The sequence below is a fragment of the Longispora fulva genome, assembly GCF_015751905.1.
Taxonomy (GTDB): domain Bacteria; phylum Actinomycetota; class Actinomycetes; order Mycobacteriales; family Micromonosporaceae; genus Longispora; species Longispora fulva.
On the sequence record NZ_JADOUF010000001.1, the window covers coordinates 8,341,352 to 8,399,022 of the forward strand.

Consider the following 57,671-nt stretch of genomic DNA (forward strand, 5'->3'; position numbering starts at 1 on the left):
GCAGCGCGGCACCCCGCAGGACGAGGGGATCCAGGCCTGGATGCACATGGTCGTCGCCGGTGGCCGGGCGATCGTGGTGAATCTCGATCCGGGGATCGCCGCGGGCGCGGTCACCGAGCTTCCGGAGCAGCGCGTCGAGCACGTGTGGGTCAACGACGGGCCGACCGGCGACTGGTGCCCGCGGGGATCGCTGCGGCTCGGCGACCTCGACCCGGTCACCGCCTCGGAGCTGTTGCGGGACCTGACCGAGGTGACGGCGTGAAAACGGCGCGGCCACCAACGCGTTCGACGGCAACCCGAGATGAATCATCGGGCTGTTTATGGGGTACGGCCGTCGGCCGGCCGCGGCGGCTCCTCGGTATGCTCGGGGCTGGTTCCGAGCAGGTGAGGGGCGACGGTGCTGAAGGTTACCGGAACAGGCCACGCAGGTATGAAAATCACAACTGGGGCGGGCAGCATTCTCTGCGATCCCTGGGTGAATCCGGCATATTTCGCCTCGTGGTTCCCCTTCCCCGACAACTCCCAGCTCGACTGGGAGAAGCTCGGCGACACCGACTACCTCTACGTGAGCCACCTGCACCGCGACCACTTCGACGCGGCCCACCTGACCCGGTTCGTGAGCAAGAAGGCCACGGTTCTGCTGCCGGAGTACCCGACGAGCGAGCTCGAGGACGAGCTGCGCGCGCTGGGGTTCTCCTCGTTTCTCAAGACCGTCACCAATGAGGTGGTCGAGCTCGACGGCGGCCTGAAGATCATGATCCAGGCCCTGACCTCCCCGACCGACGGTCCGATCGGCGACTCGTCCCTGTGGGTGGAGTACGACGGCGTCCGGCTGCTCAACCAGAACGACGCGCGGCCGACGGACCTGCAACGCTTCACCGACCTGGGCCACGTGCACGCGCACATGATCCAGTTCTCCGGCGCGATCTGGTATCCGATGGTCTACGAACTGCCGCAGAGCGCGAAGACCGCGTTCGGCAAACAGAAGCGGGAGCGGCAGTTCGACCGCACCTTCCGGTACATCGACGATCTCAAGGCCAGCCAGGTCTTCCCGATCGCAGGCCCGCCGTGTTTCCTGGACGACAGCCTCTGGCACCTCAACGACATCTTCGGTGACGAGGGGAACATCTTCCCCGACCAGCACGAGTTCCTCATCGAGTACGCGAAGGTCGGCGGCGTCAACGCGCACGTCCTGCTGCCCGGCTCGGTGTCGAAGGTGACCGCGGCGGACTGCGAGACCAGTCACCTCGTCGACGATCTGGACGACTTCTTCGCGAACAAGGAGAGCCACCTCAAGGAGTACCGGGAACGGCAGCGGCCCGTCATCGAGGCGGCCAAGCTGACCTGGGAGCACCCGGAGATCGACGTCCTGGCCGGGATGAAGGAGCGCATCGAGCCGCTGCTCGAGGAGTCCCTGTACCTGGCCGAGGGCGTCGGGGGCCCGGTCCGGTTCGACCTGACCGACCCGGACGACGTGGTGATCGAGTCGATCCTCGTCGACTTCCCCGGCAAGCGCGTGGTCCCGGCCGCCGACGAGAAGGTGCGCTACCGGTTCCGCACGGAACGCCGGCTGGTGGAGCACCTGTTGTTCACCGGCGAGGTCGACTGGGCGAACTCGCTGTTCCTGTCGTGCCGGTTCTCGGCCGCGCGGATCGGCCAGTACAACGAGTTCGTGTACGCGTTCTTCAAGTGCCTGTCGGAGGAGCGCCTCCAGTACGCCGAGGGCTGGTACGACGAGCACGAGAACTCCACGGACGCCGAGGACATCACCCTCGACGGCTGGCAGGTGCAGCGCCGCTGCCCGCACCTCAAGGCGGACCTGACCCGGTTCGGGGACGTCGAGGGCGACACCCTGACGTGTCTGTTGCACGGCTGGAAGTTCGACCTGCCCAGCGGACGCTGCCTTACGAGCGCCGGCCACCACCTCCGGGCCAGCCGCGCGGAGTAGCGACACCGGCGACCGCCATGGTTCGCGTGTACGGTGCTGGGTGTGACAGAGAACGGGATGAAGTCCTCTATTCCACCGTGCGGAACCATGGTGGAACGAGCCGCTCTCGCGTTCTCGCTGGTCGAGTCCTGGCTCTTCAGCGAGCCGATGACCGAACTCTTCGCCGAGTTCGGGGGGAAGTTGCCGGAAAAGTGGTATCCGGTGCCCGGTGACGATGGCGTCGAGGCAGTGAAGGGACTGTCACCCGCACAGGCGGACGTCATGCGCAGAGCCGTAGTCGTGGAGAACATGGCCGCCGCAGACTTCGATTTCCGCTCTGTCGACGGCAAGCAGTACGGAGAGCGGTCCCAGGCCGGCGTCGCGGACTTCGACGCCGAACGCCGAGAGCGGGTGGCACGCCTCGCTGACCAACTCGGGCTGGTGACGCCGCGGCCCGCGCGGTTCAGCCGCTACGACAAGACGCTCGTCCTGGGCGCTGGCTACAGATCTCCCCAACTGCGGTCCCGGTACGCGGCGCAGGTGCAGGCGGCGGGCGTGGACCTGGGCGAACTCAGCTTTCTCGGCAGTCCGCGGTTCCTGATCGACGACCCGGCGGAGCTGCCGGTTGTCGAGGGGTTCGCGCCTGGCGCCCACGACGAATTCGACCTGATGATGGGCGCTGCCCGTACCGAGTTCGGGTTGACCACTGGCGAGGTCACATTCCTCTGCGGCTGCGTGGCGGCGGATCTCACGTGTCCGGCCTGGCGACACCGGGGCGCTGACGGTGTCGAAAAGACCCCGCCCGCCTATACGCACGAACGACAGGTCGAACTGTTCGACCGGGCTGGTCACATGGTCGGCTCGGTGCTGTCGGCGAGCACCAGCCGTCCGCCGCGCCGTCCCGACACCTCCGACACGTTCGCGCTGTGGGCCCGGTGCGCCGACCCTCGACCGGGCCAACGGGTGTTGGTGGTGACGACGCAGATGTTCGTCCCCTTCCAGAACTTCGACGGGATCCGGCGGCTGAACCTGCCGCACGGTGTGGAGGTCGACACCGTCGGTCTCGGGGCGGAGTGGGGCGACAGGCTGGAGACGGCGGAGAACCTGCTCCAGGAGACGCTGTCGGCGGTCCGCTCCGGCCGCCGTCTTCTGGATGCCGCCGCGGAGACTCTGATGTGTCCTCCCCGGGCGGAGTGAATCCGCCAGGCATAATGGGATGCAGTAGGCTCCCCGCTGTTTCTGAGTCTGGTTCACAATTCCACATCCCTCCGAACTCTTTCGACGATTTTCAACGGGTAAAAACTGTGCCAGGATGACCATGGCGCATTTATCCGCGTCGAACTCCATCCCCATGCGAACATCCGCGGGAGGAAGCCGTGTCGGTTCTTGTCGGCGTTCACGGGATCGCCAAACAGCAGTTGGGCCGCCATCAACTGATCGATCCGTGGCAGCGCGCCCTCGCCGACGGCATCGAGCGCGCTACTGGGCGGCGACACGGACTGCCGCCTCTGGACATGGCCTTCTATGGTGACGTGTTTCTGACACCTTCGGGATCCGGCAAATCCGGGGTCGATCCCGATGAACGTCTACTGGACGATCTGTCCGACGACGAGGTTTCCGAGCTGATGGCCGCCGCGGCTGAGGTGGTGCCAGTCGAACAGGACGTCGACGACGCCAAGGCGTACACGAAAGCTCCTCTCGCGCTTCAGCCCGCGCTACGGGCGTTGGACCAGCGGTTCGGCCCGCTCACGGGGAGACTGTATTTCGGTGAGCTGCGTCAGGTTCGCCGATATCTGTACGACAAGGACATCAAGGCCAGGGTGGATGCGGCGATGGCGGCCGCTGTCGGGCCGACATGCAGGATCATCGTCGCCCACTCGCTGGGTTCTGTGGTCGCCTGGGAATACGTTCGGCAGAATCCGGACCATCCGCTGGATCTCCTTCTCACCTGTGGTTCCCCCCTGGGGCTGCGCATGGTGCGGAGCCGGTTGCCGGAATTCGACGGAGAAGCCGGAGAGCGGCCCTCCCATGTGTCCAGGTGGGTGAATCTGCGCGATCCCCACGATCCGGTCGCTTGCGCCGGGGATCTGCGTCACTGGTGGTCAGGGGTCGGCGAGGTGTCGGTGAACAACCAGGGTGACGCCCACTCGGCACTGCGCTACCTCAGTAAGAGGGAAGCGGGAGAGGTGGTGGTCGCGGCGGCGCCCCAGTTGGCCGCTCTGTGAGCGATTCGATCGATGAGGAGATCCTCCACCGGCACTTCGTCGCCATAGCCACTTCCGAGTACGACGATGCGTCGATGTGGTCGCGGCTGCCGGGAGTCGGCGATGAGGTCGCGTCCATGAGCGGGTGGTTGTGCGACGAGGAGCTCGGCGCCCGTCGGTTCAGCCCGTCGGAGACCCAACTGGCCGAGAGCCCCACGCTTACCGAAATTCAAACATTTCTATATAGTTCAGGTACTGCCTGGACCACGTCCGATGCCGTTGTGGTCTTCGTCACCGGGCACGGATATAGGGACGACGCAGCGCACTGGACGGTGCTGAAAGCGACGGAGATAGCCCGGATCAACAGCACCGCGATCAAGACCGCAGACATCATGGCGGTGCTGGCCGAAAAGGGCGCGGAGCATGTCATGGTTATCTTTGACATGTGCTTCTCGGGCGGAGCCGCCGCCGAGATCGCGCGATTCAACAACGATCCGGCCAAGTCAATGCTGGTCCTGGCGAGTGCGACCAAGAATGAGGAGGCGCTGGTCGGGGGACTGACCTCGGCTGTCGCCGAATTTCTGGCCGAGGCGGCCACCATCGACAAGTTCAGCCACGGCCCGTACTTTCGCGTGGACGAGTTCCTGGACGCCGTCGCGATGCTGCTACCAGCGGGCCAGCAACTCGTCCCTCTGCACGCGCCGTTGTCCGCGCGGAGGACGTTCAGTCCGTGCCTGCCCAATCCCCGCTACCGGCCCAGATTCACGGCGCGGTACGCGCGTCAGGACCTCGTGATGAGCGTCGAGGAATTCGCGGCGAGTCAGAGCAGGCCGATCCTCATGAGCCGCCTGATCGAGTTCACCGCCGCGGCCCCCAGCACGATGGTGCTCACCGGTAGCGCCGGTTGTGGGAAGTCCTCCGCCCTGTCCTGGCTCGTCTCGCTGTCTGATCCGGACTTTCTCGCTGAAGCCGTCGAGGAGGTGGCCGACGTCCCCGACGGGCTCCGTCCTGAGAGGGGTGCCGTCGATGTAGCGGTGCGCGCGACGCGCATGTACCCGTATCAGGTTTTGGAGAAGATCTGTCGCGGACTGTCGGTGCCGCTGGGAGACCACGATGGCGAAGGCGCCGTGCCGCACCTGCTCGCGGCATGGTCGGAATGGCTGCGTTCCCACGGCAGACCCGTGACCGTGGTTGTGGACGCACTCGACGAGGCCAAGGATCCCGAGGAACTGATCACGGACGTCCTCTCGGAGCTCGAACGCCGCACCCCCCTGCCGCGGCAGGTACGGCTATTGGTCGGTGTGCGTTCGTATGAGAGTGACGAACGGGCGCCCGCCGCGCCGCTGGCGAGGACTGTCGCAGATTTCGCGGAGACGAAGCTGGGAGCAGCCCGGCTCCGCGCCGATCGGCCCCCGCTGTGGGAGCCGACGGACCTCGCCACCTACATCTCGCGTGTGCTGGTCGAGACCGGGGGCTCACCGCTGGAGCGGGCAGACCCAGGCGCGGTGCGCGGGTTTGTCGAGGTGATCGCCGAGAAGGCGGGTACCTCCTTTCTGTTCGCCAACCGGGCCGCCACCTCGCTCGCGGCCCGCGAACAACCCGTGGACGTCGACGACCCGGCCTGGCGGGCGTCTCTCGACGACGACATCATCGGTGTGTTCCGTGATGATCTGGAGAGATCATTCCCGGACCAGGTGAGCCGTGAGCGGATTGTGCACCTGTTGCGGGCGGTCGCGTTCGCGAAGGGCCGTGGGCTGCCCTGGAACAGAATCTGGCCGTTGGTCACCCACGCGGTCGCGAATCATCCTGACCACACCTACGGCGATGAGGACGTCCGCCGACTGCTGGAGTCGCGGGTGGCCGGATATCTGGTGACTGACACCGACGACGACACCACCGTCTACCGGTTGCGGCATGACACGCTGCGGACAACTCTGCGCGACCGTTGGCAAGACCTTCTGCCGCAGGAGGTTCGGCCTGCAGGGGCGGACCAGTCCATCGAGGCAGTGGAGGGTGGGATTGCGCTGGAGCTCTCCCGCCTCGCGACCCAGCCACGGGCGGGTCGTGACGACCTGGCACCTCAGCCGTACCTGCGGCGGCACCTCGCTGAACACGCCCATGCCGGCGGCGTTCTGACGGACCAGGTCATTCCCGATCAGTTGCTGCCCTATGTCGACGTCGTCGCACTGCGACGGATCGCGGAGGAGAGCCCGGTGGGGCGGGCCGGCAGAGGACTGTCGCTGTTGTCCGTCATCCGCAAGGTCAGCCACCAGTGGGACTGGGAGAGTCCTGGGCACAATGCCGCCGCGTTGGAGATGTGGGCAGCCGTGGACGGCATCGTCCTGCCGGATGCCCTGGCGAAGGGCAGCTGGCGGGTTCGGTGGGCCAGCCCGTCACGCGACAGCGGTGAGATCATTGCCAGGGGCGCGGCGCCCGTGTCGGTGGTGGCCGCTGCCACTCTTCCGGACGGGCGATCCCTGATCGTGGCTGCGGGTGTAGACCCGACAATGCGGCTATGGGACATCGCGACCGGTCCCGCTTCGGCCAGGCCACTGGTCGGGCACTCCAAGCCGGTCTTCGCCGCCGCCACCGACATTCTTCCCGATGGCCGGGCTGTGCTGGTGTCCGCCGGCGGGGACGGGACCGTCCGAGTATGGGATCTTGAGGCGGCGACACCAATGGGTGAACCGTTCGTGCTGGAACTCAGGTCGCTCGCGACCATGATCCTTCCGGACGGTCGGCTCGGGCTGGTGGCCGGACACGATGACGGTTCGGTTCGCGTGTGGGACATCGATGGCGCTGTGGCGGTGCCCGTCGGAGCACCGCTCGGCGGCCACGACGGTCCGGTGCTGGCTGTGGCGTTGTTGGCGCTGCCCGGCCGGATGGCGGCGGTCACGGGCGGTGACGACGGCACGGTGCGAAGGTGGGATCTGACCAGCGGGACGTCCGTCGGTCCACCGCTCCATGGACACGAGCGCCCAGTGACGGCGGTCGCGACCGCCATGCTGCCGGACGGCCGAGCTGTGGCGGTCACCGGAGGCGACGACGGCGTGGCGCGGCTGTGGAACCTGGCCGACGGCGGCTCGGTCGGCGAACCGCTCAGTGGGCACGACGGCCCGGTGACAGCGGTGGCGATGGCCGTGCTGAACGGTGACCAGGCGGTCGCCGTCACCGGTGGCGACGACACGACAGTGAGGCTCTGGCACCTGAGCGACGATGCCGCGACGTGCCGCGTCCTTGCCGGCCACAACCGTCCTGTGACGTCCGTGACTGTCGTGACTCTGCCCGGGCAGCGGGTCGTGGCCGTGACCGGGAGTTGGGACGCGACGACAAGAAGGTGGGACCTGGCCGACCTTTCCGCGAGCGACGATCGCCCAGTCCACGAGGGCTTGGCCACAGCGCTGGCCACCGCGGTTCTGCCCGAGGGGCTCGTGGCGTTGACCAGCCGCGACGACCAGGTGTGGGTCGGCGGCCTCGCGGACGACCCGTCGCGCAGATCGCTGGTCGGCCACGACCGGCCAGTATTGGCGGTGGCGACGACAACGGTGCCGGGGATCGGGGCTGTCGCGGTCACGGGTAGCTGGGACACGACGGTGCGCGTGTGGAGGCTGGACACCGCGGAGCCGTTGGGTCAGCCGTACGGAAAGGGGCACGGACCTGTCATGGCGGTTGCCGTGGCGGACCTGCCGGGCCTGGGGCGGGTTGTGGTTGCCGCGAGCTGGCACGACGCGCGGGTGTGGAACCTCCTCGATGGCACGCCGGCGTGTGCGCCGTTGGTCGGGCACAGTGGCCCGGTGCGGTGTGTGGCGACGGCGGTTCTGGGTGATGGGCGGGTGGTCGCGGTCAGTGGTGGCGATGACGGCACGGTCCGGTGTTGGGATCTCGTTGATGGTGCGCCGGTCGGTGAGCCGTTGGTTGGGCATGTGCTGCCGGTGCGGTGTGTGGCGACGGCGGTTCTGGGTGATGGGCGGGTGGTCGCGGTCAGTGGTGGTGGCGACGGCACGGTCCGGTGTTGGGATCTCGCTGATGGTGCGCCGGTCGGTGAGCCGTTGGTCGGGCATGTGCTGCCGGTGCGGTGTGTGGCGACGGCGGTTCTGGGTGATGGGCGGGTGGTCGCGGTCAGTGGTGGTGGCGACGGCACGGTCCGGTGTTGGGATCTCGCCGATGGCGCCCCGATCGGGGTGCCGCTGCCATGCCCGGTTGCCGTCACCGCTGTGTCTGTCGTCACGGCGGACAGCGGTGGCCCGAGTGTCGCGCTGGCAGGCAACGACTTCCTGGCGCACGTAGACCTTCCCACCGGCCCGTATTGGTGGCCATCGTCCCAACCCCAGGCGTGACCAGCGCCGACGACACCGCGACCAGAGAAGGCGGCCACCCCGATGAATGATCATGACGTGCGCGCGAGGTCGAGGGCCAAGGCTGCGGAGCTTCGGGGGCGAATTCAGGAAATGACGGATAGGGAAGGCTTAGGGGAAAGGGGTAACAATTCGACCCGGGCACTGGCTTACGCGCTGGTCGCTGTTGTTCAGGAGTACCTGGCCCGGCACTCTGGCCGAGAGGATGTGGAACTGTTCTTCGAGGTGCACGGTCGGGAGCCGGTCGACCTCACGTCATGGCCGGCGAACATCCTCGCCGATCTCACTCGGCATCAGATCCCCGCCGACGACCAGCGGGCCATCCACGAGAGCGCGGTGGAGACCGCGGCGAGATATGTCCGGTCGGCATCGCCGCTGGCCCGCGACTGACCTTCCGGTGGCCGGGGCTCTACCAGCCACCGGGTCCGCACTTTTCGGCGAGTGAGTAAGCTGATCAGTCGTGACCACGACATTTGCTGAACTCACCACGATGCGAGTCGGTGGGCCGGTCGGACGACTCGAGATCGCGAAGACCACCCCCGAGCTGGTCGACCTCATCCGCAAGGTCGACGATTCCGAAGACCCCTTGCTGGTGATCGGCGGCGGATCAAATATCGTGGTGGGCGATATCGGGTGGGATGGGACGGTTATCAAGGTCGCGTCGTCGGAGCTTCACATCGACGGTGAACTGGTCACGGCCGCAGCCGGCGTCGACTGGGACAGTCTCGTGCTCACCAGCCTCGGAGCCGGGCTCGCCGGCTTCGAACCGCTCTCCGGCGTCCCGGGTTCGGTAGGCGGCACCCCTGTGCAGAATGTGGGCGCGTTCGGCACCCTGACGTCCGACCTGATCGATTCCCTGTCCGTATTCGATCGCCATACCGGGCAGTTGGAGCGGTGGACCCCCGATCGCTGTGGGTTCGGCAGCCACCGGCAGTCCGTGTTCAAGCACAGCGACCGGTGGGTCGTCGTGGATGTGACGTTCCGTCTGCGACGGAGTGATCAGTCAAACCCGATTGAATACGCCGAACTCGCCCGCACCTTGGGTATCGAGGTGGGCGGAACCGCGGGCGTCGCGGACGTGCGCGACGCGGTCCTGACTCTCCGGCGCAACAAGCGGATGGTGCTTGACCCCGACGATCACGACACGTGGAGTGTCGGGTCGTTCTTCATCAACCCGGTTCTGGAGAAGGTGCCGGATCGGGCGAGCGAGTGCCCCCAGTACTTCGATATCAAGGGCACCAAACTCTCCGCGGGCTGGCTCATCGACCATGCGGGCTTCCCGCCCGGTTACGGTCACCAGTGGGGCAACGGGAAGGTGGCTCTCTCCAGCCGCCACGCGCTCGCGGTCACCAATCGGGGTAGCGCGACCACGGCGGACATCATGAAGTTCGCCGCGCATATCCGCGAGGGGGTCGAGGCGGTGTTCGACATCAGGCTCGGCCCCGAGTGCGACCTGGTGAACTGTTCCTTCTGAGGATCCACGTCAGAGGTTCAGCGTCGTGTCCCAGGCCTGGGCGAAGGCCATATGCGTAGGTCCCCGCGTGAACCGTTCCGGCTTTCTCTTGAGGGGGTTCGCGTCGTTGTCGCGCCAGGATTTGTATCGTCCTTCGCTGGTTTCGTTGAGTAGCCGGAAGATCCGATCCACATGCAGGACGTCGAGAATCCCTGTGTCGAAGCCCTTCTCGATCAGGTACTGATCGCAGGCATCGAGGTCGAGCAGTGCGCCCGCGGTGGGCCTCAGGTGCGGTGGCGTTTCCGGGTGCCAGGTTCGGGCGCCACGCGCGGGGTGGCTGAAGTCACCACTGAGGAATGCGTAGTACATTGCTATTCGGGTCATTTCGGCGAAATTTAGGCTGCTGAGGTGTTCCAACTTGAGCATGTCACAGAACTGGGCGGGGACGCTCTGAACCAACAAGCTCACCTCGCGTGGCTGGCGGTCCGGATATGCCAGGTGCATGGTCGCCCACAGCAGAAGTGTCCGCATACCCATGGACGCGGTCGACGCCGCCGCCGTGGTGGGGTAGTTGAGTTCACGGAACGTCACGAGGCCCGCCTTGTGTGCGGTGCGGATTTCGTGCAGCCGGGCGACAGCCAGATTGGTGAAGGTGTAGGCGCTGGTAGCGAGATCTCGAATGTACTCAGGGTGCCACTGCCTCGCTCGGCTGTTGACCCGTTGGCCCATCTCGACGATGAGTTCGGTTTCCGCACTGCGGACGTAGACGCCTCCCGCCTGGAGCAGGGACAGTTGCAGTCCTGTCAGCGCGGCCATGACGCGGCTCACGGTCAGCGCGTGCTCGGTCCGCACCACATTGCGCAGGACCCAGGCGCCATATTTCACCGACTCGTCGGCGACTCGTTGCGCGATGTGGAAATTGGCTTTCTTGCTGTCGGCCAATGGCCGCGCACGAAGGATCCGTGTGATCGTGCCGGCGAGATCGAACGCCAGTTGGCCGTTGCTCAAGGAACGCAGCTCCTGCTGCACGGAATCGAATATCTCCCGCATGCGGTGTGGCGGTTGTTCGTTGGCGACAAACCAGCCGAGTTCGGCGAATGAACCCGCCACAACAATGCTGCCCACCGCGTCAGGGCGGCTGATCAAGGCTCTGCCGCTGGCCTCTAGAAGTTGCCATCGGGCGTCCACCGGCGGGAGGGCGAGTTCCGCCACCCCGTCCTTGCCCGATGTCAGCGCGGTCACGGCGGCGGGAAGCTCGGCCGCGAACGACTTGAGGAGCCCCTCAGGCCCCAGCCGTCCGCTTCCGGCGAGATAGTTGGTCGCGTTGAACACCAGCATGTCGATGGACTTCCAGTCAGCTGGCGTGTCCGACCTGCTCAGGGCGGTCGTCCCTTTCCTGCCGCTCGCGGTCAGCCTGGCTAGGAGGTCGTGCAGGAAGGTGCCGGACTCCTGGGGGGAGTTCCTCCCCGGAGGGCTGACGCTTCGCGAGCGCAGTTCCCTCTGGAGTTCGAGCATTTCACTGGTGTCCTTCTGACGAACCATCGTGTCCACCAGCCTGTCGACCAGGGAGGCGAGTTGGTCAGCGACCGGCGAACGCAGCTCAGAGGAGCCGACACGGACGTCCGAGATCGCCAACTCGAGAATGATGGCCAAGCGGCGCGAGGTCCAGAGCGCGGCGTCCTCTCCGAAGGCCGACGTGGGCCGAGGCGCGAGCCCGAAGTCGCGCCCTGTCCTGGCGAAGGTCCGGAACACGGCGCGGAAGTCCGCGAACTCAACGCCGAGGTCTTCCTGTGGTCCCTGATCCCCATGGGCCCCCAGGAGGTCGGTATCCACGCTCAGCTGGATCAACTCTTCCAGCTCCGGGGGGTTGGACCAGTCGGACTCGAGGTCGGTGGCGAGGGCGAGAAAGACCGCGTCCTCCGGCCGGGCCCGGTCGGGGCGGAACTCCACGTATCTTCTCAGTGCCGCGCCAACGGCGAGGAGGAACGCGAGCCGGGTGACCTCCGTGGTGGGGGTTCCAGGGCTCCCCTGGGTGCTCTGATCGAAGAGTTTGAGCTGACTGGCGACCCGAGGTGTCAGCCACTGCCGCATCTCCATCTCGAGGCGGCCGGGTTTGGGCTCGCCCCACGCCAGCCCGACGTTGAGCAGCTGGGCCACGCCGTCGTCCACCAGACGTCCGGCCGCCCTGTCCGGGTACAGCTCGGCGGCCTCGAGGTGCTCGTAGCGAAAGTGGCCATCGGAAGTGGGTTTGTTGTCGCCCCATCCGGTCGCACGCTTCAGATAGGGAGTTGGGTCGATCCGCACCGGTGAGCCGAGTGCGCGCCACCGTTCGAGCGCGGTGGCGCGGTTTGACAGTCCCCAGGAGGCGAAGAACGTTTCAAGATCATGTGTTAGGCGGCTCGACGCGGTTGATCGACCGTCGAGCGGCTGTAGCCAGGCTCTCAGGAAGGTGCGCAGCTCAGCGGCGGGTCGTATGCGGGAATCAGCGCCGATCAGATATCCACCGACGGTTCTCAACGTGATCTCGCGGTTCTCCGGGGGAAACAAACTGCCGTCTCCGCCATTCAGGAGATCATCCCAAAGCCACAAAGAAACCCGAAGAACCTTCATTCGATCGGTGTCACCCATGGGGCCTGCTTCCGGCTGGACATCACGGAAATGTTGGCTATGTGCTCCTATGTGGAGCGCCCAACGGTACTCCGCTCACACCCTGTGCGCGATGAGCCACGCGGACCACATCTCGTGACGAATGGCCGACACATCCGACTGCTCAGTGCCAGGCCTGGTGTGTACGTCGGCGTTGAGAACCCGTACTGACGAAAAGCCTCGCGGGGCGGGCTTCGGATCAGACGCGGTGATGCGTTCCGAGCGGTCGGGCGCGCGATACCCGGCAGTAAGCGCGTCTCGGCGGTGAGGCGGGTAGGGCCGGCTGGGGTGTGGACTGGGGCCCGTCGAGCGCGGAGGGCGAAATGTCTGATACGCCGAGGTGGGGTATATGTATAGCCCACCACCAAAGCCAGTCGAAATCAAGTTTCGACCGCCATCGATGATGGGCTTTCACTAGAACTGGTGTCCGAGGGGGGACCTCGACACTGAATTTGTGAGACCTACGCATCGCGTAGGTGTTCATGCGTTGACGGTAGCACCGCTCGGCGCGTGTTCCCGAACTGGGGCGGTGAAGTTTTTGGCCTTCAGGCCGTTTCCGCGGTTGGTCTTGGAACGAACCGTCGGCCCAGGTGTCGTGCTGGGTTCGCCCGCTCAGACGCTAAGGCATTGGTCGGCGGTGGAGGTTGACGCTGCCTAGCTGGCTCGCTCAGCTAGTGGACGCGCCATTTAGGTGATGTCGCCCTGCCTCGAGCGCTTCGTATTCGGCAGTGCTTGGCGCTTTGGCGAGATAGCCCTCGTGGGCAATAGTTTGGCGGAGACTATGTGCACGGTTGACATTGCTTAGGTCATTTTCGACGACGCGCAGGAAGACGTATTCGCTGGGTTCATCGGCGGAGAGTTCCCGTTGCGCCTGCGCAAATTCAGCCGGTGTCGTGACGAGGCTCACGCCGTACACGTTTACTCCGTTTGGAGACCAGCCCAGCAGCAGCCGCTGGCGATCGAGTCGTAATGCTTCAGCCTGTTCTTGAGCCAGTTCCTTCTGCGCACGCTGCTTGGCCCGCCAATCGCCGAGACCGGCAGTGCCGCCGATGATCGCGACACCCGCGAGGAGCACTGTGGATGCCGATCCGACGATCGTGGCGATGCTGGCCCAATCAGTAAGATTCACGACTTTGATCGTATGGCAGGGTGCAACTCGCTCACCGCTGCATCTACAAACGATGTGGTCGAGGGGTTAGCGGTCGCGGTGAGCTTGCTGCTCTTGGTCGACTTCGGGTGCCCGGCGCGGATGGAACCGGCGCGACCTGGACGCACGCACCGTCGCCATGCATCCCGAGGGGAGGCCCACGGGCGGTCCGACTCGACAACTGATGGTCGGCTTCTCAACCGAAACGGTGAGCGCCACAGCTTCGCAGGGCGCGCCGAGCTGGGAAGATGGGCTCAGTTCGGCGAAGGGCAGGCGGGCATGCGGTTCAGCACCCACACCGGCGTCATCCCCGGCAACGGCGATGACTGGTTCGACCCTGTCCTGACTGAGGACACCCCGTTGTACGTCGACCCGTTTCTGGTGTTCGAGGAGACGCAGGGCCTGTTCGCCGAGGCACATAAGCAGGTGGTCGCGTTCTTCGCGATGTGCCGGGACCTGATCCGGGCGGATGCTGGCCGGCACGGGCGTGCCTGGGATAAGGCGGTTCGGCTGTTGACGTTCCCGGAGCCCAAGGAGTTCGCGCTCGGACTGGCGATGGGTTCGCCTAATGGCGCGGGTACCGCCGAGCACTACGCGGTGCAGATGGCCGCGGCGCTGGAGGCGATCAGCAGCGCGGTTGAGCGGCGCGTGGACTACGTGGAGATGTTCGCGCTGTTTGTGCCGGGGCTGGGCGTAGACCGGATCAGCGACATCCTCTGCAACATCCTGAAGTCCACGTTCGTCACCTACACCCAGCAGGTCTGCCAGCAGCTCAGTGTCCCGGTCGAGCAGGTCGCGGTGCGCAATGCTTCCTGGAACGTCGCGATGGGCCGGTGGTCGGACGCCCGGTTGATGCTCCCGCGTAGTCCTGTAACCGAAAGCGGTGTGCTGCTGACGCCGGATCGGTTCCTGCAGGACATCCCGCAGCGGGTCACCGCCGACGGCTTCTACACCTGGGCGGAATCGGCTCACAACCGCGAGCTGCGCGAGGACCTCAACTATGACCTGGCCCAGGAGCTCAACCGCAAGGAGCGGGCCGAACGGGGCCGGGACCTGGCCGTTCACCGCCCCGAGATGGCGTTCGAGTACCTAGACGAGGTCGCCGAGCGCACTGACGCTGTTGCTTATGACGTCCAAGCCGACCGGGACTTGCTCGTTGGGTGGTACGAGGCTGGCCGCGCGGCAGGCCGGGCCGAGGCTCAGGCCGCTGGTCCGGCCGATCAGCCTGGCCCGGAGGACTTTCATGCCTGGCTCGGGTCGCTGGTGGAGCGCTTCGCCCACGCCGTCGAGCACAGCGACCTGTGGCGGGTGTTTTGGAACGATGAGCTCACCCGGCACCGGAAGGAGCCGATCGTCCAGGCGGTTGCCGGACAGCTGTGGATGGTTCTGTGTGAACGCTCGGACGTCGACGTCAGCCGGGAGGCCAACGTCGGGCGGGGCCCAGTCGACTTCAAATTCTCCGCCGGCTGGAAGCGTCGGGCACTGCTGGAGGTAAAGCTCATGTCCAGCCGCAAGCTTCGCCAGGGCGCCGAGGCGCAACTCCCAGAGTACCTGGCCGGTGAACGGGTCACTAGCGCCTACTATGTGTGCGTCGGCTTCACCGACGATGAACTGTCGGAGAAACGCAAGATGCTCGTCTGCGAGACCTGTGCGACCTATGAAGCCCTGTCCGGGCACACCGTCACACCACATTTTGTCGACGCTCGCCCTAAAGCCTCCGCTTCTGTACTCTGACGGCCCCATCGACTTGCCCTCGTCAGCATTCTTCCCGAACGGTCTGTCCAGCATTGATCGCGCCGACCAGGACTTGTTCGGTTTTCTCGACGTCCTGGACGTGGCCAACCACGCCTCGGTGTCGAGCACGAACAACGGTCGAGCGCTCACCTGCTGTCGGCGGCGTCGAGACCGGTGCGCAGCTCCTCGACGGGCAAACCGAACCGAGCGGTCAGCGCCGCGATTTCCGGCGTCGCGTTCCTCGGGGCAACCCGCGCGGACGCCAATCAGGACGCGGCACCGACCCGGGTCGTAGGGGGACTCGCGATGCCCGGCCATCGAGAGGGCTTAGGTGCAGATCTTCAGAGCTACAGCGGGCCCGGAGCGTGGTGGTCACGGAGGCCGGGACCTGGCGCTCGGAGACAGCGTGGAACTGCTCGCCGACGTCATCGGGGACAGGGATCGTGATCCGTCGAGTCACACGATCAGGCTGGCAAAGTATGAATCTGGCTGAGCGGTCAGTGCCGAGGTATCAGGATCTTGCCTCGAAGACAGGGAACACGATGCGCGAGGAGCGATTGCCGTTGTCGATGGACCGTGTTACAGTTGCGCTACTGCGAAGCGGAGTCTTTGGTAGCACCAGGACAACCAGCGCAAAGCTTTCAAGATCCCCATCCTTGCCGCCAGCTGCCTTTGTGCAGATCTTGGAGGAACTCCGTCATGCCCAGAATCGTTCTGGCGTTCGTGCCGCAACACACCACCACCAAGTCCCGGGTGATGGCCATCGTGGACAAGGGCAATGGGAACGAGGTCGACGCGGTCGCGACCGTCGACTGGCCTCATGATGCTGTCGCTATCTGCAACATTCTTAACTCTCCTGAAGCTGGGCAAGAGGCATTTTCAGGTCTCTGGGCTGCGTTGCCATCCAGCGTCAGATCAAGCCTGGAACGGGCGCGTGGCGAACGCGTGGACAGGACCGACGCGCGCCATGCACTGGCGTCCCTGTTCATCACAACGCTCGATGTCCCCGAGCTTCCCGATCCGGACGCCGACATTGACTGGGCCGGATTGTACCCGTCTGCAGGCTGCCCAGACGGTGGATGCGACGCATGTGAGGGATGCGCCAGTCATACGGCGGGGCAGGCCGGCGCTCGGGGTCGAAGCGATTGCGGGCCCGGCGGGTCGTGTACTTGTCAGACCAAGGATCTGGCAGACGATGAGGAGCCATGCGTGTGCTGCGTGGACGTCATCGGACCGCGCTGGGCCTCGGCCATCTACAAGTCACTGGCTGAAGAAGCCGGGTCGATCGTCGATCATGCCCAGGATCTGATGTGGGGGATCGAGGGTCCCGCGGTTGGGTTTCCAGGTTCCTTGATCGCCCAGCCTCCGCAGTTTTTTATTCGGCTCGCGCAGGCATGTGCGGACCTGTGCGACGAACTAGCTCAGGGCCGGGTTCCAGTGCCGCATACGATCGCAGAGCTGATCATGCTCGACGAGGCTGCCCGTTTCTACCTCCAAGCGTGCAGTGGCAGAGATGGATTCGACGTCGAGGAAGCGACGGCGGAGATGAAGGATCTCCCGGAGGCGTTCGGAGACTTCGACATGGACGCTTTGTGGATGTTCCAGGTCACCGTTTCTGACTGGACCGAGATCGCTGACGCGGAAACCGTGTACGAGCCTGGCTCGATGGACCGGGTGTTTGACCTGCTCCCAGAGGCGGCGCAGTGGCCACGTTCATCGCAGTTCAGGCCGGATTCGGTTCCTTCATAGCCTGGCCTCCGCAGCTACCGCCGCAACGTGCGAGGAGCAGTTCGATGCAGTCGATCACTCATGAAGATCAGTTCAGATTCGCCTATCGACACGTGCTGGGAGAGGTGGCTGAGAACCCTAGGATCAGCGGTGTCGAGATTGCTGAACGGCTGGCGGCGGTCCTCGCCCACCTCGAGGCTGAGGAGGAACACCGAACGTGCCGGTGCGGCAGGGCGATCGTGATGCCGGTTGGTGCTACACAGTGGGTTCATGACACCCGAGACCGGGAGCGGGGCTGTCGAGCGGCGACCTTCACATCCAGCGGTGGCTGGGACGACTCCAATCCACGCTCGTGGACAGCCAAGCCCGCCAAACCGTGACATGACGGCGCCACTGCAGCGATCCGCCTCGGCCTTCGTTGGGGGCCAGGTCTCTCATCCGACGCTCGACATCAAAAACGAAACCCGAACAGCCCTCCGCCTTCGAATTCGTCGGTGAGTCGCTGTTCGAGCAGACAGCCGGCTGGATCGAAGCCGCGATGCGCGACTTTGGCAAGCTCGTCAGAGTTGAGCGTGACGATGTACTGCAGGTGTTCTTGGGTACAGACCTCGTTGGCGAGACTCAATGCTCGGGCGACTTGGCGTTCGTCGACACCGTCGAACAGGTGGCTGTCGTGGACGAGGAAGTCGGGCGCGCGTTCGGCTCGGTTCGCTAGCACCGCGAGGGTCAGGTCAAAGCAGAAGATGACCATGCTGCCGATGCCGCCGCTGTTGTCGCTGGCGATGTGGGGTTCGATCTTGAGACTGCGCTCGGAGGTCCCCAGTCGCAGGTACGCCTCGCGATCGTGGCCATAGAGTGCGCGGGCGAATCTGTTGAACAGCACCACTGCCTCGTCGATGATCACTCCACGTTCGCCGAGGTCTGCTTCCATTTGCTGTTGCAGCACGACGCGTTCCTGCTTGATCTGTAGTTTGTTCGACTCCAAGGCCTGAGCGGCTTCGAAGCGGTGGCGTAGCCCTCCGAGGTTTGCTCGTTCCTGTGCGAGCACCTGCTGGAGAGTGGTGAGTGCGTCGAGCGCGCCGCCTTCGTTGAGGGTGCGCAGGGTCTGCGCGAGGTGTTCGCCCACACGCGAGCGCTCTGTCTCGCGCTGTGTGAGCCGGTCCTGGATGCTGGCCATTTCGGCTGCGAGGTACTGACGACGGTTGCGCACCACAGAGCCGTGGAATGCCTTGACGTCGGCGAAGCTGCGGCGGACTTGATTGCTGAGGACGATGCCGAGTTCGTTGTACGTCGCCTCGAGGTAGGTCAGGTCGGGGTCGGTGGTCTCGTTGACGGCTCGTTCGATGTCGGCAAGGTTGGCCCGGTCGATGACGTCGTCGTTGCGTGACTGACGGATCATCCGGTCGAGTTCATCGGCCCGATCTCGGAGGTTGTCGTACTCGGGCACGACTCGGAAGGTGTCGATCTGCCGCTGTACCTCGGCAACTCGGTGTTCTGCGAGCGCGATCTGTCCTCGCAGTTCGGCCGCCTGTCCGATCACCTTTCCCAGGACGGGGTCAGATGCTGCCTTGTTGAGCTGCTTGCTGACGTTTTCCCGGGCCTGCAGTTGACGGTATCGGTCCGCCAGCTTCCAGTCGATGCCCAGCAAGTAGGCGAGGTTAGTCATCGCCTCGGAGGCCGACTGCTTGGGGAAGGTACTTGTCGGTTCGTTGAAGGCATGCGCTCGGGCTCTGCGCATGAGGAAGCTGAGGAGAGCGCGTCCGGAGACACCAGGGTGTTCAGAGGGCAAGCCGAAGAGGTTGTGCTCGATGAGGTGCTGCCATTCATCGAGGGGGACTTCTACCGCGGTACCGAGATCCAGTTGGCCTGGTGCCGCACCGTCAGGTCGGGGTGTCAACCGTACCGTGTTGGGGTTGGCGGCACTCCGCTCGACGGTGACGCCATCGGCCATGCCGGGCCAGTCCAGATGAAGGCGGAACGTTGTGGCGCGCAGCTCCGGGTGCCCGGCGAGTGAGTTCTTGTCACCACTTCCGCCGAGCAGGAAGTGAATCAGCTCGACCATGCTCGACTTGCCGGCGCTGTTGCGGCTGTCGGTTTCGGTGGAGGACCTGGTGGTATCCGCGACGAGGATGTTCAACCCATCATGGAAGAAGAGGGCTTTGAAGCGTGCGTCATTGGAGCTGAGGCGCCGTAGCATCTGCCCTCCTTTTCACCAGGACTTCGTTGCGCATGTCCACCACGCCCAACGCGTACAGGGAGTCCAGTGCGAGGACGAACCACCAGAACGGTACCGGAGCTGCATGGCCGTGGTCCTCACGCCACTGCCGTAGCCGGCTCCATGTCTGACTCACCGTCAACGGGGCGTCCAGAATCTGGAGGATCTGCGCCCCGACCGCCAGGAGGGAGCGCTGCGGTGCGATGCCTTTGGTGGGCACGATCATGACATCGAGGCTTCCCGAAGCGCGGGCGCCCAGCCGGGCGGTGGCGCGTCGAATATGTCGCAAGTTTCGAAGAAGTACGCGAGTACCACGTCGAGTGCCCTTTCGCGGGCCCGGTCGGCTCGCAGGTTCCCCAGGACGTAGTGACCCAGCTCGTAGACGATCTGGTCGGGGGTGGTGCAGACCTCGGCGAGCTCCTGGTAGTAGGCGCGGAAGCCATCTGCAGCGTCGTCTCTGGCGGTGACGTCGGCGACGTTGTCATAGTAGTCGTCGAGCAGATAGGTGTGCATCATGGCCAGGCGCAGCGTTTCGCGCTCATCCTCGCTGAGGCGGTTGTACTCCATCTTCTGATCGGAGACCTGCAGCAGGTTCGGCGGGCGGTGTTGCCTATTGGCGGGAGTTCGCTTCTCCACCAGATGGTCGAGAAGTGGTTTCACGTCTGCTAGGCCGATGCCGTATGCGACGTCGTGCACGGGGATCTCGGCGCCGAACAGATCTTCGACCTCGCCCCGCGGCAGACGAAGGACTTTCTGTCGAAGCTGAGAGGGGCTCAGCGGCTCAAACAGGAGCGGGACGTGGTCTCGACGGGCTTGGGCCAAGAGGCTAGCGACCTTCGGGTGCAGACCTCGGGTGTCGTTGTGCACGAAGACGAAGGTTGTGAACTCCCCGCCGCGTTTGGACATGGCGCCTTCGAGATCGCTGGCGAACTTCTCCTCGACTTTCTTGGCGTCAAACACCTCAGGGCCGTAGCACGCGTAGAGCTTGCCGCTGTGCAGGCTCAGCCCGTCGGCCGACAAGTCGCCGATGTTTCCGTGCGTTCGGACGGGGACGAAGTCGTCGTGGCTAAGCGACATCACGTTCTGGAAGAAGGACTCGAAGGCACTGCCGTGAAGGTCGGCCATCCGATCACGGAACAGGGCCTTCACATACATCTTCTCCAGAAAGTTCAGGCCGTTCATGCGCCCCCTCCGCCCGACACCTGAACACTGAAGGTAACCGATGCTCCATCCACTGTGAAGGCCCGAAACCCTCAAAGGAGCACGGCGGGACATATATTCAGGCATCCTTCCTGCAGGCTGATGGCACGTAAAGTGCAGATTACTACGAATCGTGCGGCTCGGTCTTGCCGCAGGCCGCCGCCCTGCTACACGGCCATGAACAGCGATGCCTGCAAGTCTTGCCTGGCGAGCCGGCCGCCATGATCTACCAAGGTGTCATTGAGCCGGCGCGCTCTCATCTGCACATGCCAGAGCTGTCGGTTTGGCGACAGCGGCACGGCGCGGTGGCTGTTGGACGCGGGGCACTCATCGTGGTGGGTGAGTCCGCGCGGGCGTTCTGCGGAGAGCGGCTGCTGCGGATGGGACCGATGTTCGCGCGGCACCCCTCGGACATGGTTGCCGTCAAGATCCCCGATGGCCGAGCTGTTGCTTCTGGCTGCCGACGTGGGTGCGCTTGCTTGCGATCGTCAGCTGAGGGAGTGCACTGAACTGGCGCCTCTGGGTAGCTGTGGAGCCTGAGTCCCGTGCGCTCGCAGCGATCCCGGTTCTCGGCATCGGCACCTCGAGCCGACAGGGAAACGAAAAGCGACAGGCAGTGGGCTGAACGGACGATTCGGTTGCTCCGCGCCGTGAGCTACGTTCGCTCGGTGCCGCAAGAGTCACCGAGCGTGGGATGCTAGACGATAGAACTCGGTGGCTGGTGGCGGTAGACCTACGGAACAGGCCCGCTTTCGTTGCTGTGCCGGTGCGGCCGTTCATGCGCCGGTGCAGTGGCGAGGTGGCCGTCAGCCAGCCTGGAGGATGGTCCAGTCATGGGTTTTTCGTTCAAGGTCGCGCCGGGTATCAGGATTCGCGCATCTAGCCGGGGGATTCGCACGAGCCTGGGGCCGCGTGGGGCTCGCGTGCACATCGGCGGAGGTAGAACAGGCTTCTCCAGTGGTGTGGGCCCGGTGGGCTTCTACACCTCGCTCGGTGGGGGTCGAAGCCGTGGTGGTGCGCGCCGCCCGTCCGTGGCCAGCTATCAGCGTCAGGCCGCGCAGGCCCAGCGGGCCCAGCAGCAGGCGGCGAAGGCCATGCTGGCTCAGCAGTTGGCGGCGTCATTCGCTGGGTTGGTCAACGTGCATCGGTCAGGGTTCGCCTCGGCGCAACGTCCCATCGCACCAGCACCACCTGAGCCGAACCGTGCTGCGATGTACAAGCAGTTCGAACAGCAATTCCTCGCCGGGATCGGTTGGCTCAAGCGCACCGAGCGTAAAGCTGCCAAACAGCGTGCGGCGAGTGCCACGGAGCAGGGGGTCCAGGTCGAGCGCGCCAGGCTCGCGGCTGAGCAGGCGCGCTGGCAACAGCAGCTGGACGAACGGTGGAAGCTGCTGTGTGACAACGACCCCGAGGTCGTGATGGAGACGCTGGCGGAAGCATTCGACGACAATGAGGCACCTGCTGCGGCTGTCGGTGTCCAGGGTGATGAGATCGCACTGGTGATTCTGGTACCCGCGGACGACATCGTGCCCGAACAGATGCCCTCCACCACACAGGCGGGGAACTTGACCTTCAAGAAGGTCAGCAAGACAACCCGCGCCTCGTTCTATCTTGAGTTCGTCTGTGGGAGCCTCATCGTCACCCTCAGAGAGGCGTTCGCCGTCGCTCCGGCCATCCGGCAGGCGCGAGTAGTGGTGCTCCGTAACATGGGGATAGACGCCTACGGGCGTAAGAAGCTTGACTGCGTCATGGCGGGCCGGTATTCCCGTCAGGCTCTCGATGGCGTCCGATGGGACACGGCGTCAGCCATCGGTGTCGCGACGGAGACCTCGACTGATCTCCTCGTCAAGCTGCGCGGCCAGGCCCGCGAGATGCAACCCATCGACCTGACGTCCGAGCCCGAGATCGCGAGCCTCATCCGCGCTGTGGACGTCACCGAACTGACGGCCTAGGGTGGCGCCGCAGTGCCCACCTGCGGACTCGGAGTGCCGGAGAAGTGCTACTGAGGCGCCCAGGCCTGCAGAAGGGCACTCGACGTCGGCTCGCAGCGGCCAAGTGGAGGGGAGCGCGCAACAACGACCGTAGGTTGGGAATCGCGCTTGCTGAGGTAGTCTCCGGGTCAGAGGATGAGGTCTCGCCTGGCCGCGAACCGCGACGGGACCCCACTGTGGCCTCACCGTCAGGTGGGGCCACATCCCTTGGCGGCGCTGATTAGCGCCGTGAGCGCGGCGGCCAGTGTTGCCAACTTCGTCAGAAGTACGGCTACCTGCTCTGCTCTCCCAGGTGACGGTCTTGCGACTTCTCGGCGGGCTCTCCGTCGAGTGCGACCCATGGATACCTCCTTTCCTCACCCACGTGGCGCTGAGGAACGGAGACTTGACGGTCGCGGCGTCATCCGGTGAGAAGAGGTATATCAGCTTGTGAAAACTTTCACAAAGTGTGATCTTGGGTCGAGGAGTTGTTGCCTGCGGGATCCCGCGCCCTCAACTCGACTTCAAGCAGCGTACAGCTCGGTCCGATCACTCACTGCGCGGGGTCGGCTATGACGGACGCCACTATGGAGTGCGCCGAGCGACCGGGGCCGGCCTGACTCTGTGTGGCCGAAACTGCGTGGGTGGTCTGGCCGGTCGATCCAGGCGCACACCCACTGACTCGGGGGAGGGCGGATCCCGCCCGGCCTGACTCGGGCGAGGCTTGGGCCGTCGGGCCGATTGTCGAGCAGGCCGTGTAGGTCCTCAGATAAATTGATTGGCATCGCGGCCGCCACCTCGCCCGGTAACTCACCCCAGCTATTTTGGAGGTCCGGAACTAAGTTCTTTTGCCATCTGGGATACAAGGCTATCCACGAACGCGGGTCCTTTTGCAATCTTGTCGGTTGTGCCGCCGGTCTCCTTTAAGGCTTTCGCAAAGCTATCGCGAAGGAAAGCCAGGCAAGTGTCGAGGCCCGCGTTTGTGATGGGTATGTTGTCCTTGGCCGCCCTTTCCAGTTGCAATAGTGAATGGATCGGCCGGCCGACCAGTTTCGTTGCAGCAACCATCGCAAGGTGGAATTTGAGATTGTTTCGTTCTGCAGCCGGGGACCCCACTTCAGCTGAAGAAAGGAAGGCATCCACGGCCTTCTGGGACTCGGCGAGCCACAAATATACCTCTACCGGAACTTCTTTTGAGAAGATCTTCCTGTAGTCATCATCCCGCTTGAGCAAGCTGGAAGGGCGAGCTCTAGAATTATCTGGTCTACTCAGCCCCATAGCCATGGCCGCTTGGGCGAGTAACGGGATGCTAACGATACGTTCGGCGCTCTTCCCGCTATTGCGATAGAAGTTTTTTCGCCGGTCGTAGAACCAGTCGTGCCCAAGAAAGTATGCCTCGATGTCTCGCTGGATGTCGTCGGTGGCTCGCAACGACGCCGCTGGAACCGTCGTCTGACGGTTCGTGGCTCGGATGACTTTGTCCCTGGTGGCTGGATCGTCACCGGTAACAAGGATTCTCACCAGAACGGTGCGGTCAAACGCGAAGTGGGTTTCCTCAACTGACCGCAGCGCATTGTGAATCGTGTGCGAGGTCTGCAGTCCGTTGACAACTTGAACGTCGTCCATCGAGTACGTCTTGCTGACTACTGTTGCTCTTGAGCACACGATGGTGACGCCATTGTTCAGCCACCAGAATTCTGGAGCTCCGGGATCGAGGAGAGATTCATGGATTTCCCGATTGACCTCGACGTCACCTTGGTAGTCGCGTACGTTCCAGTCGAAGATGTGTCGCCGCAACGAGCCGTCCTGCTCGCTAAGAAAGGATACGTAGTCACGCAGTTTGACGAGGGCGACATGGCTGTTTCCGCTAGTGGCGTTCTCCTGATACGTCAATTCTGTTGTGTAGGACGGGACGGTGCTTGCCCGTCGCCACAACTCTGCGGCGCCGAGAAACTCGACGAATCCGGTTGTTGATCCGAGTACTACCTCACTGAACTGTCGTTCGAGTTCTTCGGCCTTGATTTTGACCTTGGTGTTGATCGCGTTGTCTCCCCCAGTACGTCCGCGAGTCGCGTATACGAAATGGACCTCGACTTTTGGATGTCTGACGGCAAGCACTCTGAGTGCCTTGCGGAAGAACCCAGTGCGTAAGACCACGGCTCCTGAGTAAAGCTGGAGCAGGTCTTGCTCCTCTTCGCTGAGTCTGAGGAGGCGCCGGGAAGCGTCAGCGACCTTCTCGATCGCAGTCTCAGTGAAAGAAGTTGATCTTTTGGCTTGGATCAACCACACCTCAATCTTGACGCCGACAGGCACACTGGCGATCTTGAAGTCGCTCTGAAGCACCTCGCTGTCTTCAGACAACAAGGTGCCGCCGACGAACACAAAAACCCCGTCAAGTGCGGCATCGTTGGTGCCACCGATGGTGCCGTCGGCGATCTCCTCTGATGACAGCTCGCGACCATGTAGCGCCTGCTCAGCAGCGAACAGCTCGAATGCCTCATCATCTCGGATCGCCTTGACCCGCTCTTGCTGCCGACCTGCGAGAATCTGGTCGAGTAGCACTACCTCGTTATCCGTCATGGGCTGGAAGCCTATCGGTCCACGCATCCCTTGAGGAACGTGTCCGCTCGCGGCGTCGCCGATTGTTCCAGATGATCGTCGCGAGTTCACAGACGCGGCGCGAGTGAGGTCGTGTCGCATCCGCCAACCGCACGGAGTCAACCCAGCTCATGGCGCAGCCGACGTAGATCCAGCTGGACGACTGCAGTCGGGATCACCACGCCGACAGGCGGGACGGTCGATGTCGTCACGGTCTGCTGACCCCAGGCGCGACAGCCAGTGGATGAGGTTGTCCGGTCATTGCCGACAGAGCCACGGCGACAGCGTGTAGGTCTGCCTTGATGTAGGTGGTAGTCGCAGCACCAACCGAATCAGTGTGTCCCGCATAGGCACGGGCGACGCCGTACCCGAAGTGCCGCTCGACCCACGTCAAGGTGGTGTGGCGTAGCCAGTGGGTGGAGATGCCCTGCACCGCGACCCACGGCAGCGCGTCCCCGATTCGCTTCCAGAGATGGTCATAGCGCCTGCTGGTGATCGCTCGGCCATTGCGGTACCGCAACAGCTTGTCCCCGGGCAGCACCGCGCCGCGGCCGCGGGCTTGCGTGTTGAGGTGGTCGGCGAGTTCCAGCGTGATGGGCTGCCATCGAACGGTGCCGCCCTTCTCCGCGAGTCGGATGAGGCCGTTGCGGACGTCCAGGTCGATCAGCCGCAAACCGAGCGCGCCGCCGCGACGGCAGGCGGTCTCGGTGTGCAGCCGCAGCAGAAGCGCGTCGAGCACCACGTCGTTGCCGCTGGTGCGTGCGGCGTGGTTGATCTCGTCGATTTCTCGCGTGGTCAACGCCCGCCGGGTGCTGGGCAGTCTGCGGGGTTTGGCGACGCGGTGTGCGGGGCTGGCGGTGGGATCGATCAGCCCGTCGGCGATGGCGCGGTTGAAGACGGCGCGGGCGGCTGCGATGACGTGTTCACCGGCGTGCCGACCGCCACGGGTGGTGCGGCGCGACCGAGCGGAGGCGGCGGTCTTACGCTGCATGGCCTCGATGTCGCTGGCGGCGATCTTGTCCAGAGGCCAGTCTTCCCATGCTTCTACCATGCGGTCCCAGTAGCTGCCGTATGTACGTTGTGCGCCGGGCCCAGCTGCTGCCACGACCCGGGGCAGGTACTCGCCGAATGTCGGTAACGGCGTTTGCGGCGCGTCATCGTCCCGGAGGTCGGAGATCGTGATGCCGAGCTGGTCGAGCAGGCGTCGTGCTGCGGCGAGCCGCTCTGGATCAGCGGTCACTGAGTCGCCGAGTACGGTGCGTCGAGGTCGGCCAGCAGTTGTGCGACGGAACGGGCCGACTGGACGATCAACCGGCTCAGTGCGACGTCGGCAGCCAGAACCAATGGCTCGCCCGGAGTGAAGGCGCACATCCGGCGGGCGGCTACGGGGAGAGGGATCTCGCCGCGAATTCCGATGGCGTGACGGCCCGCTGTAGCGGCGGACACGACGATGGACACGTTGCGCACCTTGATGTCCACGCGGCATCCGGGAGACCAGGTCAGTGCCAGCAGCAGGTCCTGCTCGGTGACTCGGCCCGAGGCGTCGGGGCGCGCGATGCCCAGTAGCCAATCCTGCGGGGCATGTCTTGGCGGTGAGGCGGGTAGGGCTGGCTGAGGTGCGGGCTGGGGTCGGGGCCCGTCGAGCACCGAGGGCACAAGTGCCGGGATGGGCTTCTCGGCCGGCGGGGGACCTGTGGGACGCATCGTTTCATCGTCAACGCCGGCGACCGGAGCGAAAGAAACGGACATTCCGGTGAACGGTCGCAAAGAAATGGCCGACACGCCGAGATGGAGAACTGGACATAGCCCACCTGCAGCAGCTAGCCGAAAATTAGATTTCGACCGCCATTGATGGTGGGCTTTCACCAGAACTGGTGTCCGAGGGGGGACTTGAACCCCCACGTCCGATAAAGGACACTAGCACCTCAAGCTAGCGCGTCTGCCATTCCGCCACTCGGACTTGCACATTAAGTTATCCGGCGATCTCCGAGGTCCCCCCCGGCGTGATCACCGTACGGGCAGTAACTGTACACGGAACCGTCCCAGGCACGTAATCGGCTACCGTCGCTGCATGCGCCGCCCCCTCCTGGCAGCCCTCCTGCCCCTGCTCCTGGCCGGTTGCACGGCCACCCCAGCCACCCCCGACGCCACCCCCACGACCACCGTCCCCATCACGGAAGCCCCCAGGCCCGCCAAGGTCCCGGGACCGGTCGTGGCCCTCGGTGACTCGATCACCCGGGGCGTCAATGCCTGCTCCGACAAGATCGGCGACTGTCCCGAGGCTTCGTGGTCCACCGGGACCACGCTCGACAGCCACGCCCACAAGGTCGGTCAACCGGGAACGAACCTGGCCAACTCGGGAGCAAGGGTGGCGGACCTCCCAGGGCAGGCGGAGAGCGCGGCGGCGGTCCACCCGGCGTACGTCACGATTCTGATCGGCGCCAACGACGCGTGCCGGCAGAGCGCCGACCGGATGACCTCCACCACCGCGTTCAAAGCCGATCTGGCGAAGTCCCTCGCCACCATCCGGAAGGGCGCGCCGGACGCCAAGCTCCTCCTGGCGTCCGTCCCCGATCTCTACCAGCTCTGGAGCATCGGCCACGCCGACCAGCGGGCCACCCAGCGCTGGGGGCTGGGCATCTGCCCCTCGATGCTCGCGAATCCCGGATCGACGGCCGCCGAGGACGAGCGGCGTCGGCAGAGTGTCCGCGACCGGGTGGTGGCCTACAACGACGTTATCGCCGTGGCCTGCAAGGACTACGGGTCCAACTGTCGGACGGACGGCGGGGCGGTGTTCCGGTTCCAGTTCCGGCCCGAGCATGTCAGCTCGATCGACTACTTCCATCCGAGTGCCCTCGGTCAGGCCGAGCTCGCCCGGGTGACGAACGAGGCCGGGTACAGGTGGTAGAAAGTGGTATGACCTCCCACCCCCTCGCCGTCGACGAGGTAGTCGACATCTGCCGCGACCTGATCCGGATCGACACGACGAACACGGGCGACAACGACACGAGTGCGGGGGAGCGGGCGGCGGCCGAGTACGTGGCCGGGCTGCTCTCCGAGGTGGGGCTGGAGCCCCGGATCATCGAGAGCGCGCCGGGCCGGGCGAGCGTCGTGGCCCGGTTCGAGGGCTCCGACCCGACGAGGCCCGCGCTGCTCGTGCACGCGCACTTGGACGTGGTGCCGGCCGACGCGAGCGAGTGGTCGGTGCACCCGTTCAGCGGCGAGGTCAAGGACGGGTACGTCTGGGGCCGCGGGGCCGTGGACATGAAGGACTTCAACGCGATGCTGCTGGCCGTGGTGCGGCAGTGGAAGCGCGAGGGCGTCGTGCCGCCCCGCGACCTGGTGCTGGCGTTCCTCGCCGACGAGGAGGCCGGCTCGATGTACGGGTCGCAGTTCCTCGTCAACGAGCACGCCGACCTGTTCGAGGGCTGCACGGAGGCGGTCGGCGAGGTCGGCGGCTTCTCGGTGGACGCGGGCAACGATCTGCGGCTGTACCTGATCGAGACCGCCGAGAAGGGGCTCGACTGGTTGAAGATCACGGCGAGCGGCCGGCCGGGGCACGGTTCGATGATCCACCACGACAACGCCGTGGTCGCCCTCACCGAGGCCGTGACGAAGATCGGCCGGCACGAGTTCCCGGTCACGCTGACCCCGACGGTGCGCGACTTCCTGGAGCGGTCCAGCGAGGTGCTCGGCTTCGACTTCGACCCGGCCGACCCGGAGGCCGCGATCGCCAAGCTCGGCCCGGTGGCCCGGGTGATCGGCGCGACGCTGCGCAACACGGCGAACCCGACCCGCCTCGACGCCGGCTACAAGGACAACGTGATCCCGGGCCGGGCGTCGGCGACGATCGACTGCCGCAGCCTGCCGGGCCGGTCCGAGGAGCTGGAGGCCCAGCTGCGCGCGATCGTCGGGCCGGACATCGACATCGAGTACATCCACCGGCAGCCCGGGTTGGAGACGTCCTTCGACGGGGATCTCGTGGAGGCGATGGGTGCGGCACTGCGCGCGGTGGACCCGGGTGCCCGGCCGGTACCGTACATGCTGTCGGGTGGCACGGACGCGAAGGCGTTCGCGCGGCTCGGGATCCGGTGCTTCGGCTTCGCCCCGCTGCGGCTGCCGGCCGACCTGGACTTCACGGCGTTGTTCCACGGCATCGACGAGCGGGTCCCGGTCGACGGCCTGAAGTTCGGCGTGGATGTCCTGGACCGGTTCCTGCGGGCGAGTTGAGAAAACACCGCTTTCCGGGTACCGATGAAGTCTTGCCTGCTGACGTGAAGGAACACCCATGACCGACGACCGGCACACCGAACTCGAGGCCGCCCTGGAGTCCGTGATCGCGGCGGCCCGCGTGCACCTGGAGGCCGTGAAGGCCGCCGACGGCCGCCCCGACGACGACGCGGTGTGGTCGGCGTACGTGGCACTGAACAACGCCGCGGTCGCCTACGACGACGAGATGCTGTCCAGCTTCGGCGAGGTCACGCCGTGGGACGTGCAGCCCATCGACCCGGACGCCGCCGACGTGGAGTTCGCGTCGGTGACCGTCGACCGCGACGCGGAGCCGACCCTGATCGCGGTTCGCCAGCGCCGGGACTACCTGGTGCCGAACGCCGCGGCGCTGATGCGGGTCGCCCAGAAGCTGCGCACGGAGGCCGACGACGACACCGAGGTCGCGAACATCGGCGAGGCGGTGCTGGAGCTGCTGCAGGCCGGCGACGGGTCCCTGGCCCCGCTGGACATCCCGGAGCTGGAGCCGCTCGACGGGGTGGTGACGGTCAGCGAGGTGGACAGTTCCCTCGACCCGGACGCGGCGCCCGAGGACGACATCGACGCCGTGTTCGCCGTGGGCGCGGGGGAGAAGCTCGTCGGCCGGTTCGACGAGCACCCCTTCGACGACGAAGGAGTCGAAGAAGACTAGCTCTGCGAAGACGAAGAGGACTAGCTAGCTCGACAGCGCTGGTAGTGCGGCGCCGGTGATCCGGCGTCGCAGCACCACCTGTCGGGTACCGTCGCCGAAGAGCAGGACCCGGGCGAGTTCCCAGCCGCCGTACTCCGCCTGGATGGTCAGCTGGGCCTGTGCCGCTGTCCGGTCCGTGCCCGGTGGGATCCGGAGCGGCACATATTCATAATCGGACATCGTTACATTCTGCCTAACGGTCGGTGACATTTCCAGGGTAGTCACGACTGCCTTTCCGGGTACCCGAAGCGCACGGCCGACACATCGTCGAGCGCCCGGCGGATCTGCGCCGGCAGCGTGACCTTCTCCACGGCCAGGGCCCCGAGCAGCTGGCCGGTGGTCCGGGCCCCGATCAGCGGGGCGGTGACGCCGGGCCGGTCCCGGATCCAGGCGAGCGCGACGACGAGCGGCGAGCAGCCCAGGCCGTCGGCGGCGGTGGCCACGGCCTCCACGATCCCGGCCCCCCGCTTGTCCAGGTACGGCGCCACGAACCGCTCCAGGTGCTCCGACCCGCCGCGCGAGTCCGAGGGCACCCCGTGCCGGTACTTCCCGGTCAGGACGCCCCGGCCGAGCGGGGACCAGGCGAGCAGGCCCAGTCCGAGGGCGGCGCACGCGCCGAGCACCTCGCGTTCGACCCCGCGCTCCAGCAGCGAGTACTCCACCTGGGCGGAGATCAGCGGGGTCGGGCTGACGGCGGCGGCCTGGGCGGTCTGCCAGCCGTTGAAGTTGGACACCCCGGCGTAGCGGACCCGGCCGGAGGAGACAGCGGTGTCCAGGGCCGCGAGGGTCTCGGCGATCGGGGTGGCAGGGTCGTGGCCGTGCACGTGCCAGACGTCCACGTAGTCGGTGCCGAGGCGGCCCAGGGAGGCGTCCAGGGCGCGCAGCAGGTGCAGCCGCGAGTTGTCGTGCCGGCGCGGCGTACCGGGACGCAGGCCGGCCTTGGTGGAGATGACGAGCTCGTCGCGGTCGACCACCCCGTCGAGCAGCGCCCCGATCACGGCCTCGCTGTCACCGTCGCCGAACACGTCGGCGGTGTCGAGCAGGTTGCCGCCGGCGTCCAGGTAGGTTCGGAGCTGGTCGGCGGCCTCGTCGGCGTCGGTGTCCCGGCCCCAGGTCATGGTGCCGAGACCGAGGCGGGAGACGTGGAGCCCGCTTCGGCCGAGGGGTCGTTGCTGCATGTCTCGCGACGGTACCGGCTCGCCACGCCCAGCGGAATCCCAGCCCGGCGCATCTGCCGTCGGCTACCCGCCACACGCTACGATCATTCAACCTACTCATGAGTAATATGCGGAGGCTTCGATGCGGCTCGGACTCAACCTCGGCTACTGGGCGAACGCCGACCAGGCGAAGCGCAACCTGGCCCTCGTCCAGGAGGCCGAACGGCTCGGCTTCTCCGTGGCGTGGGCCGCCGAGGCGTACGGCTCGGACAATCCGACCACCCTGGCGTGGCTGGCCGCGCAGACCAGCACGATCGAGCTGGGCAGCGCCATCATGCAGATCCCGGCCCGCCAGCCGGCGATGACCGCGATGACGGCGGCCACCCTCGACACCCTCTCGGAGGGCCGGTTCCGCCTCGGCCTGGGCGTCTCGGGCCCCCAGGTCTCCGAGGGCTGGTACGGCGTCGCGTTCGACAAGCCGCTGGCCCGCACCCGCGAGTACATCGACGTGGTCCGCAAGGTCCTGTCCCGCAAGACGGTCGAGCACTCCGGCCCCACCTACCAGCTCCCGCTGCCCGGCGGCCCGGGCAAGGCGCTCAAGCTGTCCCTGCACCCCTACCGCACCGACATCCCGATCTACCTGGCCTCCATCGGCCCGAAGAACCTGGAGCTGACCGGTGAGCTCGCCGACGGCTGGCTGGCCATCTTCCTCGAGCCGGAGAGCGCCCACGAGCATCTGGACCTGATCGCCAAGGGCCGGGCGAAGGTCGGCAAGACGATGGAGGGCTTCGACGTCGCGCCCAGCGTGCCCCTCGTCATCGGCCCGGACCCGGAGGTCTGCGCCGAGCTGGTCCGCGGCTACGCGTCCCTCTACATCGGCGGGATGGGCAGCAAGGAGCAGAACTTCTACAACCGGCTGGCGACCCGGATGGGCTACGGAGAGGCCGCCGACGAGATCCAGGACCACTTCCTCAACAAGCGCTACCGCGAGGCGATGGCCGCCGTCCCGTACGAGTTCGTCGACCGCACCTCGCTCCTCGGCCCTGTGGAACGGGTCGCCGAGCGCCTCACAGCGTACGCCGCGGCGGGTGTGACTACTCTGTCCGTCAGCGTGTTCGACTCGGACATCGAGGACGGCGTGGCGACCCTGCGCGGGCTCGCCGACGCGATGGAGCGATCGGGAGTTGGGGAGTAGTACGTGGAGATCTGGCAGGCGATAGTCCTCGGAATCGTCGAGGGGTTCACGGAGTTCCTGCCGGTGTCCTCGACGGGGCACCTCACGATCGCCGAGAAGCTGATGGGCATGAACGTCGCCGACGACGCGGTCACCGGCTACACCGCGGTGATCCAGATCGGCGCGATCGTCGCGGCGATCCTGTACTTCCGCAAGGACATCGCGCGGATCGTCGTCGGGCTGTTCAAGGGGATCGTGAACAAGGAGGAGCGCGGCTTCGACTACCGCTTCGGCTGGTACGTCGTCGCCGGCTCCCTCCCGATCGCCGTCGTCGGCCTGGTCGGCAAGCCGCTGATCAAGGGCCCGCTGCGCAGCCTGTGGGTCGTGGCCGGCGCGCTGATCGTGTGGAGCCTGGTGATGTGGTTCGCCGAGCGGGTCGGCCCGCAGCAGCGCGGCGAGCGGGACGTGACCCTCAAGGACGTCCTGATCATCGGGTTCATGCAGTGCCTCGCCCTGGTGCCCGGGGTGTCGCGGTCGGGGGCCACGATCTCCGGCGGCCTGCTGCGCGACCTCGACCGGGTCACCGCCACCCGGCTGTCGTTCTTCCTGGGCATCCCGGCCCTGACCGCCGCCGGCCTGTACGAGCTCAAGGACGCCCTGCACGGCAGCATCGGCGTGCTGCCGCTGGTGATCGGCACCGTGGTCAGCTTCGTCGTCGGGTACGCCTCGATCGCCTGGCTGCTCAAGTTCGTCGCCAAGCACTCGATCACCACCTTCGTCGGGTACCGGGTGCTGCTCGGCCTGGGCATCATCGGCCTGCTGGTCGCCGGCACGATCTCGGCGACCTGACGTCTGGTTTGTCGCTTGTGAGGAATGGCGGAAAACACTCCCGCCCCCGACTGACCCCGGACCACACTGGTCCGGGGTCAGTGTGTCTGGCGCGCGGTCCCGGTCGCGCCGATCGCTGTGCTGTCGGGCGCGGGTGTGACATGGCGAGGGCGTGACGATCGTCCGCCGCCACGTCCGCCCGCGTTAGAATTCCGATTCGTGCCCACAGTCCTGCTTCTCCGCCACGGGCGGAGCACCGCCAACACCGCTGGCATCCTCGCGGGTGACCTGCCGGTGCCCCTCGACGAGCTCGGGGAGCGCCAGGTGGCCGCGGTCGCCGCCCGGCTGGCGGCCCTGCCCCTCGCCGCGATCGTGACGAGCCCCGTCCGGCGCTGCCGGCAGACGGCCGAGGCGGTGCTCGCCGCGCGCGACGCCGACGGGGACAAGCCGCTGATCGACGCCCGCTTCGCCGAGGCGGGCTACGGCGACTGGACCGGCCGGCCGATCGGCGAGCTGACCGACGACCCGATGTGGCGGGTGGTGCAGCGGCACCCGAGTGCCGCGGTGTTCCCCGGCGGGGAGGCCATGGCCGCGATGGCCGCCCGGTGCGTGGCCGGCGTCCGGGACTGGGACGCGAAGATCGCCGCCGAGCACGGCCCCGACGCGCTGTGGGTCGCCTGCAGCCACGCCGACGTGATCAAGGCCGTCACGGCCGACGCGCTGGGGCTGCACCTCGACCAGTTCCAGCGGATCGTGGTCGAGCCGGCGTCGCTGACCGTCATCCGGTACACGGAGACCCGGCCGTTTCTGCTGAGGGTGAACGACGTGGGGGGCGACCTGTCCGGATTGGTGCCGACTGACCCGGTCGAGGCGACGAACTCCGACGCCGTCGTCGGCGGAGGCGCGGGTAGGGTCACTACATGAGCGAGGTGACGTCGTGACCCACCAGGTGTATGCCTTCGAGCCCCCGGACCGGTTCGTCGCCGGCACGGTCGGGGTCCCCGGCGACCGCACGTTCTTCCTGCAGGCCCGCGGCGGCGGCCGGCTCGTCAGCGTCGCGCTGGAGAAGATGCAGGTCTCCCTCCTCGCCGACAAGCTGGAGGAGCTGCTCGACGAGGTGCGGCTGCGGTTCGGCGTGGAGGCCCCGGCGGGCCAGCCCACCGACAACGGCCCGCTGGACACCCCGGTGGACGAGGAGTTCCGGGTCGGCACGCTCGGCCTGGCCTGGGACACCGACTCGACCACAGTGGTCATCGAGGCCGTCGAGGCCAGCGAGGCCGAACCGGAGGAGCCCGAGGAGGGCGAGCCCGACGCGACCCTGGACCGGCTGCGGGTCCGGATCAGCCCGGCCGCCACCCGGCAGTTCATCGACCGGGCCCGCCGGCTCGTCGCCGCCGGCCGGCCGCCGTGCCCGCTGTGCGGCCAGCCGCTGGACCCGGCGGGGCACCTGTGCCCCCGGCACAACGGCTACCACCGCACGTCGTGAACCTCGACCTGGACGCGGCCCTCGAGCTGCTCACCCACGGGGAGCTCGAGCTGGAGGGCCGGCTCGTCGACGCCTCCAACGCCACCCTGCGCGCGTTCGTCACGCACGCCGGGGTGACCGCGCGGTGCGTGTACAAGCCGGTGAAGGGCGAGCGGCCGCTGTGGGACTTCCCCGACGGCACCCTGGCCGGCCGGGAGGTCGCCGCGTATCTGGTCAGCGAGGCCACCGGGTGGGGGAGCGTGCCGCCCACGGTGCTGCGCGACGGGCCGTACGGGCCGGGGTCGTGCCAGCTGTGGATCGAGGCCGTCGAGCCGCCCCTGGTCGACTTCGCCCCCGAGCTGCCCGCCGGCTGGCACGCGATCGCCTCCGCCGAGGGCGGTCTGCTCGGGCACGCCGACGACCCGGGGCTGGCCCGGATCGCCGCCTACGACGGCATCGTCAACAACGCCGACCGCAAGGGCGGCCACCTGCTCCGCGACGCCGACCAGCATGTCTACGGCATCGACCACGGGGTCTGTTTCCACACCGAGGACAAGTTGCGCACCGTGCTGTGGGGCTGGGCCGGCGAGCCGCTGCCCACCGAGATCACCGGGGTCCTGGGGCACCTGAAGGTCGCCCTCGACCGGGAGCTGGGGTCGGCGCTCGCCGCGCACCTGACCCGGTCGGAGGTCGACGCCGTCGGGTCGCGGATCGACCGGATGCTGGGGGCGGGGAAGTACCCGGAACCCAGCGACCGCTGGCCGCCCCTGCCCTGGCCGGCCCTGTAGCGGCGCCGGCCCCGGCCTCACCCACGCGGCCCTGGCTCGGGCCCCGCGACCGGCCCGCGCCGCCCCGTTGGGCGTTACAGCCCGCGCTGTGATCCACCCGACCTCCCCGGCCCGTCGGCTGACCACCGCGAACTGATCTCCGCTGGATAGGCTTGCGGGATGGAATCCTGGTTGGCACCCTCCCTGCCCACGCTTCCCGGCTCGGGCCGCCCCGTCGCGCTGTACGACTCGTCGACGGGCGCCGTACGTCCCACCTCCCCGACCGGGGTGGCGAAGATGTACGTGTGCGGCATCACCCCGTACGACGCCGCGCACCTCGGCCACGCCGCCACCATGATCAGCTTCGACCTGATCAACCGGCTGTGGCGCGACGCCGGCCACGAGGTCAGCTACGTGTCGAACGTGACCGACATCGACGATCCCCTCCTGGAGCGGGCCACCCGCGACAAGCAGGACTGGATCGTGCTCGGCATGCTCGAGACCGCCCTGTTCCGCGAGGACATGGAGGCGCTGCGGATCCTCCCGCCCGACCACTACGTCGGCGCGGTCGAGTCGATCCCCGAGATCGTCACCCACATCGAGCGCCTGGTCGCCTCCGGGGCCGGGTACCGGCTCGAGGACGGCACCGGTGACGTCTACTTCGACATCAGCAAGGCCCCGGCCTTCGGCTACGAGTCCCGGCTGGACCGCGAGGCCATGCTGGGCTTCTTCGCCGAGCGCGGCGGCGACCCGGACCGGGCCGGCAAGCGCGACCCGCTCGACGCGCTGCTGTGGCGCGGGGCCCGCGACGGCGAGCCGTCCTGGGACGGGCACACCCTCGGCGCCGGCCGCCCCGGCTGGCACATCGAGTGCGCCGTGATCGCCCTCGGCCTGCTCGGCGAGCGGATCGACGTGCAGGGCGGCGGCAACGACCTGCTCTTCCCGCACCACGAGATGTCGTCAGCGCACGCGGAGTGTCTGACCGGCGCGCACCCGTTCGCCGGGCACTACACGCACGCGGGCATGATCGGCCTCGACGGCGAGAAGATGAGCAAGAGCAAGGGCAACCTGGTGTTCGTGTCCAAGCTGCGCGGGACCGGCGTCGACCCGATGGCGATCCGGCTGGCGCTGCTGGCCGACCACTACCGCACCGACCGGCAGTGGACGGACGAGGTCGGCAAGACCGGCCAGCTCCGGCTCGACCGGTGGCGTGAGGCGGCGGCCCGCCCGGTGGCGCTGTCGGGTCAGGCCCTGCTCGCCACGCTCCGCGACCGGCTGACCGATGACCTGGACACCCCGGGCGCCCTCGCCGCCGTCGACGCGTGGGCGGAGGCGACCCTGGCGGGCGAGGGCAGCGACTCTGCTGCTCCGGCGCTGGTCAAGGCCGCCGTGGACACGCTGCTCGGCATCGAACTCTAGGGCCGTCGCGCGCCGGGGGAGGCGCGCGGCGTAACCCGAAAATGGTGTTGATCTGGGTCTTCCGCGGAAATCCAGATCAACACCATTATTTTTTACGCCGCGTCACTGGGCCGGCGCGCGGCGGTCATTCCACGCCCCACAGCCAGCCACGGCCGTTGCAGGCGCGGCAGCGGGCCGGTCGCAGCACCGTGGTCAGCTCGCCGGGGGCCAGTGGGGTGCCGAGGACCGGGCCGACGATCGCCCGGGGGATGTCGACCAGGCCGTCGTCGCAGCCGGCCGTGCAGCGCACCGGCTGGCAGCCGTTCGGCGGTCGGGTGATGTCGTGATCATCCTGCAGGGCGCCCATGGTTCACGAGCCTACCCGTCCCCCACCACCTGTCTGTTTCACGCCCTTCAGGGGAAAAGTCCCGTGGCGGATCGGGCGTCCCCTCGGGCATGCTGGCGGACATGTGGCTGAACGTGAGACGCGCGCTGAGTCCCCGCCGGCTGTTCTTCGCGGCCCTCGCCGGCCTGCTCGGCGTCGGCCTGACGGTCGGCGGAGCGGTCGCCCTGGTGTCGCTCGCCGCCGGCGGACAGGTCTACTCGGCAAACGCCGTGCCGGTCCGGCCCGTGGCGATCGTGCTCGGCGCGCAGGTCAACCCGGACGGCCAGCCGTCGGACTTCCTGCGGGCCAGGCTGCAGCTGGCCCTGGACCTCTACCGCGCCGGCAAGGTCCGGGCGATCCTGGTGTCCGGGGACGACGGTCAGCCCGACTACAACGAGGTCGACCCGATGCGCGGCTGGCTCATCGACCGGGGCGTCCCGCAGACCAAGGTGAACGGCGACTACGCGGGCTTCGACACGTACCAGTCGTGTGTGCGGGCGAAGCGGATCTTCGGCGTGACGTCGGCGACGGTGGTGACCCAGAGCTTCCACGTCACCCGCGCGGTCGCGCTCTGCCGGCAGCAGGGCATCGACGCGGTCGGCGTCGGCGACGACTCGATGCGCAAGTGGCCGAAGCCGTGGTGGACCGGGGCGGTCCGCGACAAGGTGGCCTGCGTGAAGGCCGTGCTGGATATCGTCGGTCGGCCCGACCCGGAGTTTCTGGGCAAGCGGGAGACAGCGGTACAGGACTCCCTCCGGCTAGATTGAGTCGCATGGCCGGCTACCTGAGATTTCCGACGCTGCACGACGACACCCTGGTCTTCGTCTGTGAGGACGACCTGTGGACGGTCCCGGCCTCCGGCGGCCGGGCCGCCCGGCTCACCGCCGGGGTCGCGGAGGCCAGCCAGCCGCTGCTCTCCCCGGATGGCACGCTGATCGCGTTCGCCGGCAGCGACGAGGGTCCCGGCGAGGTGTCCGTGATGCCGGCGACCGGGGGCGAGGTGCGCCGCCTCACCCACCACGGCCTGCTCGTCGGCATCGCCGGCTGGGCCCCTGACGGCCGGATCGTCTACTCGTCCTCCGCCGACCTGCCGCACAACCGCCGCCAGCTGCGCACGGTGGCCGTGACCGGTGGGCTGTCGCGGGTGCTGCCGTTCGGCGGCCTGGCCCGCAGCATCGCGTACGGGCCGGGTGGGGCCGTCGTCCTCGGCCGCAACACCGCCGACCCGGCCATCTGGAAGCGGTACCGGGGCGGCACGGCCGGCGCACTGTGGATCGACCCGGATGGTGGCGGTGAGTTCCGCCGACTGGTCACGGTGGACGGCAACCTGGCGGCCCCGTGCTGGATCGGCGACCGGGTGTTCTTCCTGTCCGACCACGAGGGGATCGGCAACGTCTACTCGTGCGCGGCCTCCGGCGAGGACCTGCGCCGGCACACCGACCACGAGGACTTCTACGCCCGCAACCTGACCGGTGACGGCCGCCGGCTGACGTACCACCTCGGCGGGGACCTCTACGTTCTCGACGGCGGCGGGGAGACCCGACGGGTCGAGATCGAGCTGGGCAGCTCGCGGACCCAGCGGTCGCGCAAGTTCGTCAGCTCCTCCCGGCACCTGCACAGCGCGACCCTGAAGCCGGACGGCTCGGGCCTGGCCCTGACGGTGCGGGGCAAGGCCTTCTCCCTGGGCAACTGGGAGGGGCCGGTCCGCCAGCACGGCGAGCCCGACGGCGTGCGGTACCGGGAGCTGACCTGGCTGGCCGACGGGCACCGGCTCGTCGCGGCGGCTGCCGGGGACAGCGACCGCGAGGACCTGGTGGTGCTGTCGGCCGACGGCGGCTCCTCGAGCGTGATCGGTGAGGATCTGGGGCGGATCGTGTCGCTGGCCCCGGCCCCGAAGGGCGCGACCGTCGCCGTGGCCAACCACCGGTGCGAGCTGTGGCTGGTCGACACCGACAGCGGGTCCGCCCGGCAGGTGGACCGCAGCGGGCACGGCAAGATCGAGGACCTGTCCTGGTCGGCGGGCGGCGCGTGGTTGGCGTACTCGTATCCGGTGAACGCCGAGACCAGCGAGATCCGGGTCTGCCGGCGCGAGACCGGCGAGACGCGGGCCGTGACCCGCCCGGTGCTGCGCGACAGCTCGCCGGTGTTCGACCCGAAGGGCGACTACCTGTACTTCCTCGGCCAGCGCGAGTTCAACCCGGTCTACGACGAGCTCCAGTTCGACCTGGGCTTCCCGTACGGCGGCCGGCCCTACGCCGTGGCGCTGCGCTCCGACCTGGGCTCCCCGTTCATCCTGGCTCCCAAGCCGCTGGTCGAGGGCGACAAGAAGGACGACTCCGCGGCGGAGGAGCCCAAGGGCGAGACGATCGAGTTCGACGGCATCGAGCGCCGGGTGATGGCCTTCCCGGTGTCCGAGGCCCGCTACCGGGCGGTCGCCGCCGTGGCCGGCAAGGCGCTGCTGCTGTCCGAGCCGGTCCGGGGCAGTCGGCAGCACCGCTGGTTCGACGCCGATGCCGAGGCGATCGGGGTCCTGGAGTCCTACGAGTTCGAGACCGGCAAGATCGAGCGGATCGCCGACGGGGTCACCGAGTTCGAGGTCGGGCCGGACGGCAAGGCGCTGCTCTACCGGTCCGGCAGCCGGCTGCGGGTCGTCAAGGCCGGCGACAAGGCCCCCGACGAGGACGGCGAGGACCGGGCCGGCGGCTGGATCGACCTGGACCGGGTGAAGGTGTCCGTCCGCCCGGAGGCCGAGTGGCGGCAGATGTTCCGCGAGGCGTGGCGGTTGCAGCGCGAGCACTTCTGGATCGCCGACATGGCCGGGATCGACTGGCCGGGCACGTACGAGCGGTACGCGCCGCTGGTCGACCGGGTCACCACCCGCGCGGAGCTGTCCGACCTGCTCCAGGAGGTGCAGGGCGAGCTGGGCACGTCGCACGCGTACGAGTTCGGCGGGGAGTACCGCAGCCGCCCCTACTACCGGCAGGGCTATCTGGGCGCGGACTTCTCCGCCGTCGACGGCGGCTACCGGATCGACCGGATCGTCACCGGCGACCCGTGGGACCCCGACGCCACCTCGCCGCTCAACCGGCCCGGCGTGAACGTGGCCCCCGGCGACGTGTTGGTCGCGGTCAACGGTCGCAGGTTCGGCACCGCGACCCCCGGCGAGCTGCTGGTCAGCCTCGCCGAGACCGAGGTCGAGTTGACCGTGCACAAGCCCAACGGCGAGCCGCGCACCGTGTCCGTGCGCACCCTGGCCGACGAGAAGCCGGGCCGCTACCGCGACTGGGTTGAGGCCAACCGGGCCCTGGTCCGCGAGCGCTCGAACGGCCGCCTCGGCTACCTGCACATCCCCGACATGGGCCCCGACGGGTACGCGGAGTTCCAGCGCGGCTATCTGTGCGAGTACGACCGTGACGGCCTGATCGTCGACGTCCGGTTCAACGGCGGCGGGCACGTCTCAGCGCTCGTCGTGCAGCGCCTGGCCCGCCGCCGGATCGCGTACGACTTCCCGCGCTGGGCGGCCCCGCAGCCGTACCCGGTCGAGTCGCCGCGCGGCCCCATGGTGGCGCTCACCAACGAGCACGCCGGCTCCGACGGCGACATCTTCAGCCACGCGTTCAAGATGTACGGCCTCGGCCCGCTGATCGGCCGCCGCACCTGGGGCGGCGTGGTCGGCATCTCACTGAACCACGAGCTGGCCGACGGCACGATCACGACCCAGCCGGAGTTCTCGTTCGGGTTCGACGACGTCGGCTGGCGGGTGGAGAACTACGGCACGGACCCCGACATCGACGTGGACATCGCGCCGCAGGACTTCGCCAGGGGGGTGGATCCGCAGTTGGACACGGCGATCGAGGTGGCTCTGGCGGAGTTGGAGAAGAAGCCGCCGCACCGCCCGAAGCCGGTGGACCTGCCGCGCCTGGGCCGGTCGCCGCTGCCGCCCCGGGCACCGCGCCCCGCGCCCGCGGGGGAGTAGCCCCGGGCCCGGCGGCACCGGACCCCGGCTCAGCCGGGGTCGGCCCGTGTTCCGGCGGGGCCGACCCACATTCAGGCGGCGGGCGCCGGCACCTTTTCCGGCTTCCGCCGCACGTACACCTGCTTGCGGACCCGCGCCACGATCGTGCCGTCTGCGGAGACCACGTCGGTCTCGAACCACGGCAGCACCTTCGCCCCGTCGGCCGCCGCCGCCCGGACCTCCTCGACCGTCTCGTCGGTCAGCTCGAACCGGGCGAACACGTCACCCCGCCCCGGGGACACGAACTCGATCTCCGCGGCCCGGTCCCAGACGACGTGTCCGGGGCCGAGCCGGCGGAGCAGGAGCAGCATCCAGAACGGGTCGGTCATGGCGAACAGGCTGCCGCCGAAGTGGGTGCCGACGTAGTTGCTGTTCCACCTGCGCTGGCGCAGCCGGACCTCGACGTGCCGGTAGTCCTCCGACAGCCGGGTGACCCGGATGCCGGCGAAGAGGAACGGGGGCCACAGGTTCATGCCCCGGCGCAGGGTGTTCGCTCGCATACCTTCCAAGTTACCACTGGGTAACTTCGGGTCGCCAGGAAAGATCGTCACGCCTCCACGAAGCCGGCGAACCGGTACCGGAACCCGTCGCCGGTCTCCGACGTGACCGTCACGTCGTATCGTCCCTGGTCACAGGGCCATTCGACCTCGGCGGGGGAGTAGGTGCTGACGTACACGGTCCGGGACCGGCCGGGTGATGTGATCGTGAACACCGCGTTGGTCAGGCCGGCGTTGGACAGCTCCAGCACCACGGTCCGCTTCCTCGGCTCCGGGGCCGGCCCGAGGCGCAGGGCCACGGCCGGGATCGCGATGTCGCCCTGCTCCGGGTGCACCACGGTCCCCGTGAAGGACCGGAGGAACCCGTTCGGACCATAGGCGGACAGGTCGTAGACGCCGTCGGTCGCCGCCGCGTCCCAGACGTGCTCGGCGCTGTCGGTGACCGTGTACTGCGCCGGCGTGAACGGCAGGATCGAGTCCGCGTACACCCCGAAGTGCGCGGCCTGCGCCCCGCTGTTGGTGAGCCGCAGGGTGACCCGGCCGGTGCCCCGGTCCACGGTGACGTTCCCGTTGGCCTGGTACGGCAGGGGCCGCGCCGGCCGGGTGCCCGGCTCGACCTCGGGCGCGACCTGGGCCCCCACGGCCGGGATCGCGGCCGGCGGGAGCTTCGCGGAGGCGTCGGCGACCTCGACCAGCTTCTTCGTGTCCGGCAGCAGCGGGATCACGGTGTCCGGGGCCGCGAAGTCGAAGCAGCTGGTCAGGTCGCCGCACACCTGGCGCCGCCACGCGGAGATGTTCGGTTCCCTGACCCCCGTCAGTACCTCGAGGAACCGGAGCGTGGACGTGTGGTCGAACACCTCGGAGTTGACCCAGCCGCCCCGCGACCAGGGCGAGATCACGGTCATCGGCACCCGGGGGCCGAGCCCGATCGGCCGGCCGCCGACGAACTCGTCCGGGGTGCCGGGTGGCGGGGTGGGCGGCACGACGTGGTCGAAGTACCCGTCGTTCTCGTCGTAGTTGAGGAGGAACGCGGTCTTCTCCCACACGGCCGGGTTCGCGAACAGCGCCTGGAGCGCGGTGTTCACGTAGTGCGCGCCGTAGTTGGGGGTGGCGGCCGGGTGTTCGCAGTACAGGTACGGTGCGACCAGCCAGGACACCGTGGGCAGCGTGTCGGCGAGGACGTCGGCGGCGAAGTCGTCCAGGGTGCGCTTGACCATCGCGTTGTCGTGCAACGGATTCCCGGGCTTGGCGTCGGCATATTGCTGGAACCACGCCAGGGAGTTGTCGTCGTAGTTGCCGGTGCGCTCGTCGTCGGTCGGGTTGCTGTACACCTTCCAGGACACGCCGGCCGCCTGGAGTCGTTCCGGGTAGGTGGTCCAGTGGCAGTTCGGGTTGCTGCGCGAGGGGCTGTTGTCGATGATCGGCCCGCCCCCGGTGGCCCGGGTGTCGAGCATGCCCGACCAGTGGTAGAGCCGGTTCGGGTTCGTCGGCCCCTGCACGGAGCTGAAGTACGCGTCGCAGATCGTGAACGCGTCGGCGAGCGCGTACTGGTACGGGATGTCCTGGCGGCCGAAGTACCCCATGGTCAGTTCGCTCTTGGCCGGGATCCAGCGGTTGTACATCCCGTTGTTCCACGCCTGGTGCGTGCCGCTCCACGAGTGGTCGAGGTCGCCGAGCTGCTGCCCGTTGACCTTCGCGGTGTCGATCCGGAACGGCCGCAGGTGCCGGCCGTCGGCCCGGCCGTAGTCGGGCTGCTCGAACACGGTGCCGCCGTCGGGCAGCCGCAGGGCCGCCGGGTCGGAGAAGCCGCGCACGCCGCGCAGCGCGCCGTAGTAGTGGTCGAAGGAGCGGTTCTCCTGCATCAGGATCACCACGTGCGCCACGTCGCCGATCTTCCCGGTCCTGGCCGGGGCGGCGAGTGCCTCGGCCATGCCGAGCGGCAGGGTGGACAGGGCGGCGCCGGCCGCGCCCGCGCCGAGGAGCTTGCGTCGGGAGAGCTGCATGACAGTGTCCTTAGTGGATGCGGAGCGTCGTGACGACGGCGGCGTGGTCGGAGGGCCAGCGGTTGCCGGCGTGGTCGGGGACCGGCCTCGGCCAGCCGGTGACGAGGACGTGGGTCTCCTCGACGCGCAGGTCGCCGGCGAAGTGGACGAAGTCCCGGCGCTCCGGGGTCTCCGTCGGCCGGACCGGGGACCAGGTGGCGCCCGGGTCGGGGCGGCCGAGCCGGTAGGAGTCGCGGAGAAGCGCCGGGTCCACGGCGCCGCCTGAGGATGCCAGCAGCACCGGCCGGCGGGCGGCGGCGGCGAGGTCGTCGGCCATCGCCGCGAGCAGCGCCGAGCCCTGCGCGGGGGACGCCGGAGCAGCGGACCAGACCGCCACGTCGAAGGGCTGCCGATCGTCCAGGCGGATGGTCACGGCCGTCGCGGACCCGACGCCCTGCGCCGGCCGCCCCGTCACCGGGTACCTGCTGAGCACGCCCACCCCGTCGCCGGCCGCGTACTCCCAGCCCAGCATCCCGGCGAGCGCCGCGACGGCCGACCCGGGCGCGCCCTGCACCCCGACGACGTCGACGTTGTTGGTGAGCAGGATCCGGGCCTGCTTGCGCACCGCGTCGGTGACGTGGCTGCCGCCGTCCCACAGCTCCCAGCTCATCACCCGCAGCTTGTCGACGACCTTCGCGTCGACCGGGCACACCGGCACCCGCACGGTGAGCCGCGCGTCCCCGGCGGCCACCACGACGGTCGCCGGCCGCAGCGGGGCGGTGAGCGGCGCGCGGCCCTCGATGGTCCCGTCGGCGCCCACGCTCAGCCAGGAGTCCCCGCCGGCCTTCGCGAACGTCGTCGCCGGCCCGGTCCACAGTCCGCCGATCTTCAACGAGAACCGCTCCCCGGCCCGGACATTGCGGCTGGTGAACACGTCGGTGAGGAAGTCAGGCCGGACCGGGCGGCCGGGCTCGCCGACCGTGAACGGCACCGGCCCCGCGAGAGCGGAATAGCCGTCCTTCGCCAGGAGCAGCGCCACGAACCGCCCTGGGTAGAACGTCGACCCGTCGAAGGTGACCGTCCCCTCCCTGTCGGTGACGTACTTCCACACCGTCGACGGCCCGTTGGAGTGCCCGCCGCTCGGCGCGTTGCCGGGGTCCGTGTACAGCCCGACCCAGTTCTTCGCGTGCGGGGCCGTGGTGGTGTAGCGGAACGTCACCGGGTCCCCGGCCACAGGGTCGGGTGTCGTCAGGGTCAGGGTGCTCACCGGCGTGGCCCCGGTCACGGTGAATGTCACGGGCGGCGCGAGCCAGACGTAGCCGTCGTTGGCGAGGAAGTACAGGACGTAGGTCCCGGGGGCCAGGGCCGCCGTGTCGAAGGAGCCGGAGCCCGTCGCGCCGGGGACGTACTGGTAGGCGGTCGACGCGCCCACGTACTTCTGGTTCACCGGGCCGTTGCCGGGCTGGGCGTACAGGCCCACCCAGTTCTTCGACGCCGGCTTGTCCGTGGAGCAGCCGAACGTGACCGGGCTGCCCTGCGGGACGGTCGCCGCGGAGAGCGTGAGCGTGCCGGCCATCGGGTTCCTCCTTCGTCGCCGACCGGGATGATCGGCTGGAGTCATTACCCTCCGTGGTGATGACCTGGGGATGAACGCGACAGGGTCCCTCTGCGACCACGGTATGACGACCTGATCGGACCGTGGACAGACGCCGCGGGCCGGGCGGATCCGTAGCGTCAGAGGCATGATCGTCGCTGAGCACCTCACCAAGCGGTACGGCCCGAAAGTCGTGGTGGACGACCTGTCGTTCACGGTCGAGCCGGGCCGGGTCACCGGATTCCTCGGGCCCAACGGGGCGGGCAAGTCCACCACCATGCGCATGGTCCTGGGCCTGGACCGGCCCACCGCCGGCCGGGTCACGGTCGAGGGCAGACCGTTCGCGGAAGCCGAGGTGCCCCTGAACACGGTGGGCGCACTGCTGGACGCCAAGGCCGTGCACGGCGGCCGGACGGCCCGCAACCACCTGCGGGTGCTCGCCCGCGCGAACGGGATCCCCCGGCAGCGGGTCGAGGAGGTCCTCGACATGGTCGGGATGGCCGACACGGCGAAGAAGCGGATCAAGGGCTTCTCCCTGGGCATGGGCCAGCGGCTCGGCATCGCGGCCGCGCTGCTCGGCGAGCCCAGGACCCTGATGTTCGACGAGCCGGTCAACGGCCTGGACCCGGAGGGCATCCGGTGGATCCGGGACTTCCTGCGGGCCCGGGCGGCCGAGGGTCGCGCAGTGTTCGTGTCCAGCCACCTGATGAGCGAGATGCAGGACACCGCCGACCACCTGATCGTCATCGGCCGGGGCAAGCTGGTCGCGGACTGTTCGATGGCCGAGTTCATCGAGCGCAGCTCGCGCAACCACATCCGGGTCCGTACCCCGGAGAGCGTCCGGTTCGGGCAGGTGCTGCAGAACACCGGCGCGACCGTCGAACCGGACGGGGACGCGCTCGCCGTCACGAAGCTGCCGATCGAGATCATCGGCGAGCTGGCCGCCCGGCACGGCGTCACCCTGCACGAGCTCGCGCCCCGGTCCGCCTCCCTGGAGCAGGCGTTCATGGAGCTGACCCACGACGCGGTCGAGTACCGCGCGACCATCGGAGGCACGGCATGATCGACGCGCTCGCCAGCGAATGGCTGAAGATCCGCACCATCCGCTCGATGTTCTGGGCGCTGCTGGCCGCCGCCGCGCTCACCGTCGGGATCGGCATGCTGGCCTCGTCGGGCACCGAGCCCGGCTCCGAGATCGCCTCCTCGGTCTCCGACAACCTGGCCGGCGTCATCATGGGCCAGCTCGCGATCTGCGTGTTCGGCGCGCTGGCGGCGACGTCGGAGTACGCGACGGGCATGATCCGCACCTCGCTGTCCGTGCTGCCGGTCCGGGGCCGGATGCTCACCGCCAAGGCCCTCGTGGTGACCGCCGTCGGTCTGGTCGCCGGTCTGGTGATCAGCTTCCTGTCCTACGCCGTCGGACAGTCCGTGACCCGGGTGCCCGCCGGCCTCGGCGACCCGGGCGTGCTCCGCGCGGTGCTGGGCGGCGGCCTCTACCTGGGCGTTCTCGGCCTGTTCGCCTTCGGGATCGGCATGATCGTGCGGCACTCGGCCGCCGCGATCACCACGGCGATCGGCGCGGTGCTGATCCTGCCGGTCGCATCGCTGGCCCTCGGCGACGCCGGTGTCACGTTCCGGAAGTGGTGGCCCAGCCAGGCCGGCCAGAGCATCATGCAGGTCACGACATCCCCCGAGTCGCTGGCTCCGTGGGCGGGTTTCGGGGTGTTCGCGGCGGGCACGGCGGCCGTGCTGACCGGGGCGTGGCTGCTCTTCTCCCGCCGCGACGCCTAGTAACCGAGTCTTGACAGAAAGTGCAAGTCGGATTAGTCTGATAGGTGAAGCCCGACCCTGGGAGAGCGCAGAGGTTTGCGAACTCATAGAGCCGGGCTTCTGCACGTCCGGATGCGGATGCGGATGCGGGCGGCGGCGAGCTGCCCCGCCTTTCGATCGTGACGGTTACGCCGCGTCCCCGACCCGGCGCGCGGCGGCCCCCAGTGGCCGGCCGAACCGCGCACGCACCCCCGGCGACCACAGCACGCTGACCGGCGGCCCCGCCACCCCCGGCAGCCCGGCCGCCGCGACCAGCCCGTCGGACAGCTCGACCAGCTCCGCCCGGTGCAGCGGCCACTCCTCGTGCGCGTTCGGCAGGTACGCCGTCCGCCCGTGCCAGTCCACGTGCAGCCCCCAGCGCGCGGTCAGGAACTCCTCCACCGGACTCGGCCCGGCCATCCGGTCCCCGATCCGCACCACCACCCGGCCGCCCACCCCGACCGGCCCGGGCCACCGCCGCCGCGTCTCGTACGCCACGGTGTCCCCGTCGCGCCGGATCCGCATGGCCGCCCACATGTACGGCAGCCGGAACACCCACCTTGCCGCCAGCACCGGGACGAGCCGGGCCGCCTCCAGTGAACGGAACACCACGCCGCGCCGGCCGGCCGCGTCCACCGAGTAGAGCCGGACATTGGTCTCCGCGAACGTGCCCAGGTACGGCACCGGCGGCCACGGGCCCAGGCTCACCCCGACCATCCGGAACGGCACCAGCCCGACGTAGGTCACGCCGTCGAGGGTGTCGGGGACGGTGCCCCGGGGCAGCAGCGGCGCGACCGCGGCGGGGTCGACCGGCCAGTGTAGCATCGTCAGGTCCCGCCAGCCCTGGGCGAGGATCGTGCCGCGCAGGGGCCGGGGGGCGAGGCGGGTGACGGGCTCGACCATGCCTCCACGCTATCGCGGGCCGTGGCCGCAGGACGGGGAAACAGGGGTCGCCACACCCGTCCGTCCACTATAGACTGTGCCGGTCCGGCGATCTCGGCCAGCCGTTCGGCCGCAGCCGCCCCCGGTGGTGCCCTCCGCCGGGACGGTGTGGCGTCCACGATCCCGTCGTTCTCCGCGCTTTCCTTGGAGGTCTCCCTTGTCCGTGCTCTCCCGTTCCCGGCCGCTGGTCGGGGTCCTGATCGGCGCCCTGGCCACGGCGGCGGCGCTCACCACCGCCCCGGCCGCCCACGCCGCCACGCTCACGCCCAGCGTGGTCCGCGAGTTCGGCTACGACCACATCCTCAACACGAGCGGGGGGTACCACACCCCGACCGTGCGTCCGGAGCTCGCCGGCGCCAGGGCCTTCGCCACCGGGGACAACTTCACCGTCGCCCTGATGGCCGACGGCACCCTGATGTCCTGGGGGTACAACACCTACGGCCAGCTCGGCGACGGCACCTACACCTCCCACGCCACCCCGGTGGTCGTCAAGAAGGTCTCCGGCGCCGTGGCCATCGCCGCCGGCCCCGACTACGCCATCGCCCTGCTGTCCAACGGCCAGCTGCGGGTGTGGGGCAACAGCCTCCAGGGCCAGCTTGGCACGGTCGGGGTGAAGTTCCCGACTCCGGTGAGGTACACCCTGCCGCAGGTCGCGAAGTCGGTCGCCATCGGCTACGACCACGTCCTCGTCGCCCTCGCCGACGGCAGCGTCCTCGGCTGGGGCGGCAACGAATGGGGCCAGCTCGGCAACGGCACGATGGACCCGAACGACAACAGGGTCGTCACCCCCGTCCCGGTCACCGGCCTCACCGGTGTCGTCGCCGTGACCGCGGGCCGGCACGCCAGCTTCGCCCGGCGCTCCGACGGCACGGTGTGGAAGTGGGGCGTGGAACTCGGCCCGTCCGGGGAGTACGCGAACGCCACGCCGGTGCAGATGCCCGGTCTCACCGGTGCCGTCTCCGTGTCCGTCAGTTACTACTACGGCATGGCCCTCATGCCGGACGGCACGGTGCGCGCCTGGGGCGACAACTACAGCGGGTTCCTCGGTGACGGCACCACCACGTCCACGAACGACCCGGTCACGGTCCTCGGTCTGACCGGCGTCACCCAGATCGACAGCGGCACGTACCACACGGTCGCCCTGCGCAACGACGGCACCGTATGGGCCTGGGGCAGCAACTACTACGGCACCCTCGGCGACGGCACCACGAACTCCCGCAGCCTTCCGGCCCAGGTCACGGGCATGCCGGCGGCGACGGCGGTGTTCGCCGACGCGTACCTCACCTTCGTCGTGTCCACCAGCTAGTCCGGCACGCCCGGCGGACGCCCCACCCAGGCGTCCGCCGGGCCCCGCCGGCCACCGGTGGCGATCAACCGACAGTCGCGACCCTTGTTGGGGCTCAGACCCGTCGATACGCTGTCGGTCAGTCCCAGGTGGATGGCCGGATGGGTGGTGCGATGGGTGTGGAGCTGCGGTTGCTCGGCCCTATCGAGGCCGTCGGCCCCGCCGGCCCGGCGGTCCTGAGCAGCGCCCGGCAGCGCGCCCTCGTCGGCCTCCTCGCCCTGCGCCCCGGCCTCCCCGTCACCGCGCCCCGGCTCGTGCAGGCACTGTGGGGGATGGACCCGCCGCGCACCGCCGTCCGCACCCTGCAGAGCCACCTGACCCGGGCCAAACAGGCGCTCGCCGCCTGCGGACTCCCGGGCCTGCTCACCAACGGCCGGGTCGGGTACGCGCTGGCCGCCGGCCCCGAGTCCGTCGACGCCTGCCGGTTCGAGGCGCTGGTCGCCGCGGCCCGGGCCGAGTCCGCCGCCGGGCACGTGGCCGAGGCGGTGGCCGGGCTGCGTACCGGCCTCGGGCTGTGGCGCGGCGAGGCGCTCGCGGACGCCGAGCTGCACGGTTGGGCCGCCGCCGAGGTCGCCCGGCTGCACAAGGTCCGCCTCGCGGCGCTCGGTGACCTGTGGGACGGCGAGCTGCGGCTGGGCGGGCACGCCGACGCCGTCCCCGAGCTCGAACGGCTGCTCGTCGCGGACCCGGGGGAGGAGCGCCTGGTCGGGCTGCTGATGCTCGCCCGGTACCGGTGCGGCCGGCACCCGGAGGCCCTCACCGGCTACCAGCGGCTCCGCGCGCACCTCGCCGACACCCTGGGCGTGGACCCCAGCCCCGAGCTGCAACGCCTGCACACCGCGATCCTGCGCCGCGACCCGTCCCTGGACCCGCCGGACGCCCCCGGCCAGGTGCCGGCCCAGCTGCCGTCGCGCCCCGGCCACTTCACCGGCCGCCCCGCCGAGCTGGCCCTGCTCGACGCGGCCCTGCCGCCCGACGGCCCCCGGCCAGGGCACACCGGGCGGCCCGCCCCCGGCACGCCCGACCAGGGGACATCCGTCGGTACCCCTCTGGTCCTGGTTTCCGGACCCGCCGGCATGGGCAAGACCGCGCTCGTCGTCGAGTGGACCCAGCGGGTCGCCGACCGGTTCGCCGACGGCCAGATCTTCTGCGACCTGCTCGGCCACGACGAGTCCACGGCCCTGACCCCGGACGAGGTCCTCGGCCACGCGCTGCGCGGGCTCGGCGTGCCCGCCGGCCGGGTGCCGACGAGCCCGGCCGACCAGCTCGGCCTGTACCGCTCGCTGCTGCGCGACCGCGGCGTCCTGCTGGTCTGCGACAACGTCGGCTCGGCCGAACAGATCCTGCCCCTGGTGCCCCCGGGCCCCGGCAGCCTCCTGGTCGCCACCAGCCGGCACCAGCTGCCCACACTCGACGTCGGGTACGCGGTGCGGCGGGTCGAGCTCGACGCGCTCAGCCCGGCGGAGTCGCTGACCCTGCTGGAACGGGTGCTCGGACCGGCCAGGGTCGCCGCCGAGCCGGACGCGGCCGGCCAGCTCGTCGAGGCCTGCGACCGGATGCCCCTGGCGCTGCGGATCGCCGCGGCGAAGCTCACCTCCCGCCCCCGGCTGGCGATCGGGGACCTGGTGGCCGAACTGGCCACCGGCAACCGGCTGGACGCGCTGTCGGTACCGGGCGACTCCCGGAGCATCCGCGCGGTGTTCGCCAGCGCCTACCACGCGCTGACCCCCGGCGCCGCCGCCGCGTTCCGGCTCGCCGGGCTGCACCCGGGGCCGACGTTCGCCGTCCCGCTGGTCGCGGCCGTGACCGGGACGCCGGTGACCGCCGCGCGGTTGGTCACGGAGGAGTTGGCCGCCGCGCACCTGGTCAGCGAGGTCGCCAGCGGCCGGTTCCGCTTCCACGACCTGATCCGGTGGTACGCCCGCGAGTGCGCCGGCACCGAGGAATCCTCCGACGCCAGGACCAGAGCCGAGGAACGCCTGCTCGACTGGTACCTGTCCGTCGCCGACGCCGCGAACGACACCCTGACCCCGGGCCGCGACCGGGCCCGGGTGGCGGCCCGGCACCCGGTGCCCGCGCCGCCGTTCGGTCCCCGGCACGCCGAGGTGCTCGCGTTCCTCGACGCCGAGCGCGCCAACCTGTCGGCCGTGTCCCGGCACGCCGTCGAGCTGGGGGAGGACACCGCAGCCTGGCAGCTCGCGTACCTCCTGATGGGTTTCTACTACTCCCGGGGCCACTGGGCGTCGATGCTGGAGATCTGCCGCACCGGCCTCGCCGCGGCCCGGCGGCTCGCCGACGGCGGCACCGAGGGCCTGATGCGCGGCCAGGTCGGCGTCGCGTGCATCCAGCTCCAACGGTTCGACGAGGCGCTCGACGCGCTGCGCCGGGCCCTGCCGCTGATGGTGGCCGCCGGCGACGCCTGGGGCGAGGGCAGCGTCCGCAACAACACCGCCGTGGCCCTCGCGGCGCTCCGCCGCTTCGACGAGGCCGTCGCCGAGTACGAGGCGGCCCTGGCCATGCACACCGCCAACGGCCTGTCCCGCGACGTCGCGTACGCGCTGAACAACCTCGGCGACGCGCACACCCGGATGGGCCAGACCGACCTGGCCCTGGACTACCTGGACCGCGCGCTCGCCCTGGTCCGCACCCTGGGCGACGAACGCCTCGAGGCCGTGATCCTGCACGGCACCGGAGCCGCCCACCTGGGCGAGGGCCGGCACCGCCAGGCCATGGAGCTGTTCGACCGGGCCCGCGGCACCCAGCGCCTGATCGGGGACCGGCGCGCCGAGGTGGACACCCTCAACGACACCGGCCTGGCCCACCTCGGGCTCGCCGAGCACGCCGAGGCCCTGGACCTGTTCGACCAGGCCCGCCGACTGAGCCGGGCGATCGCCGACCCGCACCTGGAGGCCGTGGCCATGACGAACCTGGGCCTCGCGGAGTTCCGGGCCGGCGCCCCGGACGCCGCCGAGGACTGGTACCTGCGGGCCCTGGCCGTCCGGGCCCGGGTGCCGGCCGTCTTCGAGGAGGCCGAGCTGCACCGGCACCTCGGCGACCTGGCGGAGTCGCGGTCGGACCTGGCGACCGCCCGGTCGCACCGCGACACGGCCATCCGGTTGTACGAGAAGGCCAACGCCACCGCGGAGGCGGCGGCGCTGGTCGGGCGGCCGGCCGGGTGACGCGGGTTGGGCCACGTCACCCGGCCGGGACTCATGAGTTGTGCCGGAACGACGTCAGCCAGCGCGTCGTGGACCCGGACGTGTACGGCATCACGAACAGCGCCCGGTCCGGCGGCGACGAGACGGCGTAGTTGACCAGGTCTGTGGTCGTCGCGAAGTCGCGCACCCGGCCGTCGGCGGGGCTCTGCGCCACGGCGGCCACGTTGAACGTGCCGTCCGGGTTCTGGCTCACGTCGAGGACGGACTGGCCGCCGCACACGTTGTTCAGGGCGGCGCGGCTGATGCCCGCGTACCAGCACCAGCCCAGGCCGGCGCTGTTGTTCACGAAGATCACCACGAACCGGTTGGACGCGTAGGACTCGATGTTCGTCAGCCGGTTGGTGCTGCCCAGGCACGTGCCGATCCCGGTGAAGTCGGTGTCGCACCAGCCCCACGGCTTGTAGTTGGCCCCGTAGTTGGGCACCATCACGACGGCGTAGACGGTGCCGTACCGCACGGCGCTGATCAGCCGCGCGTTGTTGGTGGACAGGAAGGAGCTCACCTGGCTCATCGAGACGCCGTAGTACCACCACCACGAGCTGCCGTAGGCCCCGGAGTTGCTGACCATCGTCACCGAGAACCGCAGCGGCGAGGAGCTGAGCACCCGCAGGTCGATCGGCCGGGCGTCGTTGGCGGCCAACAGGTTCGACACCGTCGCGGCGTCGATGTTCTGGTACGTCCACCAGCCGGTCGGCGTCGAGATCTCCCGGTCGTTGACCAGGTTCGCGGTCGCGGGCGTCCCCCCGCCGGGCCAGCAGCCGGCCCCCATCCCGGGACTCTGCACGAACGTGCACTGCGCCGTGGCGCTGGCCGGCGTGGCCACCAGCGTGGCCGCCATCCCCAGACAGACGGCCCCCGCCAGGACGAGTCGCCGAACGAGTTTCTTGATCACTGTCTTCCCCCACCTGCTAGTCGAGCGGCGGCGAGCGGGTGCCGCCGTGTCCAGGATGATCGGCGGATGTTGTGGCGGCGTTGTGGAGCCGGGATCCGACTCCACAACGCCGATAGCCGACAGTTGTCCCTACGAGTTGTGCCGGAACGAGGTCAGCCAGCGGGTCGCGCCCCCGGTGACGTAGGGCGTGACGAACAGCGGCCGGTCCTGCGGCGCGAGCAGCGCGTAGTTGACCAGGTCGGTCGGGGTCGTGAAGTCCTTCACCCGGCCGTCGGCGGGGCTCTGCGCGACCGAGGCCACGTTGAACGAGCCGTCCGGGTTCTGGCTCACGTCGAGGACGGACTGGCCACCGCACACGTTGTTCAGGGCGGCGCGGCTGATCCCCGCGTACCAGCACCAGCCCAGGCCCTCGTTGTTGTTCACGAAGATCACGACGAACTTGTTGGAGCCGTAGGACTCGATGTTCGTCAGCCGGCTCGTGGTCCCCAGGCACGCACCGATCCCGGTGAAGTCGGTGTCACACCAGCCCCAGGCCTTCGCGTTCGCCCCGGTGTTGGGGACCATGACGACGGCGTAGACGTTGCCGTAGCGCACCGCGCTGATCAGCCGCGCGTTGTTCTGCGACAGGTAGGTGGTCACCTGGCTCATCGAGACGCCGTAGTACCACCACCAGCCGCTGGCGTACGAGCCGGTGTTCTTCACCATGGTCACCGAGAACCGCAGCGGCGAGGAGTCCACCACCCGCAGATCGGTGATCCGGGCCCCGTTCATGTTCGCGTAGTTGCCCACCTGGGTGGCGTCCACGTTCTGGTACGTCCACCAGCTCGTCGGGGTCGAGATCATCCGGTCGTCCCCGGCCCCCGGGTACGCGTTGGCCGTCCCCGCCATGCCCATCATCAGGGCCACACCGGCGGCGGCCGCGACGAGGAGCCTGGCCATCCGGCGCATCGGAGTCGTCATGTCGAAACCTCCAGTTGTCGTTGTCGGCGAGGTCCGCCGCTGGGGACAACCCTCGGCGCGGGGCGTTGTGGGGGTGTTGTGCGCGGGATGTGCCCAGGTCGGGGCCTGTCCCGGGGACCTCGCGGTCGCCCAGCCGCTGCGCGGAGAGGGAGAGACGCGGCGTAACCGAATGATGCATTGGTCTTTCCCTTGGCCGGTCGGCGACCCGTCATGGCCCCGCGCCATTGTGGGGGGTCGATAGATTGGGGTCATGGTGAGGGTTCTGGACCAACTTCCGGCGTTGATCGGGCTGACGGGTGTCGTCATCGGGGGCCTGGGGACGCTGCTGACCACCCGTCTCAACGAGCGGTCGAAATGGCAACGGGAGCAGCGGGTCCGCTGGGACGCGCGCCGCCTGGACACCTACATCGCCTACGCCGCGGTGCTGAAGGAGCTCTACGCGGTGGCGACCCGGATGACCGCCGTCCACCGGGGAAGCGCCACCACCCAGGTGATGGACCATGCCGTCGGCCTGGAGACGCTCGCGCTGACCGACCTGCGGCGCACCCGGGAGTGGGAGTCCATGCTCCTGCTCGGCGACGAGCCGACCGTGGTCGCAGCCCGGAACTGGTGGCTCGCGATCGTCCGGACGGAACGGATCGCCCGCCAGCTGCCCGCCTTCGAGCGGCCGGAGTGGGATCTGGCGGTCGAGGGCGTCGACGCGGCGCGGGACCAGTTCTACGCGGCGGCCAGGGCGAGCCTGTCGGTCGACGGCGGGTCGGTGGCCCAGCAGCCTTATCTGCGCACGAAGCCGTGGCGTTCCTGACGGAGCTGACCCGCCGAGGGGTCTCCGCCGGGGCGCACAGCCGGTCCCGTGCCCTGGCAGACAGTCCGTGCGGCCCGTCGGGGCCCTTTTGATGAGCTCCTGCTGTTACTCAGCTGCTGTACCGGCAGCAAAAGGCCGTCTCCGACTCGCGGAAACGGCCAACCTCGGTCCGCCAAGTACGCCTGGAATCGCCGTTTCCTGCGGACCGAGTGCGGACGGAAAACCTTGAGGCCAGTTTCCGAATTCCGGAAACTGGCCTCAGACGTGCATCTTGCTGGTGGGCGTAACAGGGATTGAACCTGTGACCTCTTCCGTGTCAGGGAAGCGCTCTCCCGCTGAGCTATACGCCCTTGCTCGTGCAGAGGTGGAGACGGGATTTGAACCCGTGTACACGGCTTTGCAGGCCGTTGCCTCGCCTCTCGGCCACTCCACCGAGTGATACCTCTGTCGAGCGGATGACGAGATTCGAACTCGCGACCCTCACCTTGGCAAGGTGATGCGCTACCAGCTGCGCTACATCCGCACTTTGTTGCTTTTGTTATTTCTGTCCGCTTGTCCGCCTTGCGGCGTTCCTCGCTGACTGGAGAAACTTTAGCCGAGGGACCTCCGGCTCGCAAACCGGGGGTACCCACCGTGTCGGCGGCCCCCCGCCGGGCGTGCCCCGCCGTGTCGGATGCCGAACTACGCCGTTAAGCCCATCATGGAACTTTTCAGCCCCGAGCTCGAGCGGTTGGCCGCGGCCCGCTCCGCGGTCATGATGGAGCAGTTGGAGACCCTGAACGCGTACCTGCCCGGCGGCGACTGGACCGTCGACCTGGAGACGTGCACGTTCACGATGGGGGCGGCCGAGCTGCGGTGCAGCCTGCTGGCCAGCTACGCGATCCACAACGGCACCTTCCTGTGGTCCTGGGGCAACCCGGGCTACGGGCTCGACCACGTCGCCACCCAGGCGGTGCTGCGGCTCACCGACATCGGTCGGATCTGGGAGATCCCGGAGATCATGGAGAACACCCTCGACCTCAGCGGCCGCAGGGACCCGGTGATGGCCGCCGAGCGGATGGTGATGGCGGCCACGGCGCTGCTGGAGTGCCGCGGGTACCTGGGCCTGCCGTACGAGGGCGGCAAGTTCTTCGTCGTGTTCGACGATCCCCGGGTGCCCACCGGGCGGTTCGACCCGATCAGCGCCGCCCGGCGGTTGATCTCCGCTGTCGGGGTGTTCCCGACGGACCACCGGCTGACCGTGACCCGGTACCTGGAGCATCACGGCATTCCGTACACCGACACCTACAACGGGCTGCGGGTGGACCTGGGCGACGGCAGCAGCGCGAAGGTGGACTTCAGCCCTGAGGGCAAGTTCCTGATGTGGCAGTCGAGCGTGACGGCGGCGTAGCCACGCGGCGGCTAGCCCTGCGGAAAGAGCGCGGCACGACGAAGGGGCCCCTCCTCACGGAAGGGCCCCGATGTCCGTTACTCAGCGTGCCGACAACAACCGGGCGACGGCGGCGTCCACATCCAGGTGGTCGCTCTCCTTACCCCTCGGCACCACCACGTAGGTCCGGCGGAGGAAGCGGACGAGCACGCTCCTCGGTACCTCGAAAAGGGCGTTTCCATCCGGGGACGACAGCGCCAGGGCGACGAACTCACCCCTCGGCGTCGACCACGGCCAGACCCGCACGTCGCCGATGCCCGCCGGCTCGTCCAACCCCTTGACCAACAGGTCGCGGGCGAAGGACCAGCTCACAGGTTCACCGCCGACCGTCTCCGCGTGGAACAGGACATGGACCGCGTACGGATCGAGCGGGTCGTAGCGCAGACTCGCGCGGACCGGCAGCGCGGTCGCGTCAGGCGCGACCAGCCGCAGAGACGTCTCGACCTCCACGGTCGCGGGACGTAGAACCCCCATCGACCTCACCCCCAGGCAACGGCGACGAGACGCCCCGCGCGCCCCGCATTCTCACACTCGGGTGATACCCCCCGTCACGCCCCGTCATACGCTGGTCTCGACCCGTAGTGGAGTCCGGTTCTGAAAGTAGCGCCTCCGGAGGCTCAGCGGGGCCCCAAAGACCAAAACTTATGGGGTACGTTCCGGAGGGTGACAGGCGTGGAGCAGCGAAACTGGCTGGACCGGATCAGGGACAAGCCGGGCGGCCGGATCGCCGTCAAGATCACGGTCACCGTCGTGGGCGTGGTGGTGATCATCGTGGGCGCGGTCCTGATCCCGCTGCCCGGCCCCGGCTGGCTGATCGTCCTCGCCGGGCTGGCGATCCTGGCGATCGAGTTCCACTGGGCCCGGCGCCTCCTGGC

The 57,671-nt window shown here is 68.4% G+C and carries 46 protein-coding genes and 4 tRNA genes (2 of these 50 running past the window's edge); 28 read left to right on the plus strand and 22 right to left on the minus strand.

Annotation, left to right across the window (positions count from 1 at the left end; translation table 11 throughout):
• From IW245_RS42525 to IW245_RS38520, 7 genes are all read left to right on the plus strand, one after another.
• Window positions 1-262: the final stretch of a DUF4132 domain-containing protein gene (locus IW245_RS42525; RefSeq protein WP_197007972.1), read on the plus strand. 3,095 nt of this gene lie to the left of the window's left edge; only the last 262 of its 3,357 coding nucleotides appear in the window; its start codon lies off the left edge, out of view; the stop codon is at window positions 260-262.
• Between the two features lie 138 nt (window positions 263-400).
• Window positions 401-1,948: a Rieske 2Fe-2S domain-containing protein gene (locus IW245_RS38495; RefSeq protein ID WP_197008920.1), complete on the plus strand. Its 1,548-nt coding sequence runs from the start codon at window positions 401-403 to the stop codon at window positions 1,946-1,948.
• Between the two features lie 87 nt (window positions 1,949-2,035).
• Window positions 2,036-3,124 (plus strand): hypothetical protein, encoded by a 1,089-nt coding sequence (locus IW245_RS38500; RefSeq protein WP_197007973.1) that lies wholly within the window; start codon window positions 2,036-2,038, stop codon window positions 3,122-3,124.
• Window positions 3,125-3,303: 179 nt separating this feature from the next.
• Window positions 3,304-4,152, plus strand: coding sequence for a hypothetical protein (locus tag IW245_RS38505; protein ID WP_197007974.1), 849 nt, complete (start codon window positions 3,304-3,306; stop codon window positions 4,150-4,152).
• Window positions 4,149-8,468, plus strand: coding sequence for a caspase family protein (locus IW245_RS38510; RefSeq protein WP_197007975.1), 4,320 nt, complete (start codon window positions 4,149-4,151; stop codon window positions 8,466-8,468). The genes IW245_RS38505 and IW245_RS38510 overlap by 4 nt, the downstream gene beginning before the upstream one ends.
• A gap of 225 nt (window positions 8,469-8,693) precedes the next feature.
• Window positions 8,694-8,876: a hypothetical protein gene (locus IW245_RS38515; RefSeq protein WP_197007976.1), complete on the plus strand. Its 183-nt coding sequence runs from the start codon at window positions 8,694-8,696 to the stop codon at window positions 8,874-8,876.
• 70 nt (window positions 8,877-8,946) lie between these two features.
• Window positions 8,947-9,960 carry a UDP-N-acetylmuramate dehydrogenase gene (locus IW245_RS38520; RefSeq protein ID WP_233472970.1) on the plus strand — a complete coding sequence of 338 codons (1,014 nt, stop codon included), beginning with the start codon at window positions 8,947-8,949 and terminating at the stop codon, window positions 9,958-9,960.
• 9 nt (window positions 9,961-9,969) lie between these two features.
• On the opposite strand, the gene IW245_RS38525 is transcribed toward IW245_RS38520, so the two are convergent.
• Both IW245_RS38525 and IW245_RS38530 read right to left on the minus strand, forming a co-directional pair.
• Entirely contained in the window at window positions 9,970-12,567 is a 2,598-nt protein-coding gene (locus tag IW245_RS38525; protein ID WP_197007977.1) for a hypothetical protein, read from the minus strand.
• 685 nt (window positions 12,568-13,252) lie between these two features.
• Window positions 13,253-13,714 (minus strand): hypothetical protein, encoded by a 462-nt coding sequence (locus tag IW245_RS38530; RefSeq protein WP_197007978.1) that lies wholly within the window; start codon window positions 13,712-13,714, stop codon window positions 13,253-13,255.
• Window positions 13,715-14,011: 297 nt separating this feature from the next.
• Between IW245_RS38530 and IW245_RS38535 the strand changes: the two genes are divergently transcribed.
• Window positions 14,012-15,466 carry a DUF8370 family protein gene (locus IW245_RS38535; RefSeq protein WP_197007979.1) on the plus strand — a complete coding sequence of 485 codons (1,455 nt, stop codon included), beginning with the start codon at window positions 14,012-14,014 and terminating at the stop codon, window positions 15,464-15,466.
• 699 nt (window positions 15,467-16,165) lie between these two features.
• Window positions 16,166-17,215, plus strand: a complete 1,050-nt coding sequence (locus IW245_RS38540) for a hypothetical protein (RefSeq protein WP_197007980.1) — start codon at window positions 16,166-16,168, stop codon at window positions 17,213-17,215.
• Between the two features lie 430 nt (window positions 17,216-17,645).
• On the opposite strand, the gene IW245_RS38545 is transcribed toward IW245_RS38540, so the two are convergent.
• The 3 genes from IW245_RS38545 to IW245_RS38555 are packed head-to-tail and all read right to left on the minus strand — an operon-like array spanning window position 17,646 to window position 20,591.
• Entirely contained in the window at window positions 17,646-19,391 is a 1,746-nt protein-coding gene (locus IW245_RS38545) for an ABC-three component system protein (protein WP_197007981.1), read from the minus strand.
• On the minus strand, window positions 19,366-19,635 hold the full coding sequence (locus IW245_RS38550) for an ABC-three component system middle component 6 (RefSeq protein ID WP_197007982.1): 270 nt from the start codon (window positions 19,633-19,635) through the stop codon (window positions 19,366-19,368). Before IW245_RS38550 ends, IW245_RS38545 begins: the two co-directional genes overlap by 26 nt.
• Window positions 19,632-20,591 carry an ABC-three component system protein gene (locus tag IW245_RS38555; protein ID WP_231399079.1) on the minus strand — a complete coding sequence of 320 codons (960 nt, stop codon included), beginning with the start codon at window positions 20,589-20,591 and terminating at the stop codon, window positions 19,632-19,634. The genes IW245_RS38550 and IW245_RS38555 overlap by 4 nt, the downstream gene beginning before the upstream one ends.
• Before the next feature lie 989 nt (window positions 20,592-21,580).
• On the opposite strand from IW245_RS38555, the gene IW245_RS38560 reads away from it, so the two are divergent.
• Window positions 21,581-22,561 carry a hypothetical protein gene (locus IW245_RS38560; RefSeq protein WP_197007983.1) on the plus strand — a complete coding sequence of 327 codons (981 nt, stop codon included), beginning with the start codon at window positions 21,581-21,583 and terminating at the stop codon, window positions 22,559-22,561.
• 837 nt (window positions 22,562-23,398) lie between these two features.
• Here IW245_RS38560 and IW245_RS38565 read toward each other — a convergent pair.
• The 4 genes from IW245_RS38565 to IW245_RS38575 form a co-directional block, all read right to left on the minus strand.
• Complete coding sequence (locus IW245_RS38565) at window positions 23,399-25,159, minus strand: AIPR family protein (protein WP_197007984.1); 1,761 nt, start codon at window positions 25,157-25,159, stop codon at window positions 23,399-23,401.
• A gap of 226 nt (window positions 25,160-25,385) precedes the next feature.
• Entirely contained in the window at window positions 25,386-26,417 is a 1,032-nt protein-coding gene (locus tag IW245_RS38570; RefSeq protein ID WP_233472969.1) for a tyrosine-type recombinase/integrase, read from the minus strand.
• Window positions 26,414-26,656 carry a hypothetical protein gene (locus tag IW245_RS41335; RefSeq protein WP_231399080.1) on the minus strand — a complete coding sequence of 81 codons (243 nt, stop codon included), beginning with the start codon at window positions 26,654-26,656 and terminating at the stop codon, window positions 26,414-26,416. Before IW245_RS41335 ends, IW245_RS38570 begins: the two co-directional genes overlap by 4 nt.
• A 393-nt stretch (window positions 26,657-27,049) precedes the next feature.
• Window positions 27,050-27,137, minus strand: a tRNA-Leu gene (locus tag IW245_RS38575).
• 111 nt (window positions 27,138-27,248) lie between these two features.
• Between IW245_RS38575 and IW245_RS38580 the strand changes: the two genes are divergently transcribed.
• The 3 genes from IW245_RS38580 to IW245_RS38590 are packed head-to-tail and all read left to right on the plus strand — an operon-like array spanning window position 27,249 to window position 30,095.
• A complete protein-coding gene (locus tag IW245_RS38580) occupies window positions 27,249-28,085 on the plus strand; it encodes an SGNH/GDSL hydrolase family protein (protein WP_197007986.1) in 837 nt (278 codons plus the stop codon).
• A gap of 8 nt (window positions 28,086-28,093) precedes the next feature.
• Complete coding sequence (locus IW245_RS38585) at window positions 28,094-29,407, plus strand: M20/M25/M40 family metallo-hydrolase (RefSeq protein WP_197007987.1); 1,314 nt, start codon at window positions 28,094-28,096, stop codon at window positions 29,405-29,407.
• A gap of 58 nt (window positions 29,408-29,465) precedes the next feature.
• Window positions 29,466-30,095 (plus strand): hypothetical protein, encoded by a 630-nt coding sequence (locus IW245_RS38590; RefSeq protein WP_197007988.1) that lies wholly within the window; start codon window positions 29,466-29,468, stop codon window positions 30,093-30,095.
• Between the two features lie 24 nt (window positions 30,096-30,119).
• Here IW245_RS38590 and IW245_RS38595 read toward each other — a convergent pair whose 3' ends face one another.
• Together IW245_RS38595 and IW245_RS38600 are read right to left on the minus strand one after the other, a co-directional pair.
• Window positions 30,120-30,314 carry a DUF5703 family protein gene (locus IW245_RS38595; RefSeq protein WP_231399082.1) on the minus strand — a complete coding sequence of 65 codons (195 nt, stop codon included), beginning with the start codon at window positions 30,312-30,314 and terminating at the stop codon, window positions 30,120-30,122.
• A gap of 41 nt (window positions 30,315-30,355) precedes the next feature.
• Window positions 30,356-31,312, minus strand: coding sequence for an aldo/keto reductase (locus IW245_RS38600; protein ID WP_197007989.1), 957 nt, complete (start codon window positions 31,310-31,312; stop codon window positions 30,356-30,358).
• Between the two features lie 121 nt (window positions 31,313-31,433).
• On the opposite strand from IW245_RS38600, the gene IW245_RS38605 reads away from it, so the two are divergent.
• The 6 genes from IW245_RS38605 (at window position 31,434) to mshC (ending at window position 36,944) form a co-directional block, all read left to right on the plus strand.
• Window positions 31,434-32,486, plus strand: coding sequence for an LLM class F420-dependent oxidoreductase (locus IW245_RS38605; protein ID WP_197007990.1), 1,053 nt, complete (start codon window positions 31,434-31,436; stop codon window positions 32,484-32,486).
• Between the two features lie 3 nt (window positions 32,487-32,489).
• A complete protein-coding gene (locus tag IW245_RS38610) occupies window positions 32,490-33,314 on the plus strand; it encodes an undecaprenyl-diphosphate phosphatase (RefSeq protein ID WP_197007991.1) in 825 nt (274 codons plus the stop codon).
• A 198-nt stretch (window positions 33,315-33,512) separates the two neighbouring features.
• Window positions 33,513-34,217 carry an MSMEG_4193 family putative phosphomutase gene (locus IW245_RS38615; protein WP_197007992.1) on the plus strand — a complete coding sequence of 235 codons (705 nt, stop codon included), beginning with the start codon at window positions 33,513-33,515 and terminating at the stop codon, window positions 34,215-34,217.
• Window positions 34,218-34,230: 13 nt separating this feature from the next.
• The gene (locus IW245_RS38620) at window positions 34,231-34,779 is read left to right on the plus strand and encodes a DUF3090 domain-containing protein (RefSeq protein WP_197007993.1); all 549 of its coding nucleotides are present in this window, start codon (window positions 34,231-34,233) and stop codon (window positions 34,777-34,779) included.
• Window positions 34,776-35,546: an SCO1664 family protein gene (locus IW245_RS38625; protein ID WP_233472968.1), complete on the plus strand. Its 771-nt coding sequence runs from the start codon at window positions 34,776-34,778 to the stop codon at window positions 35,544-35,546. Before IW245_RS38620 ends, IW245_RS38625 begins: the two co-directional genes overlap by 4 nt.
• Window positions 35,547-35,705: 159 nt before the next feature.
• Window positions 35,706-36,944, plus strand: a complete 1,239-nt coding sequence (gene mshC, locus IW245_RS38630) for a cysteine--1-D-myo-inosityl 2-amino-2-deoxy-alpha-D-glucopyranoside ligase (protein WP_197007995.1) — start codon at window positions 35,706-35,708, stop codon at window positions 36,942-36,944.
• Between the two features lie 124 nt (window positions 36,945-37,068).
• Here mshC and IW245_RS38635 read toward each other — a convergent pair whose 3' ends face one another.
• Complete coding sequence (locus IW245_RS38635; RefSeq protein ID WP_197007996.1) at window positions 37,069-37,290, minus strand: hypothetical protein; 222 nt, start codon at window positions 37,288-37,290, stop codon at window positions 37,069-37,071.
• Window positions 37,291-37,391: 101 nt separating this feature from the next.
• Here IW245_RS38635 and IW245_RS38640 point away from each other — a divergent pair, with 101 nt between their 5' ends.
• Together IW245_RS38640 and IW245_RS38645 are read left to right on the plus strand one after the other, a co-directional pair.
• Window positions 37,392-38,075 (plus strand): SanA/YdcF family protein, encoded by a 684-nt coding sequence (locus IW245_RS38640; RefSeq protein ID WP_231399084.1) that lies wholly within the window; start codon window positions 37,392-37,394, stop codon window positions 38,073-38,075.
• 5 nt (window positions 38,076-38,080) lie between these two features.
• A complete protein-coding gene (locus IW245_RS38645; RefSeq protein WP_197007998.1) occupies window positions 38,081-41,284 on the plus strand; it encodes a S41 family peptidase in 3,204 nt (1,067 codons plus the stop codon).
• 71 nt (window positions 41,285-41,355) lie between these two features.
• Here IW245_RS38645 and IW245_RS38650 read toward each other — a convergent pair whose 3' ends face one another.
• The 3 genes from IW245_RS38650 to IW245_RS38660 are packed head-to-tail and all read right to left on the minus strand — an operon-like array spanning window position 41,356 to window position 45,378.
• Entirely contained in the window at window positions 41,356-41,823 is a 468-nt protein-coding gene (locus IW245_RS38650; RefSeq protein ID WP_197007999.1) for a DUF4442 domain-containing protein, read from the minus strand.
• A gap of 47 nt (window positions 41,824-41,870) precedes the next feature.
• On the minus strand, window positions 41,871-43,823 hold the full coding sequence (locus IW245_RS38655) for a phosphocholine-specific phospholipase C (protein ID WP_197008000.1): 1,953 nt from the start codon (window positions 43,821-43,823) through the stop codon (window positions 41,871-41,873).
• Between the two features lie 10 nt (window positions 43,824-43,833).
• Window positions 43,834-45,378 (minus strand): endonuclease/exonuclease/phosphatase family protein, encoded by a 1,545-nt coding sequence (locus IW245_RS38660; RefSeq protein WP_197008001.1) that lies wholly within the window; start codon window positions 45,376-45,378, stop codon window positions 43,834-43,836.
• Window positions 45,379-45,544: 166 nt separating this feature from the next.
• Here IW245_RS38660 and IW245_RS38665 point away from each other — a divergent pair, with 166 nt between their 5' ends.
• Window positions 45,545-46,459 carry an ABC transporter ATP-binding protein gene (locus IW245_RS38665; protein WP_197008002.1) on the plus strand — a complete coding sequence of 305 codons (915 nt, stop codon included), beginning with the start codon at window positions 45,545-45,547 and terminating at the stop codon, window positions 46,457-46,459.
• Entirely contained in the window at window positions 46,456-47,187 is a 732-nt protein-coding gene (locus IW245_RS38670; protein ID WP_197008003.1) for an ABC transporter permease, read from the plus strand. Before IW245_RS38665 ends, IW245_RS38670 begins: the two co-directional genes overlap by 4 nt.
• Before the next feature lie 165 nt (window positions 47,188-47,352).
• On the opposite strand, the gene IW245_RS38675 is transcribed toward IW245_RS38670, so the two are convergent.
• Window positions 47,353-48,108, minus strand: a complete 756-nt coding sequence (locus IW245_RS38675) for a YqjF family protein (RefSeq protein ID WP_197008004.1) — start codon at window positions 48,106-48,108, stop codon at window positions 47,353-47,355.
• 202 nt (window positions 48,109-48,310) lie between these two features.
• Here IW245_RS38675 and IW245_RS38680 point away from each other — a divergent pair, with 202 nt between their 5' ends.
• A complete protein-coding gene (locus tag IW245_RS38680; RefSeq protein ID WP_197008005.1) occupies window positions 48,311-49,453 on the plus strand; it encodes an RCC1 domain-containing protein in 1,143 nt (380 codons plus the stop codon).
• Between the two features lie 152 nt (window positions 49,454-49,605).
• Window positions 49,606-52,671 (plus strand): AfsR/SARP family transcriptional regulator, encoded by a 3,066-nt coding sequence (locus IW245_RS38685; protein WP_197008006.1) that lies wholly within the window; start codon window positions 49,606-49,608, stop codon window positions 52,669-52,671.
• A 31-nt stretch (window positions 52,672-52,702) separates the two neighbouring features.
• Here IW245_RS38685 and IW245_RS38690 read toward each other — a convergent pair whose 3' ends face one another.
• Window positions 52,703-53,602 carry a hypothetical protein gene (locus IW245_RS38690; protein ID WP_197008007.1) on the minus strand — a complete coding sequence of 300 codons (900 nt, stop codon included), beginning with the start codon at window positions 53,600-53,602 and terminating at the stop codon, window positions 52,703-52,705.
• A 129-nt stretch (window positions 53,603-53,731) separates the two neighbouring features.
• The gene (locus IW245_RS38695) at window positions 53,732-54,562 is read right to left on the minus strand and encodes a hypothetical protein (RefSeq protein WP_197008008.1); all 831 of its coding nucleotides are present in this window, start codon (window positions 54,560-54,562) and stop codon (window positions 53,732-53,734) included.
• A 250-nt stretch (window positions 54,563-54,812) separates the two neighbouring features.
• Here IW245_RS38695 and IW245_RS38700 point away from each other — a divergent pair, with 250 nt between their 5' ends.
• Complete coding sequence (locus IW245_RS38700; protein WP_197008009.1) at window positions 54,813-55,367, plus strand: hypothetical protein; 555 nt, start codon at window positions 54,813-54,815, stop codon at window positions 55,365-55,367.
• A gap of 275 nt (window positions 55,368-55,642) precedes the next feature.
• Here the strand turns inward: IW245_RS38700 and IW245_RS38705 are convergent.
• The 3 genes from IW245_RS38705 to IW245_RS38715 all read right to left on the minus strand — a co-directional run bounded on the left by IW245_RS38705 (window position 55,643) and on the right by IW245_RS38715 (window position 55,890).
• Window positions 55,643-55,717 (minus strand) — tRNA-Val (locus tag IW245_RS38705).
• A gap of 12 nt (window positions 55,718-55,729) precedes the next feature.
• Window positions 55,730-55,800, minus strand: a tRNA-Cys gene (locus IW245_RS38710).
• A gap of 17 nt (window positions 55,801-55,817) precedes the next feature.
• Window positions 55,818-55,890: transfer RNA gene (locus IW245_RS38715), tRNA-Gly, on the minus strand.
• Between the two features lie 177 nt (window positions 55,891-56,067).
• Here IW245_RS38715 and IW245_RS38720 point away from each other — a divergent pair.
• Window positions 56,068-56,757 (plus strand): DUF6882 domain-containing protein, encoded by a 690-nt coding sequence (locus tag IW245_RS38720; protein ID WP_197008010.1) that lies wholly within the window; start codon window positions 56,068-56,070, stop codon window positions 56,755-56,757.
• 81 nt (window positions 56,758-56,838) lie between these two features.
• Here IW245_RS38720 and IW245_RS38725 read toward each other — a convergent pair whose 3' ends face one another.
• Entirely contained in the window at window positions 56,839-57,270 is a 432-nt protein-coding gene (locus tag IW245_RS38725; RefSeq protein WP_197008011.1) for an SsgA family sporulation/cell division regulator, read from the minus strand.
• 198 nt (window positions 57,271-57,468) lie between these two features.
• Here IW245_RS38725 and IW245_RS38730 point away from each other — a divergent pair, with 198 nt between their 5' ends.
• Window positions 57,469-57,671: the 5' portion of a TIGR02611 family protein gene (locus tag IW245_RS38730; RefSeq protein WP_233472967.1), read on the plus strand. The gene runs 178 nt beyond the window's last position; the window shows 203 of its 381 coding nt (coding positions 1-203); it begins with the start codon at window positions 57,469-57,471; its stop codon lies off the right edge, out of view.

Excerpts from the sequence above, each read along its gene's own strand:
- IW245_RS38595 (WP_231399082.1), bottom strand. The coding sequence starts at position 30,314 with ATGTCCGATTATGAATATGTGCCGCTCCGGATCCCACCGGGCACGGAC.
- IW245_RS38555 (WP_231399079.1), bottom strand. The coding sequence starts at position 20,591 with ATGAACGGCCTGAACTTTCTGGAGAAGATGTATGTGAAGGCCCTGTTC.
- IW245_RS38585 (WP_197007987.1), top strand. The coding sequence starts at position 28,094 with ATGACCTCCCACCCCCTCGCCGTCGACGAGGTAGTCGACATCTGCCGC.
- IW245_RS38700 (WP_197008009.1), top strand. The coding sequence starts at position 54,813 with ATGGTGAGGGTTCTGGACCAACTTCCGGCGTTGATCGGGCTGACGGGT.
- IW245_RS38695 (WP_197008008.1), bottom strand. The coding sequence starts at position 54,562 with ATGACGACTCCGATGCGCCGGATGGCCAGGCTCCTCGTCGCGGCCGCC.
- IW245_RS38525 (WP_197007977.1), bottom strand. The coding sequence starts at position 12,567 with ATGGGTGACACCGATCGAATGAAGGTTCTTCGGGTTTCTTTGTGGCTT.
- IW245_RS38535 (WP_197007979.1), top strand. The coding sequence starts at position 14,012 with ATGCGGTTCAGCACCCACACCGGCGTCATCCCCGGCAACGGCGATGAC.
- IW245_RS38580 (WP_197007986.1), top strand. The coding sequence starts at position 27,249 with ATGCGCCGCCCCCTCCTGGCAGCCCTCCTGCCCCTGCTCCTGGCCGGT.
- IW245_RS38600 (WP_197007989.1), bottom strand. The coding sequence starts at position 31,312 with ATGCAGCAACGACCCCTCGGCCGAAGCGGGCTCCACGTCTCCCGCCTC.
- IW245_RS38675 (WP_197008004.1), bottom strand. The coding sequence starts at position 48,108 with ATGGTCGAGCCCGTCACCCGCCTCGCCCCCCGGCCCCTGCGCGGCACG.
- IW245_RS38545 (WP_197007981.1), bottom strand. The coding sequence starts at position 19,391 with ATGCTACGGCGCCTCAGCTCCAATGACGCACGCTTCAAAGCCCTCTTC.
- IW245_RS38670 (WP_197008003.1), top strand. The coding sequence starts at position 46,456 with ATGATCGACGCGCTCGCCAGCGAATGGCTGAAGATCCGCACCATCCGC.
- IW245_RS38590 (WP_197007988.1), top strand. The coding sequence starts at position 29,466 with ATGACCGACGACCGGCACACCGAACTCGAGGCCGCCCTGGAGTCCGTG.
- IW245_RS38640 (WP_231399084.1), top strand. The coding sequence starts at position 37,392 with ATGTGGCTGAACGTGAGACGCGCGCTGAGTCCCCGCCGGCTGTTCTTC.
- IW245_RS38645 (WP_197007998.1), top strand. The coding sequence starts at position 38,081 with ATGGCCGGCTACCTGAGATTTCCGACGCTGCACGACGACACCCTGGTC.
- IW245_RS38725 (WP_197008011.1), bottom strand. The coding sequence starts at position 57,270 with ATGGGGGTTCTACGTCCCGCGACCGTGGAGGTCGAGACGTCTCTGCGG.
- IW245_RS38720 (WP_197008010.1), top strand. The coding sequence starts at position 56,068 with ATGGAACTTTTCAGCCCCGAGCTCGAGCGGTTGGCCGCGGCCCGCTCC.
- IW245_RS38605 (WP_197007990.1), top strand. The coding sequence starts at position 31,434 with ATGCGGCTCGGACTCAACCTCGGCTACTGGGCGAACGCCGACCAGGCG.
- IW245_RS38635 (WP_197007996.1), bottom strand. The coding sequence starts at position 37,290 with ATGGGCGCCCTGCAGGATGATCACGACATCACCCGACCGCCGAACGGC.
- IW245_RS38540 (WP_197007980.1), top strand. The coding sequence starts at position 16,166 with ATGCCCAGAATCGTTCTGGCGTTCGTGCCGCAACACACCACCACCAAG.
- IW245_RS38655 (WP_197008000.1), bottom strand. The coding sequence starts at position 43,823 with ATGCAGCTCTCCCGACGCAAGCTCCTCGGCGCGGGCGCGGCCGGCGCC.
- IW245_RS38650 (WP_197007999.1), bottom strand. The coding sequence starts at position 41,823 with ATGCGAGCGAACACCCTGCGCCGGGGCATGAACCTGTGGCCCCCGTTC.
- IW245_RS38550 (WP_197007982.1), bottom strand. The coding sequence starts at position 19,635 with ATGATCGTGCCCACCAAAGGCATCGCACCGCAGCGCTCCCTCCTGGCG.
- IW245_RS38685 (WP_197008006.1), top strand. The coding sequence starts at position 49,606 with ATGGGTGTGGAGCTGCGGTTGCTCGGCCCTATCGAGGCCGTCGGCCCC.
- IW245_RS38660 (WP_197008001.1), bottom strand. The coding sequence starts at position 45,378 with ATGGCCGGCACGCTCACGCTCTCCGCGGCGACCGTCCCGCAGGGCAGC.
- mshC (WP_197007995.1), top strand. The coding sequence starts at position 35,706 with ATGGAATCCTGGTTGGCACCCTCCCTGCCCACGCTTCCCGGCTCGGGC.
- IW245_RS38565 (WP_197007984.1), bottom strand. The coding sequence starts at position 25,159 with ATGACGGATAACGAGGTAGTGCTACTCGACCAGATTCTCGCAGGTCGG.
- IW245_RS38500 (WP_197007973.1), top strand. The coding sequence starts at position 2,036 with ATGGTGGAACGAGCCGCTCTCGCGTTCTCGCTGGTCGAGTCCTGGCTC.
- IW245_RS38665 (WP_197008002.1), top strand. The coding sequence starts at position 45,545 with ATGATCGTCGCTGAGCACCTCACCAAGCGGTACGGCCCGAAAGTCGTG.